General features: G+C 70.3%; 56 protein-coding genes, 1 pseudogene and 1 riboswitch (2 of these 58 running past the window's edge). Of the genes and pseudogenes, 23 read left to right on the top strand and 34 right to left on the bottom strand.

Going from position 1 to position 56,663, the window contains the following annotated elements; translation table 11 throughout:
* Positions 1–1,090 carry the 5' portion of a M20 family metallopeptidase gene (locus IU449_RS17350; protein ID WP_195003262.1) on the bottom strand. The gene continues 65 nt to the left of window position 1, outside the view, so the window shows 1,090 of its 1,155 coding nt (coding positions 1–1,090); the start codon lies at positions 1,088–1,090; its stop codon lies beyond the left edge, outside the window.
* A 173-nt stretch (positions 1,091–1,263) separates the two neighbouring features.
* The gene (locus IU449_RS17345) at positions 1,264–2,478 is read right to left on the bottom strand and encodes a M20 family metallopeptidase (RefSeq protein ID WP_195003088.1); all 1,215 of its coding nucleotides are present in this window, start codon (positions 2,476–2,478) and stop codon (positions 1,264–1,266) included.
* Positions 2,479–2,585: 107 nt separating this feature from the next.
* Here IU449_RS17345 and IU449_RS17340 point away from each other — a divergent pair, with 107 nt between their 5' ends.
* Together IU449_RS17340 and IU449_RS17335 are read left to right on the top strand one after the other, a co-directional pair.
* Positions 2,586–3,365, top strand: coding sequence for a purine-nucleoside phosphorylase (locus IU449_RS17340; protein WP_195003087.1), 780 nt, complete (start codon positions 2,586–2,588; stop codon positions 3,363–3,365).
* Positions 3,366–4,859, top strand: a complete 1,494-nt coding sequence (locus tag IU449_RS17335; RefSeq protein ID WP_195003086.1) for a phospho-sugar mutase — start codon at positions 3,366–3,368, stop codon at positions 4,857–4,859.
* 138 nt (positions 4,860–4,997) lie between these two features.
* Here the strand turns inward: IU449_RS17335 and upp are convergent, their stop codons facing one another.
* Positions 4,998–5,621, bottom strand: coding sequence for a uracil phosphoribosyltransferase (gene upp, locus IU449_RS17330; RefSeq protein WP_195003085.1), 624 nt, complete (start codon positions 5,619–5,621; stop codon positions 4,998–5,000).
* A 198-nt stretch (positions 5,622–5,819) separates the two neighbouring features.
* Between upp and IU449_RS17325 the strand changes: the two genes are divergently transcribed.
* Genes IU449_RS17325 through IU449_RS17305 form a run of 5 tightly spaced genes read left to right on the top strand, consistent with a single transcriptional unit; the run spans position 5,820 to position 9,234 of the window.
* Entirely contained in the window at positions 5,820–6,137 is a 318-nt protein-coding gene (locus IU449_RS17325; protein WP_195003084.1) for a hypothetical protein, read from the top strand.
* A gap of 4 nt (positions 6,138–6,141) precedes the next feature.
* Positions 6,142–7,263: an NlpC/P60 family protein gene (locus IU449_RS17320; protein WP_195003083.1), complete on the top strand. Its 1,122-nt coding sequence runs from the start codon at positions 6,142–6,144 to the stop codon at positions 7,261–7,263.
* Positions 7,260–7,601: a hypothetical protein gene (locus IU449_RS17315; RefSeq protein WP_051026675.1), complete on the top strand. Its 342-nt coding sequence runs from the start codon at positions 7,260–7,262 to the stop codon at positions 7,599–7,601. Before IU449_RS17320 ends, IU449_RS17315 begins: the two co-directional genes overlap by 4 nt.
* Positions 7,598–7,945 (top strand): YbaB/EbfC family nucleoid-associated protein, encoded by a 348-nt coding sequence (locus IU449_RS17310; protein WP_195003082.1) that lies wholly within the window; start codon positions 7,598–7,600, stop codon positions 7,943–7,945. The genes IU449_RS17315 and IU449_RS17310 overlap by 4 nt, the downstream gene beginning before the upstream one ends.
* Before the next feature lie 26 nt (positions 7,946–7,971).
* Positions 7,972–9,234: a primosomal protein gene (locus tag IU449_RS17305; protein ID WP_195003081.1), complete on the top strand. Its 1,263-nt coding sequence runs from the start codon at positions 7,972–7,974 to the stop codon at positions 9,232–9,234.
* 39 nt (positions 9,235–9,273) lie between these two features.
* On the opposite strand, the gene IU449_RS17300 is transcribed toward IU449_RS17305, so the two are convergent.
* From IU449_RS17300 to IU449_RS17290, 3 genes are all read right to left on the bottom strand, one after another.
* Positions 9,274–10,374 (bottom strand): adenosine deaminase, encoded by a 1,101-nt coding sequence (locus IU449_RS17300; RefSeq protein ID WP_195003080.1) that lies wholly within the window; start codon positions 10,372–10,374, stop codon positions 9,274–9,276.
* 135 nt (positions 10,375–10,509) lie between these two features.
* On the bottom strand, positions 10,510–11,793 hold the full coding sequence (locus IU449_RS17295) for a thymidine phosphorylase (protein ID WP_195003079.1): 1,284 nt from the start codon (positions 11,791–11,793) through the stop codon (positions 10,510–10,512).
* 64 nt (positions 11,794–11,857) lie between these two features.
* Positions 11,858–12,259 (bottom strand): cytidine deaminase, encoded by a 402-nt coding sequence (locus IU449_RS17290; RefSeq protein ID WP_195003078.1) that lies wholly within the window; start codon positions 12,257–12,259, stop codon positions 11,858–11,860.
* Between the two features lie 296 nt (positions 12,260–12,555).
* Here IU449_RS17290 and sdhC point away from each other — a divergent pair, with 296 nt between their 5' ends.
* The 4 genes from sdhC to IU449_RS17270 all read left to right on the top strand — a co-directional run bounded on the left by sdhC (position 12,556) and on the right by IU449_RS17270 (position 15,980).
* Positions 12,556–12,954, top strand: coding sequence for a succinate dehydrogenase, cytochrome b556 subunit (sdhC, locus tag IU449_RS17285; protein WP_195003077.1), 399 nt, complete (start codon positions 12,556–12,558; stop codon positions 12,952–12,954).
* A gap of 5 nt (positions 12,955–12,959) precedes the next feature.
* Positions 12,960–13,391, top strand: a complete 432-nt coding sequence (locus tag IU449_RS17280) for a succinate dehydrogenase hydrophobic membrane anchor subunit (RefSeq protein WP_195003076.1) — start codon at positions 12,960–12,962, stop codon at positions 13,389–13,391.
* 64 nt (positions 13,392–13,455) lie between these two features.
* A complete protein-coding gene (gene sdhA, locus IU449_RS17275; RefSeq protein WP_195003261.1) occupies positions 13,456–15,207 on the top strand; it encodes a succinate dehydrogenase flavoprotein subunit in 1,752 nt (583 codons plus the stop codon).
* Positions 15,207–15,980 carry a succinate dehydrogenase iron-sulfur subunit gene (locus IU449_RS17270; protein ID WP_195003075.1) on the top strand — a complete coding sequence of 258 codons (774 nt, stop codon included), beginning with the start codon at positions 15,207–15,209 and terminating at the stop codon, positions 15,978–15,980. Before sdhA ends, IU449_RS17270 begins: the two co-directional genes overlap by 1 nt.
* A 141-nt stretch (positions 15,981–16,121) precedes the next feature.
* Here IU449_RS17270 and IU449_RS17265 read toward each other — a convergent pair whose 3' ends face one another.
* On the bottom strand, positions 16,122–16,784 hold the full coding sequence (locus tag IU449_RS17265; RefSeq protein WP_228804791.1) for a JAB domain-containing protein: 663 nt from the start codon (positions 16,782–16,784) through the stop codon (positions 16,122–16,124).
* A 204-nt stretch (positions 16,785–16,988) separates the two neighbouring features.
* On the opposite strand from IU449_RS17265, the gene IU449_RS17260 reads away from it, so the two are divergent.
* Positions 16,989–18,290 (top strand): D-alanyl-D-alanine carboxypeptidase family protein, encoded by a 1,302-nt coding sequence (locus IU449_RS17260; protein WP_195003073.1) that lies wholly within the window; start codon positions 16,989–16,991, stop codon positions 18,288–18,290.
* Between the two features lie 163 nt (positions 18,291–18,453).
* Here IU449_RS17260 and yhjD read toward each other — a convergent pair whose 3' ends face one another.
* The 3 genes from yhjD to IU449_RS17245 are packed head-to-tail and all read right to left on the bottom strand — an operon-like array spanning position 18,454 to position 21,557.
* On the bottom strand, positions 18,454–19,476 hold the full coding sequence (gene yhjD / locus IU449_RS17255) for an inner membrane protein YhjD (RefSeq protein ID WP_195003260.1): 1,023 nt from the start codon (positions 19,474–19,476) through the stop codon (positions 18,454–18,456).
* Positions 19,477–19,522: 46 nt separating this feature from the next.
* Complete coding sequence (trpS, locus tag IU449_RS17250) at positions 19,523–20,554, bottom strand: tryptophan--tRNA ligase (protein ID WP_195003072.1); 1,032 nt, start codon at positions 20,552–20,554, stop codon at positions 19,523–19,525.
* A 22-nt stretch (positions 20,555–20,576) separates the two neighbouring features.
* Complete coding sequence (locus IU449_RS17245; protein ID WP_195003071.1) at positions 20,577–21,557, bottom strand: oxygenase MpaB family protein; 981 nt, start codon at positions 21,555–21,557, stop codon at positions 20,577–20,579.
* A 110-nt stretch (positions 21,558–21,667) separates the two neighbouring features.
* Here IU449_RS17245 and IU449_RS17240 point away from each other — a divergent pair, with 110 nt between their 5' ends.
* Positions 21,668–22,306: a TetR/AcrR family transcriptional regulator gene (locus IU449_RS17240; RefSeq protein WP_195003070.1), complete on the top strand. Its 639-nt coding sequence runs from the start codon at positions 21,668–21,670 to the stop codon at positions 22,304–22,306.
* 233 nt (positions 22,307–22,539) lie between these two features.
* Here the strand turns inward: IU449_RS17240 and IU449_RS17235 are convergent, their stop codons facing one another.
* Genes IU449_RS17235 through IU449_RS17220 form a run of 4 tightly spaced genes read right to left on the bottom strand, consistent with a single transcriptional unit; the run spans position 22,540 to position 24,477 of the window.
* Positions 22,540–23,013 (bottom strand): barstar family protein, encoded by a 474-nt coding sequence (locus IU449_RS17235; protein ID WP_195003069.1) that lies wholly within the window; start codon positions 23,011–23,013, stop codon positions 22,540–22,542.
* On the bottom strand, positions 23,013–23,516 hold the full coding sequence (locus tag IU449_RS17230) for a ribonuclease domain-containing protein (RefSeq protein ID WP_195003068.1): 504 nt from the start codon (positions 23,514–23,516) through the stop codon (positions 23,013–23,015). Before IU449_RS17230 ends, IU449_RS17235 begins: the two co-directional genes overlap by 1 nt.
* Positions 23,513–23,698: a hypothetical protein gene (locus IU449_RS17225; RefSeq protein ID WP_195003067.1), complete on the bottom strand. Its 186-nt coding sequence runs from the start codon at positions 23,696–23,698 to the stop codon at positions 23,513–23,515. The genes IU449_RS17230 and IU449_RS17225 overlap by 4 nt, the downstream gene beginning before the upstream one ends.
* On the bottom strand, positions 23,695–24,477 hold the full coding sequence (locus tag IU449_RS17220) for an exodeoxyribonuclease III (protein WP_195003066.1): 783 nt from the start codon (positions 24,475–24,477) through the stop codon (positions 23,695–23,697). Before IU449_RS17220 ends, IU449_RS17225 begins: the two co-directional genes overlap by 4 nt.
* 69 nt (positions 24,478–24,546) lie before the next feature.
* Here IU449_RS17220 and IU449_RS17215 point away from each other — a divergent pair, with 69 nt between their 5' ends.
* Positions 24,547–25,545 (top strand): alpha/beta fold hydrolase, encoded by a 999-nt coding sequence (locus IU449_RS17215; RefSeq protein WP_195003065.1) that lies wholly within the window; start codon positions 24,547–24,549, stop codon positions 25,543–25,545.
* Between the two features lie 25 nt (positions 25,546–25,570).
* Here IU449_RS17215 and IU449_RS17210 read toward each other — a convergent pair whose 3' ends face one another.
* The 4 genes from IU449_RS17210 to IU449_RS17195 all read right to left on the bottom strand — a co-directional run bounded on the left by IU449_RS17210 (position 25,571) and on the right by IU449_RS17195 (position 29,931).
* Complete coding sequence (locus tag IU449_RS17210) at positions 25,571–26,422, bottom strand: SDR family oxidoreductase (RefSeq protein WP_195003064.1); 852 nt, start codon at positions 26,420–26,422, stop codon at positions 25,571–25,573.
* Positions 26,423–26,452: 30 nt separating this feature from the next.
* Entirely contained in the window at positions 26,453–27,709 is a 1,257-nt protein-coding gene (locus tag IU449_RS17205; protein ID WP_195003063.1) for an acyl-CoA dehydrogenase family protein, read from the bottom strand.
* A gap of 199 nt (positions 27,710–27,908) precedes the next feature.
* The gene (locus tag IU449_RS17200) at positions 27,909–28,535 is read right to left on the bottom strand and encodes a TetR/AcrR family transcriptional regulator (RefSeq protein WP_195003062.1); all 627 of its coding nucleotides are present in this window, start codon (positions 28,533–28,535) and stop codon (positions 27,909–27,911) included.
* A 178-nt stretch (positions 28,536–28,713) separates the two neighbouring features.
* Positions 28,714–29,931, bottom strand: a complete 1,218-nt coding sequence (locus IU449_RS17195) for an NADP-dependent isocitrate dehydrogenase (RefSeq protein ID WP_067860624.1) — start codon at positions 29,929–29,931, stop codon at positions 28,714–28,716.
* Positions 29,932–30,229: 298 nt separating this feature from the next.
* Positions 30,230–30,341: riboswitch (SAM riboswitch) on the top strand.
* Positions 30,342–30,378: 37 nt separating this feature from the next.
* On the opposite strand from IU449_RS17195, the gene metX reads away from it, so the two are divergent.
* Positions 30,379–31,527, top strand: a complete 1,149-nt coding sequence (gene metX, locus IU449_RS17190; RefSeq protein WP_416382186.1) for a homoserine O-acetyltransferase MetX — start codon at positions 30,379–30,381, stop codon at positions 31,525–31,527.
* An 18-nt stretch (positions 31,528–31,545) separates the two neighbouring features.
* On the opposite strand, the gene IU449_RS17185 is transcribed toward metX, so the two are convergent.
* Positions 31,546–31,860, bottom strand: coding sequence for a DUF3017 domain-containing protein (locus IU449_RS17185; RefSeq protein ID WP_195003259.1), 315 nt, complete (start codon positions 31,858–31,860; stop codon positions 31,546–31,548).
* Between the two features lie 203 nt (positions 31,861–32,063).
* On the opposite strand from IU449_RS17185, the gene IU449_RS29500 reads away from it, so the two are divergent.
* Complete coding sequence (locus IU449_RS29500) at positions 32,064–32,189, top strand: hypothetical protein (RefSeq protein WP_267468342.1); 126 nt, start codon at positions 32,064–32,066, stop codon at positions 32,187–32,189.
* Between the two features lie 57 nt (positions 32,190–32,246).
* A complete protein-coding gene (locus IU449_RS17180) occupies positions 32,247–32,711 on the top strand; it encodes a tRNA (cytidine(34)-2'-O)-methyltransferase (protein ID WP_195003060.1) in 465 nt (154 codons plus the stop codon).
* A 10-nt stretch (positions 32,712–32,721) separates the two neighbouring features.
* Here the strand turns inward: IU449_RS17180 and IU449_RS17175 are convergent, their stop codons facing one another.
* The 5 genes from IU449_RS17175 to IU449_RS17155 form a co-directional block, all read right to left on the bottom strand.
* Positions 32,722–32,955, bottom strand: a complete 234-nt coding sequence (locus tag IU449_RS17175) for a DUF167 domain-containing protein (RefSeq protein WP_324188291.1) — start codon at positions 32,953–32,955, stop codon at positions 32,722–32,724.
* Positions 32,909–33,913, bottom strand: a complete 1,005-nt coding sequence (locus IU449_RS17170; protein ID WP_195003059.1) for a DUF4349 domain-containing protein — start codon at positions 33,911–33,913, stop codon at positions 32,909–32,911. Before IU449_RS17170 ends, IU449_RS17175 begins: the two co-directional genes overlap by 47 nt.
* Before the next feature lie 211 nt (positions 33,914–34,124).
* The gene (locus IU449_RS17165) at positions 34,125–34,988 is read right to left on the bottom strand and encodes a M48 family metalloprotease (protein WP_195003058.1); all 864 of its coding nucleotides are present in this window, start codon (positions 34,986–34,988) and stop codon (positions 34,125–34,127) included.
* 55 nt (positions 34,989–35,043) lie between these two features.
* Complete coding sequence (locus IU449_RS17160; protein WP_195003057.1) at positions 35,044–38,448, bottom strand: error-prone DNA polymerase; 3,405 nt, start codon at positions 38,446–38,448, stop codon at positions 35,044–35,046.
* A 10-nt stretch (positions 38,449–38,458) separates the two neighbouring features.
* Positions 38,459–38,914: a hypothetical protein gene (locus tag IU449_RS17155; protein ID WP_195003056.1), complete on the bottom strand. Its 456-nt coding sequence runs from the start codon at positions 38,912–38,914 to the stop codon at positions 38,459–38,461.
* A gap of 286 nt (positions 38,915–39,200) precedes the next feature.
* Here IU449_RS17155 and IU449_RS17150 point away from each other — a divergent pair.
* Both IU449_RS17150 and IU449_RS17145 read left to right on the top strand, forming a co-directional pair.
* Positions 39,201–40,130: pseudogene (locus IU449_RS17150) on the top strand (SDR family NAD(P)-dependent oxidoreductase); the annotation flags it as partial.
* Between the two features lie 77 nt (positions 40,131–40,207).
* Positions 40,208–41,008 (top strand): DUF1460 domain-containing protein, encoded by an 801-nt coding sequence (locus IU449_RS17145; protein WP_195003054.1) that lies wholly within the window; start codon positions 40,208–40,210, stop codon positions 41,006–41,008.
* Here the strand turns inward: IU449_RS17145 and IU449_RS17140 are convergent.
* The 5 genes from IU449_RS17140 to IU449_RS17120 form a co-directional block, all read right to left on the bottom strand.
* Positions 40,986–41,177, bottom strand: coding sequence for a hypothetical protein (locus IU449_RS17140; RefSeq protein WP_195003053.1), 192 nt, complete (start codon positions 41,175–41,177; stop codon positions 40,986–40,988). The genes IU449_RS17145 and IU449_RS17140 overlap by 23 nt on opposite strands.
* Before the next feature lie 112 nt (positions 41,178–41,289).
* Positions 41,290–42,225: a sucrase ferredoxin gene (locus tag IU449_RS17135; protein WP_195003257.1), complete on the bottom strand. Its 936-nt coding sequence runs from the start codon at positions 42,223–42,225 to the stop codon at positions 41,290–41,292.
* Positions 42,226–42,227: 2 nt separating this feature from the next.
* Positions 42,228–42,986, bottom strand: coding sequence for an alpha/beta fold hydrolase (locus IU449_RS17130; protein ID WP_195003052.1), 759 nt, complete (start codon positions 42,984–42,986; stop codon positions 42,228–42,230).
* Between the two features lie 78 nt (positions 42,987–43,064).
* Positions 43,065–44,657, bottom strand: a complete 1,593-nt coding sequence (locus tag IU449_RS17125; protein WP_195003051.1) for a Y-family DNA polymerase — start codon at positions 44,655–44,657, stop codon at positions 43,065–43,067.
* Positions 44,658–44,835: 178 nt separating this feature from the next.
* On the bottom strand, positions 44,836–45,582 hold the full coding sequence (locus IU449_RS17120) for a hypothetical protein (RefSeq protein WP_195003050.1): 747 nt from the start codon (positions 45,580–45,582) through the stop codon (positions 44,836–44,838).
* Positions 45,583–45,808: 226 nt separating this feature from the next.
* Between IU449_RS17120 and IU449_RS17115 the strand changes: the two genes are divergently transcribed.
* Positions 45,809–46,924 carry a serine/threonine-protein kinase gene (locus IU449_RS17115; protein ID WP_195003049.1) on the top strand — a complete coding sequence of 372 codons (1,116 nt, stop codon included), beginning with the start codon at positions 45,809–45,811 and terminating at the stop codon, positions 46,922–46,924.
* 21 nt (positions 46,925–46,945) lie between these two features.
* On the opposite strand, the gene IU449_RS17110 is transcribed toward IU449_RS17115, so the two are convergent.
* Positions 46,946–47,581 (bottom strand): response regulator, encoded by a 636-nt coding sequence (locus IU449_RS17110; RefSeq protein WP_195003256.1) that lies wholly within the window; start codon positions 47,579–47,581, stop codon positions 46,946–46,948.
* 77 nt (positions 47,582–47,658) lie between these two features.
* The gene (locus IU449_RS17105) at positions 47,659–49,197 is read right to left on the bottom strand and encodes an ATP-binding protein (protein WP_228804789.1); all 1,539 of its coding nucleotides are present in this window, start codon (positions 49,195–49,197) and stop codon (positions 47,659–47,661) included.
* Positions 49,198–49,458: 261 nt separating this feature from the next.
* On the opposite strand from IU449_RS17105, the gene IU449_RS17100 reads away from it, so the two are divergent.
* The 3 genes from IU449_RS17100 to IU449_RS17090 all read left to right on the top strand — a co-directional run bounded on the left by IU449_RS17100 (position 49,459) and on the right by IU449_RS17090 (position 52,044).
* Positions 49,459–50,100 carry an MspA family porin gene (locus IU449_RS17100; protein WP_195003048.1) on the top strand — a complete coding sequence of 214 codons (642 nt, stop codon included), beginning with the start codon at positions 49,459–49,461 and terminating at the stop codon, positions 50,098–50,100.
* A gap of 101 nt (positions 50,101–50,201) precedes the next feature.
* Positions 50,202–51,830, top strand: a complete 1,629-nt coding sequence (locus IU449_RS17095; protein WP_324188290.1) for a PspC domain-containing protein — start codon at positions 50,202–50,204, stop codon at positions 51,828–51,830.
* Positions 51,823–52,044, top strand: coding sequence for a hypothetical protein (locus IU449_RS17090; protein ID WP_228805137.1), 222 nt, complete (start codon positions 51,823–51,825; stop codon positions 52,042–52,044). Before IU449_RS17095 ends, IU449_RS17090 begins: the two co-directional genes overlap by 8 nt.
* Positions 52,045–52,083: 39 nt before the next feature.
* Here IU449_RS17090 and guaA read toward each other — a convergent pair whose 3' ends face one another.
* The 3 genes from guaA to guaB all read right to left on the bottom strand — a co-directional run.
* Positions 52,084–53,658 carry a glutamine-hydrolyzing GMP synthase gene (guaA, locus tag IU449_RS17085; protein WP_416382182.1) on the bottom strand — a complete coding sequence of 525 codons (1,575 nt, stop codon included), beginning with the start codon at positions 53,656–53,658 and terminating at the stop codon, positions 52,084–52,086.
* A 60-nt stretch (positions 53,659–53,718) separates the two neighbouring features.
* Positions 53,719–54,924 carry a GuaB3 family IMP dehydrogenase-related protein gene (locus IU449_RS17080; protein ID WP_195003044.1) on the bottom strand — a complete coding sequence of 402 codons (1,206 nt, stop codon included), beginning with the start codon at positions 54,922–54,924 and terminating at the stop codon, positions 53,719–53,721.
* A 232-nt stretch (positions 54,925–55,156) separates the two neighbouring features.
* A protein-coding gene (gene guaB / locus IU449_RS17075) for an IMP dehydrogenase (RefSeq protein ID WP_195003043.1) crosses the window boundary here: on the bottom strand, positions 55,157–56,663 show its 3' portion. 38 nt of this gene lie beyond the right edge of the window; only the last 1,507 of its 1,545 coding nucleotides appear in the window; its start codon lies off the right edge, out of view; its stop codon occupies positions 55,157–55,159.

The raw sequence follows: 56,663 nt of genomic DNA, 5'->3' as shown, positions 1-56,663 counted from the left end.
CGATGTCGAAGGTGGGCTGATGCAGGTCGAGCTGTTCGCCCTCACCGGACCACACGCCCAGTCGCGCCATCGCGCCGGGCACTTCCTCGAGATACCAGGAGAAGTCCTCGCCACCGCCGGACTGCGGGGTGTCGGCCAGCGCGTCGGGACCGAGCGCCCGGATCGCGCGCTCGAACCACCGGGTCGAGTGCTCGTCGTTGACCACCGGCGGCACGCCGCGCCGATAGTTCAACTGGTAGCGCACGCCGGTGGGCGCGAGCAGCCCGTCGACGATCTCGTGCACCATCGGCTCGAGCAGCGACCAGGTCGCGTGGTCGCCGGTGCGGACGGTGCCGGTGAGCATTCCGGTCTGCGGGATCGCGTTCGGCGCCTTGCCCGCCGACACCGCGCCCCACACCATCACGGTGCTGGTCCTGGGATCGATGCGCCGGCTGAGCAGGCCGGGCAGGCCGGTGATGACCGTGCCGATGGCGTAGACCAGGTCGCTGGTCAGGTGCGGGCGCGAGGTGTGCCCGCCGGGCGAGTCGAGCACCAGCTCGACGGTGTCGGCAGCCGAGGTGATCGCGCCCACCCGCACACCGACCCGGCCGACCTCGAGGCGCGGATCGCAGTGCACCGCGAAGATGCGGTCCACCCCGGCCGTCGCACCGGCCGCCACCATGTCGATCGCGCCGCCCGGCATGACCTCCTCGGCAGGCTGGAAGACCAGCCGCACACCGACCGGCAGCTCGGGCACCTGGGCCAAGGCCAGGGCGGTGCCGAGCAGGATGGTGGTGTGCGCGTCGTGACCGCAGGCGTGCGAGACGCCGGGCACGGTCGAGGAGTAGGGCCGGCCGGTGAACTCCTGCAGCGGCAGTGCGTCGATGTCGGCGCGCAACGCGATGCGTGGCGCCGAGTCGGTGTCGGGGCCGATATCGCACAGCAGTCCGGTGCCGCCGGGAATTCGGCGGGGAGTCAGCCCGGCTTCGGTCAACCGTTCCTCGAGGAACTCCGTGGTGGCGAACTCGGTGCGGGACAGTTCCGGGTGGGCGTGGATGTGCCTGCGCCACCGGATCAGCTCGGCGCCGTGGGCGGCCAGCCACTTCTCGATCACGGGATGCCCGCCGGGCGAGAGAGCCTGCACCGGTTCCGCGTCCGGGGCCTCGGCCGCGGTGGCGGTGCTCGTGTCCGTCGCCGGGGTGTCCGTCGCCGGGCCTTCCGCGGTCACGCATGCGCCCGCGCCCGCGGGGCTGTGCGCATGCTCGAGGGACCGGCCGAGATCGTTCACCGAAATTCCTCCTGTCGTCGGGCCAGACGCTGCAACAGACTCTCTCTGTGGTGTTCATCGCGGGCAACGGCGATCGCGGTACGCGCGAGCGCGAGCGCGCCGTCGGTCACCGCACGGTCGGCCGAGGCGTTGACGGCGGCCGTGGCGAACCCCGGCTGATGCGTCACCGCCCCATCGGTGTCTATGGCGATGACCGGATGGATGCCCGGGATCACGTTGGTGACGTTGCCCATGTCGGTACTGCCGAGCGGTCGCCGCGCCTCGAGATCCGCGGTGATCGGTACCCGGCCCAGGCCGGCGATCTGTTCGCGATAGACCGCCAGCAGACCGGGGTCGGGCGTGAGCTCGGTGTAGGTGGGCGCCACCGTCCGGATCTCGTGCGTACAACCGGTCGCGAGGGCGCCCGCCTCGAAGCAGGCCGAGGCTCGTCGCATCAGGTCGTCGAGCGACGCGGAGTCGGCTGCGCGCAGGTAGTACAGCAGTTCCGCATGGCCGGGCACGATGTTCGGGGCCACACCACCGTCGCTGATTATACCGTGCAGTTGCTGGCCGGGCCGCAGGTGCTGACGCAGCAAACCCAGCGCCACCTGCGCGACCGTCGCCGCGTCGCCCGCGTTGCGGCCCTGATCCGGCGCGGCGCTGGCGTGGGCCTCCTTGCCGTGGAACCGGACCGCGATGTCGGCCAGCGCCAGCGAGTGCGCTCCCGCGATCTCCAGCGGGCCGGGATGGACCATCATCGCCAGCGCGATGTCGTCGAAGACGCCCGCCTCGAGCATGAGCACCTTGCCGCCGCCGCTCTCCTCGGCGGGCGTGCCGAGCACGACCACGGTGAGGTCGAGCGCGTCGGCGACCTCGGCGAGTCCGAGCGCGGCGCCCACCGCCGCGGCGGCGATGATGTTGTGCCCGCACGCGTGCCCGATCTCGGGCAGCGCGTCGTACTCGGCGCACAGGCCGACGGTCAGTGCGCCGCTGCCGTACTCGGCGCGGAAGGCGGTCGGCAGGCCCGCCACCTCGCGGCGGATGGTGAAGCCGCGCTCGGCCAGTGGTTCGACGACCTTGGCGACGCTGCGCTGTTCGGCGAAGGCCAGTTCCGGTTCGGCGTGCAGCGCGTGCGAGAGAGCGACCAGCCGTGGTCCGGCCGCGAGCACCGCCGCGTCGGCACGCACGACGGCGTCGAGCCGGGCCGGATCGGCGGGAGGCGGTAGTGGCATGGCACACAGTCTGGCACTGCGCGCGGTGCGCGGCGCGGTACGTACCCGGCAGGCGGGTCGCCCGCCCCGGCGCGACAGGACGCCGCCAGGACGGCGATACTGGTGCCATGCTTGCCGAACAGGCCGCCGCAGCGATCGCCGAACGGACCGGAGCGCCGCGCCATCGCGTCGCGGTGGTGCTCGGATCGGGGTGGCAGGCCGCCGCCGCCGAACTCGGCGCCCCCACCGCCTCGGTGCCCATGCCCGAACTGCCCGGCTTCGGGACGCCGACGGCGCAGGGTCATGTGCCCGTGCTGCATTCGGTCCCCGTCGGCGGCGACCAGGTGCTCGTGCTGATGGGGCGCCAGCACCTCTACGAGGGCTACTCCCCCGCCGAGGTGGTCCACCCGGTCACCGCGGCGGTGGCGGCGGGCGCGGAGATCATCGTGCTGACCAACGCCGCGGGCGGCATCCGCCCCGGCCTGAGCGTGGGCGAGCCGGTGCTGATCGCCGATCACCTGAACCTGACCGGCCGTTCCCCGCTGGCGGGGGCCGCGTTCGTGGATCTCGTCGACGCCTGGGACCCGGGGCTGCGCGCACTGGCCCGCGAGGTCGACCCCGGCCTCACCGAAGGGGTGTACGCGGGACTGACCGGACCGCAATACGAGACGCCCGCCGAGATCCGCATGCTCGCCACCCTGGGCGCCGACCTGGTCGGTATGTCCACGGTGCTCGAGGCGATCGCCTGCCGCTCGCTCGGGGTGCGTCTGCTCGGGCTCTCCCTGGTGACCAACCTGGCCGCGGGCGTGACCGGTGAACACCTCTCGCACGCCGAGGTGCTGGCCGAGGGTGCGGCCGCCGCGCCGCGCCTGGGCAAACTGCTGCGCGGCGTGCTGGAACGGCTGTAGATGCTGCGCTTCGGTACCGCGGGACTGCGTGGCCCGCTGCGCGATGGCCCCGACGGGATGAACGCCGACACCGTCGCCCGCGCCACCGCCGGGGTGACCGCCTGGCTGCGCGAGCGTTGCCTCGGCGGTGGCCGGGTGGTCGTCGGGCGCGACGCCAGACACGGCTCGGCGGAGTTCGCGACCGTCACCGCGGAGATCTTCCAGGCCGCGGGCTTTCCCGTGACGCTGTTGCCGCGACCGCTGCCCACCCCGGTGCTCGCCTACGCGGTGCGCGCGTCGGGGGCGGTGGCCGGGGTTCAGATCACCGCCTCGCACAATCCCGCCTCCGACAACGGCTACAAGCTGTACCTGGACGGCGGCTCACAGCTGATCGCCCCCGCCGACACCGAGATCGAACGCTGCATCGACGCCGCCGCGCCGCCGTTCGCCCGCAGCCACGTCCGGCCCGCGGACGACACCCTGCTGCGCGACTATCTGGCGCGGGTCGCCGAACTGCCCTCGCGCATCGGCGGCGACGGACCACGCGCGCCGATCCGGATCGCGGTGACCCCGCTGCACGGCGTGGGCGGCGAGACGGTGCTGCGCGCGCTGTCGGCGGCCGGATTCGCCGATGTGCACGTCGTGGCCGAACAGTTCGACCCCGACCCGGACTTCCCGACCGTGGCCTTCCCCAACCCCGAGGAACCCGGCGCCGCCGATCTGCTGCTGGCGACCGCGCGGCGGGTGGACGCCGATCTGGCCATCGCCCTCGACCCCGACGCCGACCGGTGCGCCATCGGGGTGCCGGGCCCCGGCGGATGGCGGATGCTGCGCGGTGACGAGACCGGCGTGCTGCTCGCCGACCGGGTACTGCGCACCGCCGGGCCGGACGCGCTGGTGGCCACCACGATCGTGTCCTCCCGGCTGTTGTCGAAGCTGGCGGCGGCGCGGGGGGCCCGCTACGCGGAGACGCCGACCGGGTTCAAATGGCTGGCCCGCGCCGGTGACGGCCTGGTCTACGCCTACGAGGAGGCGATCGGGCACTGCGTCGACCCGTCGGTGGTGCGCGACAAGGACGGCATCTCCGCGGCGGTGCTGGCCGCCGACATGACGGCCGCCGTCAAGGCCCGTGGACGTACGCTGTGGGACGAACTGGACGACTACGCGCTGTCCTTCGGTCTGCACGCGGGCGATCAGGTCTCGCTGCGCCTGGCCGACGCGGACGCCGCGGTATCGGTGGTCGCCCGCCTGCGCGCCACCCCGCCGGAGGTGATCGCGGGTGAGCCGATGCGCTTCACCGACCAACTCCTGGCGCGCGGCCGGATGCGGACCGACGCGTTGATCTTCGAAGGCGAGCGGTCGCGTGTGGTGATCCGGCCGTCCGGGACCGAACCGAAACTCAAGTGCTACCTGGAGGTCGTCCTGCCGGTGTCCGGCCGCGCGGATCTCCCGCACGCCGAAGACGCGGCACGGCGACGACTTTCGGAGCTGGCCGAGTTCTGCCGAGCGCTCTGATCCGGCCCCCGACGGCGGCCTCCCCGCCGCACCGTGGCGGCGCGACGAGTCGATCGGCCGGAAAATCGTTCCGGCCGAGCGGATCCGAGGCGGCGAACCAGCCGCGGGGGCACAGCCGCGGCGGTGCGGGCACCAGCCTCAGCGAGGGCCGAACTGGCGGTCGCCCGCGTCGCCGAGACCGGGCACGATGTAGGCGTTCTCGTTCAGCCCGTCGTCGACGGCGGCGGTCACCAGCCGCACCGGCAGCCCACTGTTCTCCAGAGTGGCGATGCCTTCGGGTGCGGCGACCACGCACAGCGCGGTGATGTCGGTGGCTCCCCTGGCGACCAGCAGTTCCAGGGTGTACCGCATGGAGCCGCCCGTGGCCAGCATCGGATCGAGCACGAACACCGGGATGTGGGCGAGGTTCTCGGGCAGCGACTCCATGTAGGGCACCGGCCGGTGGGTGGACTCGTCGCGGGCGACACCGACGAAACCGACTCTGGCCTCGGGAATCAGGCCGGACGCGGTATCGACCATGCCGAGGCCTGCCCGCAGTACCGGCACCAGCAGCGGCGGCGTCGCCAGCCGGATGCCGACGGCCGGGGCGACCGGGGTGGTGATCTCGTAGGTCGACACCGGGGCGTCCCGCAGTGCCTCGTAGATCAGGATTCCGGTGAGATCGGCGAGCGCCGCACGGAACGCGGCGTCGCTGCTGCGCTCGTCGCGCATCGTCGTCAACAGGGCGGCGGCCAGCGGGTGAGCCACGGTGTGGGTGCGCATGATGGAACGATAAGGTCGTTCGCGATCCGGGGTCGGGCCATCCATGATCAGAGTGTCGGCTGCCAGGGGATCGACGGCGCGAGTCCGATTGCGGGTGAGTCTTTTTCCAGGGGGGGTGGAACCGCGCGGCGGGACGGCGCGTCGAAATAGGTGGATGACGTACTCTGCCTGGGAACGAACGGATGGGGGAAGCACATCATGACCAAGATGTCGGCGGACACCGATGGCATCGTCGCCTATGGCGCGACAGCCGGTGTCATGGCGGGTGAGATGGCCGGAATCGCGGCGGGGGCCGCGGGCGCGTCGCCCGCGTTGCTCGGCCCGATCATGGGTCTCATCGGCGGTGACTTCATGGCCGCCTACACCGCGGCGCACGCCGGGCACGTGGCCTCGATCGCCCAGCTGTCCGCGGTGCTGTCGAGCATGGGCGGCGCGGCCGCGGCCTCGGCCACCGTGCTCACCGAGACCGACCTGAACAACGCCGCGGCCCTGCGCGCGACAGACGTGGACGGGTGAACCGGTGATCGACATCAACGTGCTGGTCAAGCCCCTGCTCGACCTGCTCGGCAGCTTCGGCACGGGCGTGCAGCCCAGCGGCGGCCCCGGCGACGCGCTGGTGTCCACCTCCACCGCGCTCGATCAACTGCACCAGTTCGGCAAGGCGAGCATCAACCAGCTCAATACCGCGTGGGACGGCGTCGCGGCCGATTCGGCCACCTCGAAGGCACTGCGCGTGCAGACCTCCGCGGCCACCATCTCCGACCGCGGCACGGAGATGGCCACGGTCGTGAATCAGGCTGCCGCGGAAGTGGAAACGGGCCAGAAAGACCTGAACACCATCGTGCAGTCCTTCGTGAGCACCGCCACCGCGCTCGGCCCCACGGTGGCCACGCCGCAGGGCTTCACGCTGCTGGTGGGCTCAGCCATCGATCACCTGAACCAGGGCATCGGCGTGGTCGGGCGGGTGCGCAGCGAACTCGACACCCAGACCGCCGCGATCACCCAACTGACCCCCGCACCGTCGAGTCCGGCGGTCGCGAGTCTGCCCGGGGCGATCACCAGCCAGGCGGGCTCCGGCCTGCAGAGCCTGCTGGGGATGGCCGGGCAGGCCGGTTCGCTGGTCACCTCGATGGCGAGCACGCCGCTGAAGCAGGTCGCACAGGCCGATACCTCGACCACCCCGGCGGCGACCACACCGAGCGGTCAGAACTCGAACAGCTCGAACTCGTCGAATGCCACCTCCGACGGCGTGAAGATCACCCTGCCCGACGGCAGCGTGGTGGAGGCGCCGAACGAGAAGGCCGCCCAGGCGGTCACCGCGGCCATCAGCGCCACCGGCACGCCCTATGTCTGGGGCGGCAACACCCCGGGTTCCGGCATCGATTGCAGCGGCTTGACCAAGTGGGCCTACGGCGAGGCCGGCGTGGAGCTGCCGCGACTGGCGCAGGAACAGCACATCGGTCACCCGCAGGTCTCGCCCGGCGAGCTGATGCCCGGCGACCTGGCGGTGTGGGACGGCCACGTCGCCATGGTGGTCGGCAACGGTCAGCTCATCGAGGCCGGCGATCCGGTCTCGATCAGTAACATCCGAACGGAGAACATGGGTATGGAGTTCTACGGCTTCTACAGGCCCACAGAATGAGCGAACAGCAGATCCCGAACGTCACCGTCGCGGTCAGCCAGAACCGGTCGGGCACCATCGCGGTGCGCGCGACCGATCAGGGCATGCCGGTGGAGATCAAGTTCGAACGCAGCGAATACCGTTACGGCGCGCAGGCCTTGGCCAACGAGATCCTGCGGCTGACCCAGCGCTCGGCCATCGCCGCGCGGGCCAAGCGCCGCGAGTTGCTCGCCGAGACGGGCATGCCTGCCGACATCCTGGACAAGCTCGGCCTGCCCACTCGTCAGCAGGCGGTCGACGAGCTCGACCGGATCGACGACGCCGACACCGGACCGACCACCTGGATGAGGCCACTGTGAGCGCTGAGATGGACGCCCTGGTCGCCAACGCGACCGCCAAACTGGAGGCCCTCGAGGCCGCCCTGTACGGCCTGGGCCAGGTTCGCGGCAGCTTCACCAGCGAGGACGGCGCGGTCGGCGTGGAGGTCGACAGCAACGGAGCGCTGGTGGGTCTGCGGCTGTCGGAGGCGGTGACGACGATGGCCCCGGCCGAAGTCGGTCAGCTGATCATCTGGGCGTGCAGGCAGGCCGCCGAGGACGCGGGCGAGCAGCGTTCCAAGGTCGTTGCGGCACTGAACGAGTCGTTCGCTCCGGACACGACCTCGATTCCCGGCCCGCTCGGAGGCAGGCCGGATAGTGCCTGAGCCGGAAGCTCGATAGGCTTCCGCTCATGGCTTCTGGAGACATCGTCCCGATCGAGCTCGGCCTGACCGACGGCGATCTCGTCACCCTGTGGGCACCGCGCTGGCGTGACGGTGACGACGAGTGGATGGCGTTCCTCGGACACGAGGACACTCTCTACGGATTCGAGTCCGTCGCGGAACTCGCGGCCTTCGTCCGCACCGACACCGACAACGACCTGGTGGACCATCCCGCGTGGAAAGTGGTGGTCGGGCTGTCGGCGGTGGAACTGGAACCGCAGGAGCATCACACCTTCGACCTGGTCGGCGTGCCCGAGCTCGCCGCCGGTGACCCGGAGCCGGAGACCGTCGCCGAACTCGAGGACACCCTCGATATGGTGCGCAACCTCGGCGATGTGTGCGAGCTCGACGTGGTGACCAAGTTCTTCAGCTCGCACCCGGTGCTCGGCGCGCTGCCCGGCGGGGCGAGCGCGTTCGTCGGACGCGACGGCGAGGAGCTCTGGGACCAGATCGGCGCTGCCATCGCCAAGGACTGGGACGATGTGCTCGACGCCGTCGACTCCGTGGTCAGCACCCCCGAGGTGGACGCCACGGCGGTCTCCAACGCCGAGGCCGAACTGCTGGCCGCCGAGGAGAACATCGTCGACGCCGACGACGCGGCCGAGAGCGAGGTGGAGGCCGAGTTCGAGCCGGTCGATCTCGACGAGAGCGAGGACGAGCACGACGCGCAGGACGAAGAGGACGACTCGTTCTGGCACGAGGTCGGCATCGACCCGGTGAAGATCATCACCAGCGAGGGCACCCACTTCACGCTGCGCTGTTACCTCGACGACGAGCCGATCTTCCTGGGCAACGACGGCGAGATCCTCACCTTCGCCTCCGAGCGCGCGCTCGCCCGATACCTGGCCGACGACCACGAGCACGACCTGGCCAGGGTGAGCACCTTCGGCGAGGTGCAGACCGCCGCCATCGACGGCTCGCTCGAGGTCGAGGTGACCGACGAGAACGTCTACGTGCTGCCGGGCCTGGCCGACGATCTGGCCGAGGGACCGGACGCGGTCGACATCGATCAGCTCGACCTCGCCGTCGAACTGTTCACCGATGCGGCCGACTACGCCGACGACGACGCGGTCGAGGTCGCGCTGGCCAAATCCACCCCGCTGGGCTGGTACGTGTCCTATCTGCTCAACCCGGACCCGACCCGGCTGGCCCCGAACCCGCCGTTCCATGCCGAGGCGCAGGCCTGGCGAGAGCTGGAGCGAGCGTTCGAAGCCCGCCTGATCTCGGAGTAGAAGCGGCGTCGACGTCCGCGGCTGACCGGCGGAAGCCGGTCAGCCGATCAGGACCGCGTACCCGGGTTTGATGATGTCGTCGATGATGCGCAGGCGTTCCGGGAACGGGACGAACGCCGACTTCATGGCATTGATGGTGAACCGCTCCAGGTCGCTCCAGCCGTAACCGAAGGTCTGGGACAGCTCGAACATCTCCTTGCTCATGGTGGTGTCGCTCATCAACCGGTTGTCGGTGTTGACGGTGACGCGGAAGCGCAATCGGGCCAGCAGGTCGAAGGGGTGCTTGTCGAGCGAGGGCACCGCTCCGGTCTGCACGTTCGACGACGGGCACAGCTCCAGCGGAATGCGCTTGTCGCGCACATAGGAGGCCAGCCTGCCGAGTTCGGCGGCGGCGATATCGCCGCCGGGCACCCGGATGTCGTCGATGATGCGCACCCCGTGCCCGAGCCGGTCGCATCCGCAGTAGGCCAGCGCCTCGTGGATGGAGGGCAACCCGAAGGCCTCGCCCGCGTGAATGGTGAAGTAGGCATTGCTGGCGCGCATGTACTCGAAGGCGTCCAGGTGCCGGGTGGGCGGGTAACCGGCCTCCGCCCCCGCGATGTCGAAGCCGCCGACACCGCGGTCACGCCAGCGCACCGTCAGTTCGGCGATCTCGCGTGAGCGCGCCGCGTGCCGCATGGCCGTCAGCAGACAGACCACCACGATCGGCTGCCCGGCCGCGGCGGCCTCGGCCTCGCCCTCCCGGAATCCGGCCAGTGTGTGCTCGACCACCTCGTCGAGGCTCAACCCGCGTTCCAGATGCTGCTCGGGAGCGAAGCGCACTTCGGCGTAGACGACGCTGTCGGCGGCCAGATCGAGCACGCATTCGCGGGCGACCCGGCGCAGGCCCTCGGGCGTCTGCATGACGGCGACGGTATGGGCGAAGGTCTCCAGATAGCGTTCCAGCGAGCCGGAGTCGGCGGATTCGCGGAACCAGGCCTCCAGGTCCGCCTCGTTGTCGGCCGGTAGCTCGTCGTACCCGCAGTCGGCGGCGAGTTCCAGCACCGTCACGGGCCGCAGACCACCGTCGAGGTGATCGTGCAGCAAGACCTTGGGCGCTCGGCGGATCGAAGCGAGGGTCGGTGGCGTCGGTCCTGTCATAGCAATACGTTAGCCGCGGTCCCTCGTTTCGGCAGCGGACCGCGGTGGTGACACCGGAAGGTCACCGCCGCGACCGGTTCCGTCCACCTTCCCAGCCACTCCCGCGGGACCGGACTGTTGTGAGCGTGCGGGTGGTCAGCCGATGCGATCGAGAAGGAGCGGCCTGGCGTCCGGCGCCCGGTCTCCGATGTCGATCGCCTCGGTCAACGCCGACGCCGCGGCGGGGAAGGTCCGCGGAGTGTCGGTGTGCATGGTGAACAGCGGGTCCCCGGCGCGCACCACCGCACCTGGCTTGGCGTGCATCTCCACTCCGGCGCCGAACTGCACCGGATCGCCCTGCTTGGCCCGGCCCGCGCCCAGGCGCCAGGCGGCCAGCCCCACGCCGAGGGCATCCAGCCTGGTGAGGACGCCGTCTCGCTCGGCGCGCAGCGTCTCGGTGTGCGCGGCGCGCGGCAGGGGCGCGTCGGGGTCGCCGCCCTGGGCACGCACCATCGAGCGCCAGTGGTCCATGGCGCGGCCGGAGGCGAGCACCCGCGCCGGGTCCGCGTCGAGGCCGGCGAGGGCGACCATCTCGGTGGCCAGCGCCATCGTCAGCTCGACCACGTCGGCCGGTCCGCCGCCCGCCAGCACCTCCACCGACTCGGCCACCTCCAGCGCGTTGCCCGCGGTGCGCCCGAGTGGAGTGTCCATGGCGGTCAGCAGGGCGACCGTGCGGACCCCGGCGTCGGCGCCGAGTTCGACCATGGTGGTCGCCAGTTCGGTCGCGCTCGCCACGTCCTTCATGAAGGCGCCGGCGCCGACCTTCACGTCCAGCACCAGCGCGGCGGTACCCTCGGCGATCTTCTTGCTCATGATGGAGCTGGCGATCAGCGGGATCGATTCGACGGTGCCGGTGACATCGCGCAGCGCGTAGAGGCGTTTGTCGGCCGGGGCCAGATCCGCGCCCGCCGCGCACACCGCCGCGCCGACGGCCGGGTCGGCGAGGATCTCCCGCAATCGCGCGGGCGACACGTCGGCCCGCCAGCCCGGGATCGACTCCAGCTTGTCCAGGGTTCCGCCGGTGTGGCCGAGGCCGCGACCGGACAGTTGCGGCACCGCCGCACCGCACGCGGCGACCAGCGGCGCGAGCGGCAGGGTGATCTTGTCGCCGACGCCGCCGGTGGAGTGCTTGTCGACGGTGGGGCGGGGCAGATCGGTGAAGTCCATCCGTTGCCCCGAGGCGATCATGGCGGCGGTCCAGCGCGCGGTTTCGGCGCGGGTCATCCCTCGCCAGCAGATCGCCATCGCCAGCGCGGCCATCTGCTCGTCGGTGACCTCGCCGAGGGTGAACCGGTCGATCACCCAGTCGATCTGCTCGCCGGACAGTTGCCCACCGTCGCGTTTGGTCGTGATGATCGAAACCGCGTCCAGAGCTGTCACGGGGCCAGTCTGGCATGCGGCAGAATTGCGCGCGGCGGTGATCACGCGCGGCGGGGTTCCTCCGTCAGGTCTGCCCTGCCGCCAGATGGCCGGGCCCGAACGCCTCGGGAAGCAGTTCGCCCAGTGGGCGCGGGCGGTCGGAATGGTCGATGAGCAACTCGGCGCCGCCATGTTCGAGCAACACCTGGCGGCAGCGCCCGCAGGGGGTCAGAATTTCGCCCCAGGAATCGCAGACCGACACCGCGATCAATCGCCTGGCGCCGGTCACAATCAAGTTACCGACGAGTACACATTCGGCACACAGGGTCAGGCCGTATGAGACATTTTCCACATTGCATCCACTCACAATTCTGCCGTCGGCGCTGAGAGCCGCGGCGCCCACCGGGAACCGCGAGTACGGCGAATAGGCGTGCCGCATCGCCTCAAGTGCTTTGTCGCGCAATGCATTCCAGTCGATTTCGGGCACAGTCGACCTCCCCTCGAACAGGCCTGAGCAACGCGCGAACACGGCGAAGCGCACCCCGTTTGACAGCAACAAAGGTAAACCTAACCCACGTGGCGGGCGTGCAACGCACGGCACGCCGAATTAGTTCCGCGATTCGGAGAGGATTAGAGTCCGAGATAGATCGGTTCAGGTTCCCGACAGCGGGCACGTGCTAGAGGAGCAAGGCACAGCCACCTGGGGATTTCGCCCCATCCCACACGCGGTCGGCACCGGGCCTGCAACCGGGTCCATCGACGACGTTGGAGGCAGCGCACTCTATGACCACGATCGAAGCTCCGGCTCAGCCGAAGCGGAAGACGCTCTATCGAGGCGACCCCGGAATGTGGTCCTGGGCGCTGCACCGGATCACCGGTGTCACACTCTTCTTCTTCCTCTTCGTGCACGTGCTGGACACTGCCCTGGTGCGGGTCAGCCCGCAGATGTACAACGAGGCGATCGAGATCTACAAGACGCCCGTGGTCGCGCTCATGGAGATGGGCCTGGTCGTGTGCGTGCTGTTCCACGCACTCAACGGCGTGCGGGTGATCCTGGTCGACTTCTGGTCGGAAGGCCCGCGTTTCCAGCGTCAGATGCTCTGGGTCGTGCTGGCCGTCACGGTCGTGACCGCGGGCGCGGGCATCGGCCGCATGTTCTTCTACCTGCTGACGGAGCACTGATCACGATGAGCGCACCTGTTCTCGGCAAGTCCTACGACCGGCCTGCCAGCCTCGACCTGCCGCGCTCGCCGCGCGCTCGCTCGGGCAACAACTTCGAGAAGTACGCGTGGATGTTCATGCGCTTCTCCGGCCTGCTGCTGATCGTGCTGGTCTTCGGCCACATCTTCATCATGCTGATGCTCGACGGCGGCGTGAAGCGGCTGAACTTCGGCTTCGTGGCCGGACGCTGGGCCTCGCCGTTCTGGCAGATCTGGGACCTGGCCATGCTCTGGCTGGCGCAGCTGCACGGCGGCAACGGCTTGCGCACCGTGATCGACGACTACTCCCGCAAGGACTCGACCCGCTTCTGGCTCAAGGTCCTGCTGGCCGTCTCGATGATCCTGATCATGGGCGTCGGCACCTACGTCATCTTCACTTTCGACCCCAACATCAGTTAGGAACAGGCCACCTCGCATGAGTGAGTCCAGCGAACGCAACAGCGGCGCCGTCGCAGCCCGTCCTGTGCAGGAACATCGCTACGACGTCGTCATCGTCGGTGCCGGCGGCGCGGGTATGCGCGCGGCCATCGAGGCGGGCCCCCGTGTCCGGACGGCCGTGCTGACCAAGCTGTACCCGACCCGCAGCCACACCGGCGCGGCCCAGGGCGGCATGTGCGCCGCGCTGGCCAACGTGGAAGAGGACAACTGGGAGTGGCACACCTTCGACACCGTCAAGGGCGGTGACTACATCGTCGACCAGGATGCCGCGGAGATCATGGCCAAGGAGGCCATCGACGCGGTGCTCGACCTGGAGAAGATGGGTCTGCCGTTCAACCGGACCCCCGAAGGCAAGATCGACCAGCGTCGCTTCGGCGGTCACACCCGCGACCACGGCAAGGCCCCCGTGCGCCGGGCCTGCTACGCGGCCGACCGCACCGGCCACATGATCCTGCAGACGCTGTACCAGAACTGCGTCAAGCACGACGTGGAGTTCTTCAACGAGTTCTACGTGCTCGACCTGGTACTCACCGAGACCGAGCGCGGTCCGGTCGCCACCGGCGTGGTCGCCTACGAGCTGGCCACCGGCGAGCTGCACATCTTCCACGCCAAGTCGATCGTGTTCGCCACCGGCGGCTCGGGTCGCATGTACAAGACCACCTCGAACGCGCACACGCTGACCGGCGACGGCATGGCGATCGTGTTCCGCAAGGGTCTGCCGCTCGAGGACATGGAGTTCCACCAGTTCCATCCGACAGGTCTGGCCGGGCTCGGAATCCTCATCTCCGAGGCGGTCCGCGGCGAGGGCGGCATCCTGCGCAACGCCGACGGCGAGCGCTTCATGGAGCGCTACGCCCCCACCATCAAGGACCTCGCGCCCCGCGACATCGTTGCCCGCTCGATGGTGCTCGAGGTGCTCGAGGGCCGCGGCGCCGGGCCGAACAAGGATTACGTCTACATCGACGTGACCCACCTCGGCGAGGACGTGCTCGAGGAGAAGCTGCCCGACATCACCGAGTTCTCCCGGACCTACCTGGGCGTGGACCCGGTCAAGGAACTGGTGCCGGTGTTCCCGACCTGTCACTACGTGATGGGCGGCATCCCGACCCGGATCCGCGGCGAGGTGCTGCGCAACAACACCGACGTCGTCCCCGGTCTCTACGCCGCGGGCGAATGCGCCTGCGTCTCGGTGCACGGCGCGAACCGCCTGGGCACCAACTCGCTGCTCGACATCAACGTCTTCGGCCGCCGCGCGGGCATCGCCGCCGCCGAGTACGCCGAGCGCAGCGATTTCGTGGAGATGCCGGAGAACCCGGCACAGATGGTGCAGGACTGGCTGGCGCTGATCCTGTCCGACCACGGCAACGAGCGGGTGGCCGACATCCGCACCGAGCTGCAGCGGTCGATGGACAACAACGCCTCGGTGTTCCGCACCGAGGACACCCTCAAGCAGGCCCTCACCGACATCCACGCGCTCAAGGAGCGGTACTCGCGGATCACGGTGCAGGACAAGGGCAAGCGCTACAACAGCGACCTGCTCGAGGCCGTCGAGCTGGGCTTCCTGCTCGAACTGGCCGAGGTCACCGTCGCCGGCGCGCTCAACCGCAAGGAATCGCGCGGCGGCCACGCCCGCGAGGACTACCCGGACCGCGACGACGTGAACTTCATGCGGCACACGATGGCCTACAAGGAGGGCACGGATCTGCTGTCCGACATCCGGCTCGACTTCAAGCCGGTGGTGCAGACCCGCTACGAGCCGATGGAGCGTAAGTACTGATGACTGCCGTACTCGAGAAGAACACTCCGTCGACTCCGGCCCCGGTGCCGGAGGGCTCGGTGATGATCACCGTCAAGGTGGCGCGCTTCAACCCCGAGGACGACAAGGGCGCGCACTGGGAGTCGTTCCAGGTGCCGGTCCTGCCGACGGACCGCTTCCTGAACGTGCTCATCTACATCAAGTCCTACCTGGACGGCACGCTCACCTTCCGGCGCTCCTGCGCCCACGGTGTCTGCGGTTCCGACGCCATGCGGATCAACGGTGTGAACCGGCTGGCCTGCAAGGTGCTCATGAAGGACATGCTGCCCAAGGACGGCAAGTCCGTCACCGTCTCCGTCGAGCCGATCCGCGGCCTGCCCGTGGAGAAGGATCTCGTGGTCGACATGGAGCCGTTCTTCGACGCGTTCCGCGCGGTGAAGCCCTACCTCATCGCCACCGGCAACGAGCCGACCCGTGAGCGCATCCAGAGCCAGGCCGACCGCGCCCGGTTCGACGACACCACCAAGTGCATCCTGTGCGCCTGCTGCACCACCTCCTGCCCCGTGTACTGGAGCGACGGCAGCTACTTCGGCCCGGCCGCGATCGTGAACGCGCACCGCTTCATCTTCGACAGCCGTGACGAAGGCGCCCGCGAGCGTCTGGACATCCTCAACGATGTCGAGGGCGTGTGGCGCTGCCGCACGACCTTCAACTGCACCGACGCCTGCCCTCGCGGTATCGAGGTCACCAAGGCGATCCAGGAGGTCAAGCGGGCCCTGCTCTTCACCCGCTGATCCCGCTTCTTCGCGGCGAAGGCCGCTCGTGTCCGCCAGGACGCGAGCGGCCTTCGTCGTTCGCGGACACCGGCGGTCCGGGCGGCGGCAGGCTCGGCACGGCCGGCCGGGCAGGACCCGCATGGGCCACGACGTCGCGGGTCAGCTGTCGTCGAGGGGCAGCGGAGCGGCACTGGCCCATCGATCCCGGGCCAGCACCACGTGGTCGAGGAAGCGCAGGCCGACGGTGTCCGCGGCGGCCTGCAGCAGTGTGGTGGCACGGCGGTCGTCGATGCTGGGATGCGGATCACCCGAGGGGTGGTTGTGCACGACGGCGAAACAGCGCCCGTCGTGGCGCAGGACGGTGTTGAGGATTTCCCGGACCGGGACGGCCACCCGGTCGATCGCGCCCTCGGCGACGAAGACGGTGCGGCGCAGCCGATGCTGAGCGTCGCAGATCAGGACCAGCATGCGTTCCACTCGTGCGCCCGCGAACTGCGGTAGCGCGACTCGGGCCACATCCTCGGCACCGAGCAGGCGCGGCGCCCGATCCTGTTCGACCCTGGACCGGCTCGCGAGGTGGAAGGCTGCGACCAGGGCCGCCGCCTTGGCCGATCCGACGCCGGTCCGGCGGGCGAGTTCTTCCGGCCGTGCCGCCGCCAGCCCGGTGATCCCGCCGTGGTCGGCGAGCAGTTCGGCGGCCAGCTCCAGCGCGCTCGCACCACGCCTGCCCTGCCCCAGCAGCAATGCGAGCAGCTCGCCGTCGCTGAGCGCCTGCGGCCCGAGCGTGAGCAGCCGTTCCCTCGGCCGCTGCGCACTGGGCATCCGCGAGATCGGCACCGACATCCCAACCCCCTGTCGCACACGATGATTCGCCGATGATGCCAGCACCCACCGACAGCTACGGCGCGCACTCGGCGGCGGGCGGCCCGCGAGACCTGGCCCTTCCCGAGCGGGTGCCGGTCCCGCTCGACGCCACGCGTGGTGGCGCCGGGCTCCTACCGAGCCTCACCGCTAGGCTCGCTGTCGATGAGATCTCGCTCCTCCGCTCTTGTTCGCGGGTCGCGCGCCGCACTCACCGTCGCGACCGCGCTCGCCGCGACGGTCCTGGCGGCCGCGGCGCCGGTCGTGGCCGAACCGACGCCGCCGACATCGACCTCGACGCCGTTCAGCACGCCGAACACCGACACCTGCCCGCAGAAGAACCTGCCGCGTCCGCCGATCGACGCCTCCGAGGTGCCCGCGCCCGGCGAGCCCACGCCGGGTCCCCTGCCGGTGCCGGTGCCCGCGATCGGCGGCGAGCGGATGAGCGAATGCGGGGTCGTGGTGCCCGACGACGCGCCGGAGCTGCCCGCCGACATCTCGGCGACCGCTTGGCTGGTCAGCGATCTCGACACCGGCGCGGTGCTGGCGGCCAAGGATCCGCACGGCCGCTACCGGCCCGCCAGCACCATCAAGGTGCTGCTGGCCATCGTCGCGCTGCGCACCCTCGACATGGACCAGGTGGTCGTCGGCACGCAGGAGGCCGCCGACGTGGAGGGCTCCCGCGTAGGCATCGGCCCCGGCGGGCGCTATACCAACCGTCAGCTGATGGAGGCGCTGGTCATGGTGTCCGGCAACGACGCCGCGCACATGATCGCCGCGCAGCTCGGCGGCGACGAGGCGGCGGTGGCGAGAATGAACGAGGTCGCGAAGTCGTTGTTCGCCTTGGACACCCGCGTCGCCACGCCCTCCGGTCTGGACGGGCCGGGCATGTCGACCTCGGCCTACGACCTCTCGGCGCTGTGGCGGGAAGCGATGAGCATCCCGCTGTTCGCCGAGCTGGTCGGTACCGAGCAGATCGAGTTCCCCGGATACCCCGCCGATCCGCGCATCCCGGACGACGAAGACCACCCCGGCTTCCCGATCGCCAACGACAACCACCTGCTGTTCAACTACGAAGGCGCGCTGGGCGGCAAGACCGGGTTCACCGACGACGCCCGCCAGACCTTCGTCGCGGCGGCCGAACGCGACGGTCACCGTCTCGCCGTCACCCTGCTGCAGGCCGACGTGCGGCCGATCCGCCCCTGGGAACAGGCCGCGCGCCTGCTCGACTACGGTTTCGCGCTGTCCGAGGACGCCGACATCGCCGCGGTCGGGGTGCTCCCGGGTGCCGAGGTCGTGTTCGACGGGCCGACCGTGGTGCCCGCGGCTCCGCCGCTGGAGGGCGATCTGGCTGCCCCGCACACCGTCTCGCACGCCGACACCCGGGCGCTGCTGATGATCGTCGGCAGCGTCGCCGTCGTCGTGCTGCTCCTCGGCGCGTTCCGGATCAACCGCCGCCACCGGTGATCCGCCCCGGCACGATCGGTTCACGCCGACCGAGACCGACAGCCCGCGCATCGAGCGATCCCGCATCGCTGGCCCGGCGGCCGTGCCGTCCTGGCGAAGGTTCGGTGAACAGCTCGCCCACAGCATCGCGCGTCACAGCGCCCGATGACAGAAATGCGCGGATCTACTTGCCGCGCAATCGGCTCAGCGCCAGCATCGCCAGCGCGCCCGCACCGAACGCGGCCGCACCGATCCCCCCGGAGGACCTGGCGTCGACGAGCCGCGGCCGGATGACCGCCGGTGCGGGCGGCTCGATCTCGGCGGGCAGTTCGTTCTCCGCCGCGGTGGCCGCCCAGGCGGTCGCGAACAGGATGATCCGGTAGGTGATGTAGCTGAACACCATCAGGCCGATGATGGAACCGAAGGTCGCCCCCGCCGGGCTCTGCAGCACCGAGCGCAGGTAGATCGAGCCGACGTACTTGAACAGCTCGAAGGCCACCGCGGCCAGCAGACCCGCTTTGGCGGCACTGGCCAGGGTGACCTTCGTGCGGGGCAGCCGGGCGATGATCCAGACGTACACCGCCCAGGTCGCCAGCACGGCCAGCACGATCGAGAGCAGGCGCAGCAGCACGCCCATGCCGAACACATCGCCGAGTCCGATCGCCTCGACCACCCGGGCGCCCAGCCCGCCCGAGCCCACCGCCGACAGACCGAGCGAGAGCACCAGCGCGAGACCGAGACCGATCAGCGCGCCGAGGTCGGAGAGCTTGGTGGTCAGGAAGTTGCCCTCGTCGGGTGGGTCGCCGTCCCACTGCTCGGTGAGTGCCGCGCGCAGGTTCCCCATCCAGCCCAGCCCGGTCCACAGACCGGTCAGCAGTCCGAGGATGCCCACCGTGCTGCGCGATTCGACCGCTTGGTCGACGAGATCGTTGATCTGCGTGCCGAATTCGCCCGGCATGTTCTCGACGATCTTGGACTGCAACTCGTCGAAGAGCTCCTGGTTGCCCGCCAGCACGAAACCGGCGATGGCGAAAGCCACCATGAGCAGCGGGAACAGCGACAGCACCGTGAAATAGGTGATGCCGGCGGCGTAGTGGTCACCTCGGCTGGACCGGTAGCGGCCCGCCGCCCGGATCACATGGTCGAGCCAGGGCCGTTGCCCGACGACCCGTTCGATACGGGCCTTGACATTGTCGATCACCTGCACCGCGCTCACCCCTTCGAGGCCCGCTCCCGCACACGTCGTACCCGGGCTAGCGGGGCAGGAAACCCACCCGGTCGTAGACCTGTGCGAGGGTGTTGCCCGCGATCTCCCGTGCCCGCTCCGCGCCCGCGGCGAGGATACGGTCGAGTTCGCCCTGATCGGAGAGGTACTCGTCCACCTGGTCGCGCAGCGGGGTGACGAACTCGACCAAGGCGTCGGCGACGTCGGACTTCAGGTCGCCGTACCCCTTGCCCGCGTAGTCGCGTTCGAGGGTGACGATCGGGGTCGAGGTCAGCGCGCCGAGAATCACGAGGAGATTGCTGACACCGGGCTTGAGGTCCGGGTCGTAGCGGATCTCGCGTTCGGTGTCGGTGACGGCCGAGCGGATCTTCTTGGCGCTGATCTTCGGGTCGTCGAGCAGGTTGATCAGGCCGGCGTCCGAGGCCGCCGACTTACTCATCTTGGAGGTCGGGTCCTGCAGGTCGTAGATCTTGGCGGTGCCCTTGACTATGTGTGGCTCGGGCACCACGAAGGTCTTTTTGAAGCGGGTGTTGAAGCGCTGAGCCAGATTACGGGTCAACTCGAGATGCTGACGCTGATCCTCACCGACCGGCACCTGATGGGCGCGGTAGAGCAGGATGTCCGCGGCCATCAGCACGGGATAGGTGAACAACCCGACGGTGGCGTTCTCGGCGCCCTGCTTGGCGGACTTGTCCTTGAACTGCGTCATCCGGCTCGCCTCGCCGAAGCCGGTGATGCAGCTCAGCACCCAGGCCAGTTCGGCGTGCTCGGGCACCTGACTCTGCACGAACAGCGTCGACCGCTTCGGGTCGATGCCGATCGCCAGCAGCTGGGCCGCGGCCGCCCTGGTGCGCGCCCGCAGCTGCTTGGGGTCCTGGCTGACGGTGATGGCGTGCAGATCGGGAATGAAGTACAGCGCGTCGTAGCTGTCCTGCATCCCTACCCAGTACTGCAGCGCCCCCAGATAGTTCCCGAGATGGAAGGAGGCACTGGTCGGCTGGATCCCGGACAGCACACGCTGCTTGCGCTCCGCGGCCGGGGCTGATGCAGGACTGGACATGCCTCCGATCTTCCCATGCCGCTCAAGCGGAATTCCGCTCCGCCCAGGTACGCGGATCCACGCCGGGCATGCTCTCCTGTCCGGTGCGCTGCAGCCCGGCCTCCCGCTTGGCGGCGACCTGGTACAGCGGCGCGCTCGGACCACGCAAGGCGTTGTGCAACGGGCGTACCCGCCGGCTCGGCGTCCGGTGGGCGGCCCGCACGCCACGGGCGACCAGCTCGAACTGGCGCTGCTCGCGCGGACCCCATTCCAGGCCGTACATCGCCCGGACCGCGGGCGGCAGGCTGCCCTGCACCAGCCGGTAGTACCCCACGCTGACCTGCTGGGCCGGGATCGGCAGCGGATACGGGATGCGCGCGCCCATCAGGTAGGAGCCGACCAGCGCGGCCTCCTCGGTCAGGTGCGGTTCCAGCGAGGCGATGTAGCCGTCGAAGCGCTCGCGGAACCCGGCATAGGTGTCCGGCGCGGCCGAGCGCGGCATGCCGAACAGCACGCCCCAGGTGACGTAGTCCTGGTAGAGGCCCTCGCGCTCGCCCGCGGTGAGCTCGCGGACGAGGATGTCGTGCATGACCTCGGCGGAGTCCATGGTGAAGGCCATCGTCCAGAACATCAGCTCCGGATCCAGCGCCGAGTAGGGGGTGCCCGCCGGGTTGTGCGCGCCCCCGTCCTCGGGCAGCTGCCCCTTGACCTTGACGTGTCGCTTGCCGGTGTAGGCGAGCGCGCGGTCGGCCTCGGCCTTGCTGCCGAGGAAGACCGCCTCGAACAGCTTGCCGGTGATCGCCAGCCGGGTGTACGGCGTGGTCCGGTGGTGGGTGTTCTCGGCGGTGCCCACATACAGCAACGGATGCACCGCGCCGATGACCAGCGCGCGCAGACCGTAGGTGATGCCCACCGCGCGCTTGCGCATCACCCGCCGGATCATCGAGTCGTCGGTGAAGTAGCCCGGCTCGGGAGAGCTCGGCGTATCCGACCTGAGCTTGTCGAACAGTGGCGCGTGGGACATCGGGGAGCCTCCTCGTCGAGTCATCTGGAAATAGAATCCACCAGATAGCCAATTCTGGCAATACCCCATGCCAAACATCCGCCGCGCGAAAACGTGCCAGAATCGGACGCGTGACTGCGCAGCGGACCTATGGCGGCGTCTCCGCCGAGGAGCGCAGGGCTGCGCGGCGCACGGCGCTGCTCGATGCCGCGCTCGACATCGTCGGCACCGAGGGCTTGGGCAAACTGACCGTCTCCGGCCTGTGCGGCCGGGCCGGTCTCAACGAGCGCTACTACTACGAGAGCTTCGACAGCCGCGAGGCGGTGCTGTCCGGGCTGTTCGATCGCATCGCCGAGGAACTGGCACTGACCATCCTCGACGCGCTGCGCGACACCACCGACGAGACGACCAAGGGCAAAGCGCACGCCGCCATCGCCGCAGGCATCCACGTGCTCACCGACGACCCGCGCAAAGCCCACGTCGCGCTGGTCGCGGGCATGGCCACCCCGGAGTTGCGGGCGCGCGGCAACCAGACGATCCGCGCCTTCGCGCGCATGGTCGCCGCGCAGGGCGTCGGCTTCTACGGCATCACCGATCCGCTGCCCGACGCGGTGATCGACTTCCGCGCGACCTACCTGGTCGGCGGCCTGGTGCACACGCTGACCTCGTGGTTGCAGGGCGAGATCGACCTCAGCCAGGACGAACTCGTCGAGCACACCACCGACGTGTTCGTCCTGCTCGGCGAGGATCTGGCCGGCCGCCTGCGCTGACCCACGCGAGCGGCGGGGCTTCGCCGGTCCACCTCGCGCCGGGTCGGCGCCGCGCACACCGTGACCTGCTGGACGGCTAGCCGAGTCGGCCGGGGTTCGCGCGACCGTGCTCGTCCTGCAAGCCTCACACGCCGCGCAGAGTTCGTCGCCGGGAACCGGTCGGCTGTGGGCGGCCACGCCTGGCACAGCCGACCGGGATCGACCGGACCGGAGGACGGCCGGACCCGGGAAGGTCAGTCCAAGGTCAGCGCGACCATGTCCGCGCCGGGCTCGTCCTGCAGGACCACCAGGAACGCGACCTCTCTACGGCGCCAATGGTCGGCACAGTCGCGCATCGCCTCCACAAACCACTCGCGCTCGGCGACCTGATCGGCCAGCAGTTCGGCGGCATCGCGGACCACCGCGACGTAACCGGCGGCCTCACCGAGGAAATCGTCCAGATCGCGCAGGCATTCGTCGAAGGCGTTCTTGTTCGCGCCGAAGTAGTAGGGGAACTGGAAAGCCGCCGCCCACTCGTCGAACAACCCGCCGACGGTGCGCATCCGCTCGCCGCGCAATTCCCGCACCACGAATCCGGCCGGCGCCCGATAGCGCACCTCGGACAGCTCCGGCGCGGTCACCGGCAGCGCCCCGAGCACCGGATGCGCACCGGCGTCCGGCTCGTCGTCGATCGGGCGGGCGAGAAATTGCGAGAGCGGTAGGGGCATCAGCGCATCCTCGTGAAGTTCTCGTAGTGGTCGCCGGTGTACCAGGCCGAACCGTCACTGCCGGTGACGATGCGTTCGGCGTCGCGGGAGCGATTGCGCTGCTTGGGATTGACGTCCCACTCCTGATAGGCGATCTTCTCGCCCGCACTGTCGGTGAGCGGCAGATCCTTGTCGCGGTTCATGAATCGCTCGCCGCCCTTGGTGCCGGGCGCGTTCGCCGAGTCGGGCCAGCGACCGGCGTCGATCTCGGCGAGGGTGTCGTAGGCGCGATCCGGGACGCCCGCGACCCGCGACGGTGCGGTGACAGGGCTCGCCGCGCCGGGTTTCGGCACCGCCGTGGCGCTCCCCGCGTCCGGCACCGCGGTCGAGACGGCCGTCGCGTTCGTGCCAGGGGCGGTGTCCGAAACGGAATGATCGGCGCCCCGGGTGGTCAGCAGCGACACCAACAACACCAGCGCGAGCGCGCCCAGGGCCGCGACTGTTCGGAGAACCTTCGGATTCATCGTGCGCGGGTCCTTCTGTCGGCGGGGAACTCATCGGCGGCGGGCCTGCCCCAGGTCCCCACCACGGCGCTCACCGGCACAGCGGTATCGATCTGTCCACAGGTGTCCATCGGCTCGGCGGCGCCCATCGATACGGCGAGGTTCACCGGCACCGCGGGGCGCATCGGTACCGACGAGTTCATCGGTACTGCACGGTGACCGGCGCATGGTCGGACCAGCGCTGATCGTAGGACGGCGCCCGTTCCACCACGGCCTGTTTTGCGCGACCCGCGAGTTCGCCGCGCACCAGCTGCAGATCGATACGCCAGCCCGAGTCGTTGTCGTAGGCACGGCCGCGATAGGACCACCAGCTGTAGGGACCGTCGACGCCGGGATGCAGGGCGCGCACCACATCGACGTATCCGGCGGCGATCAGCTCGTCGATCCAGGCGCGCTCCTCCGGCAGGAACCCCGCCGAAGTGCGATTGCCCTTCCAGTTCTTCAGATCCCGCTCGGTGTGCGCGATGTTCCAGTCACCGCCCACCACGACATCCCCGTCGTTCCTGCCCTTCAGGTAGGCACCGAATTCGGCCATGAACCGGTACTTCTCGTCCTGGCGCGGGGTGCCTGCCTCCCCGGAGTGCACGTAGACACTGGCCACGGTCACCTCGCCGAAGGTGGCTTCGACGTAGCGGCCCGACGCGTCGAACTCGGCGCTGCCGAACCCGATTCGCACCGCGTCCGGCGCGCGCCTGGACAGGATCGCGACCCCGGCCCTGCCCTTGGCGCTCGGCTCGGCGTTGGTCAGGAACCAGCCGTCGTCGAGTGCGGGCGCCAGCGCGGCACGGGTCTGCTCGTCGGTGGCGCGGGTCTCCTGCACGCACACGACGTCGGCTTCGGTGGCCGCGAGCCAGGCGAGCATCCCTTTGCCCGCGGCGGCTCTGATCCCGTTCGCGTTGATCGTTGAGACAATGTTCGGCACCGTCCGACCGTACAATGCAGCTCAGATGTACCTGCCCCGGACCACGCGGTCCAGGAAGGGGTGCTGACGATGACGTCCGACACCTCCCGCCCGTCCGACAGATCCCGCCCGGTCGGCAAACCCCACCCCGCCGATGCCGCCAGGCGCGCCGACGAGTTCGAGTCCGACGACTCCGAGCAGGCCGCCGCGGAAGAGGCCGGGCGGGACAAGTCCGTCGGGAAGAACGATCGCCGGGCCGCCGAACAGCCCGTCGCCCTGCGGGCGCTGCACATCGGCTCCGGCGACCCGCTGCTGTTGCTGCACGGCTTCATGCTCTCGCCGCACTGCTGGGAGCAGACCGCGACGCTGCTCGGCTCGCACTGCGAGGTGTTCGCGCCCGCGCTGGCCGGGCACTGGGGCGGACCGGACATCACCGGCGACACCATCGACATCGCCGCGCTCGCCGACGAGGTGGAGCGCAGGCTCGACGAGATGGGCTGGCGCACCTGCCATATCGCGGGCAATTCGCTGGGCGCGTGGGTCGGCGTCGAACTGGCCAGGCGTCAGCGTGCCCGCACCCTCACCCTGATCGCGCCCACCGGCGGCTGGAAGACACACTCGCTCACCCAGCTCCGAGTCGCCCTCAAATTCCTGTCCCTGGTGCCGCTCGCGCGGCTGGGCAGGCGACTGGCGGGCTTCACCACGGGCAATCCGTTCGCACGGCGGGTGGCGCTGTTCGTGGTGGCCAAGAATCCGTCGGCGGTCTCGCGCCGCGACGCGACGGCCACCATCACCGCGGCCGTCAACTGCCGGGCGATGATGCCACTGATCCGCGGCAGTCTGCGCGCCCCGGTCCCCGGCGACCTGTCGGAACTGACGACGCCGGTGCGGCTGCTGCTGGCCGAGTACGACCGGTTCATTCCCAACCGTGTCTACGCGCGGCGCTTCCTGAAGGAGCTGCCCGACTCGGCCGACCGCATCCTGGTCAACCGGGTCGGGCACGTCCCCATGCTGGAGGCACCGGACCGGATCGCCACCCTGATCGCCGAGCACGTCTACGCCAGCCGCAACCGGCTGCGCGCGGTCTGACGAGCCCGGCGCTGCGGGAAGAGGATCAGGACTGCGCCTGGTCCTCTTCGCCTCGGGCGCGACGCTCGTAGGCGGCGCGCGCTTCCTTGTCGACGTCGCCGAGGAAGACTTCCTTCATGCCGAACTTCTCACCGATCGTGTCGAGCAGCTTGTTCGGCAAGTAGTACTGCAGGTTCGCCAGCCTGCCCGCCAGCTTGGTGACCGCGACTCGCCGCTTCGGCTCGGCGATCAGTTCGGCGACCGCCTCGGCGATCTCCTCCGGCTCGGCGTTGCGCACGCCCTTGGCACCCTTGGTGCCCGCGACCAGTTCGGTATTGGTGAAGGTCGGTGCCACCGAGGAGAATTCGACGCCGGTGCCGCGGTACTCGGCGTACAGGGCGTCGGTCATGGTGAGCACGGCCGCCTTGCTGCCGCCGTAGGTGGCCAGGCCCGGAGTGGCGATCACACCGGCCAGCGAGGCGATGTTGATGACGTGCCCGGAGCCGCGCGGCAGCATCCGCTGGGCGGCCAGCTTGCTGCCGAGTACCACGCCGTAGATGTTGATGTCGATCATGCGGCGGGACACGCGGTCGGGCTCCTCGTGGAAATGACCGACCGGCATGATGCCCGCGTTGTTGATCAGGACATCGATCGGTCCGAGGGTGCGCTCGACCTGATCGAGGAAGGCTTCGAAGCTCTCCGGATCGGTGACGTCGAGCTTGCCGTACACCTCGAGTCCCAGCTCGGCGCTGGACTCCTTGACCTTGGCCTCGTCGACGTCGCCGATGGCGACCTGCGCACCGAGGTCACGCAGCTTGCGCGCGGTGGCGAAACCGATGCCACGCGCGCCGCCGGTGATGACGACGACTTTGCCCGCGATTCGTGCGGCTGAACTCATTGTGTATGCCTTTCTCAGTGCTCGCCGTTCTCAGCGGCCGAGCAGGCCCTTGGCGATGTGGGTGACCTGGATTTCGTTGCTGCCCGCGTAGATCATCAGCGACTTGGCGTCGCGGGCGAGCTGTTCGACGCGGTACTCGCTCATGTATCCATTACCGCCGAAGAGCTGCACCGCCTCCATCGCGACGTCGGTGGCGGTCTCCGAGGAGTACAGCTTCATCGCCGAGGCCTCGGCCAGCGACAGCGGCTTGCCCGCGCGGGTGCGCTCGATGACGTTGAACACCATGTTGCGGACGTTGACCCGGGCGATCTCCATCTTGGCCAGCTTGAGCTGCACGAGCTGGAACCGGCCGATCTCCTGGCCCCACAGCTTCCGGTTCTTGGCGTAGTCCACGCAGAGCCGGTGGCATTCCTCGATGATGCCCAGGGCCTGGAAGGTGACGCCGACACGTTCGGCGACGAAGTTGGTGCGCGCGGACTCGCGGCCGTCGCCGCCGCGGTGCTCCTCGGTCTCGCCGAGCAGCCGGTCGCGACCCAGGCGGACGTTGTCGAAGAACAGCTCACCGGTGGGCGAGCTGTGCAGGCCCATCTTCTTGAACGGCTTGCCCTGGGTGAGGCCCTCCATGCCCTTGTCGAGCACGAAGGTCAGCACCTTGCGGTCGCGCTTGTCCACGCTCGCGTCGCCCTCGTCGAGCTTGGCGTAGACGACGATGACGTCGGCGAACGGGCCGTTGGTGATGAAGGTCTTCTGGCCGTTGAGGATGTAGTCCTCGCCGTCGCGGCGGACGTAGGTCTTCATGCCACCGAAGGCGTCGGAGCCGGAGTCGGGTTCGGTGATCGCCCAGGAGGCGACCTTCTCCATCGTGACCAGCTCGGGCAGCCAGCGCTTCTTCTGGGCCAGCGTGCCGCGCGACTGGATGGTCGCCGCGCCGAGGCCGGTGCTCACGCCGAGGGCGCTGACCAGGCCCAGACAGACGCCGGACAGCTCGCTGACCAGCACGGCCATCATCGACTGCTGTTCGGCGTTGGCGGCGGCCGCGCGCTTGCCCGCCGCTCTGCTCTCCTCGTCGGAGGCGCCGTCGGCCTCGGCTTCTTCGGCGGCCAGCTGCTTTTCCAGCGCGTCGGTGGCCATCGCCGCGATGCCGAACTCGGCGAACAGCTTGGTCAGGATCGGGTAGGGCAGCATCTCGCCGCTGTCGAGGGCATCGAGGTTCGGGCGGATCTCCCGGTCGATGAAAGCGCGCACGGCGTCGCGGACCATCAGATCGGTCTCGGACCATTCGAACATCGTCGTTCTCTCCTGTCGCAAATGCCGCCGGCGCAAGGCAGCTCGACCCACGGGCGGGCGCGCCGGGACCGGGACGGCACCGGATGACCCGGACCACATCGTCCGGTTCGGCGTATCGAGCTGCAACAAACGTACAGAGCTGCATGTAACTGTGCAACGGTTCGCCCGATTCGGCTGGCGACCCGGGCGCCGCCGCCGGTCAGCCGCCGATCGCCTGCGCGACCATCCGCAGCATCACCGAAGCGCGCTGCCAGCGCCGGTGGGCGCGGTCGGAGTCGGGGTCGCCCCAGGCGGCGATCAGGATGCCGCGCAGGGCGTCCATGGCAGTGAAGACGAAGTCGCGGGCATCCTTGCGGCGCACCTCGTCGGGCACGAAGCGTTCCACCGCGGTCAGCACCGCGTTGTTCACGAACGGCTCGACCTCATCCATCGCCGCGGCCAGCACCGGGTCGGTGCGACCGGCCACCCACAGCTCCACGGTCGCGACGAACAGCCGGTCCTGGTGCATTTCCCACAGGAAGTCCAAGGTGGCCTCGACGCGTTCGGCATCCGGCGGCACCTCGGAGATCCCCCTGAGCACCGCCTGCACCCGGCGCTGGGCGAGATGATTGATCGCGGCTACCACCAGATCGGTCTTGGATCCGAAGTGGTGCACCTGCGCGCCGCGCGTGACGCCCGCGCGCTCGGCGACCCGAGGCGTGGTCGTGCCCGCGTAGCCGTAGTCGACGAGGCAGTCGATGGTGGCGTCGAGCAGCCGGGTGCGCATCTCGCTGCTGCGCTGCTCCTGGGTGCGCCGCCGCGGCCTGCCGGACGCGGTCGTGGTCATCCGGCGATCCTACAGCTTACGTACACATCTGTATGTAAAGGCGCTCGCGGGCCGGGAAACGGCTCGGGCACCCGTGCCACCGTGTCGACGGTGGGGCGGGTGCCCGGTTCATCCGGCGCCGGGTCCGTGTGCCCGGCGCCGGCCGGAGCGGGACCGATGAGGCCGCTCCGCGGTCGGCTCAGCGCAGGGCGCGAGCCAGGTTGGTGTCCAGCGCGCCGAGGAATTCCTCGGTGCTCAGGTAACCCTGGTCGCCGCCGACGAGCAGCGCGAGGTCCTTGGTCATCTGGCCACCCTCGACGGTCTTGATGACAACGTCCTCGAGGGTCTGCGCGAAGCCGATCACCTCGGGGGTGTTGTCCAGCTTGCCGCGATGCTCGAGGCCGCGGGTCCAGGCGAAGATCGACGCGATCGGGTTGGTCGAGGTCGGCTTGCCCTGCTGATGCTGACGGTAGTGCCGGGTGACCGTGCCGTGCGCGGCCTCGGCCTCACAGGTGCGGCCGTCCGGGGTCAGCAGCACCGAGGTCATCAGGCCCAGCGAGCCGAAGCCCTGCGCGACGGTATCGGACTGCACGTCGCCGTCGTAGTTCTTGCAGGCCCAGACGTAGCCGCCCTCCCACTTCATGGAGGAGGCGACCATGTCGTCGATCAGCCGGTGCTCGTAGGTCAGGCCGGCCGCGTCGAACTGGCTCTTGAACTCGGCGTCGAACACCTCCTGGAAGGTGTCCTTGAACATGCCGTCGTAGGCCTTGAGGATGGTGTTCTTCGTCGACATGTACACCGGGTAGTTCTGCTGCAGGCCGTAGTTGAACGAGGCCCGCGCGAAGTCCTCGATGGACTTGCGGAAGTTGTACATGCCCATCACGACGCCGCCGTCCTCGGGCATTTTCACGACCTCGTGGACGATCGGCTCGCTGCCGTCGTCGGGGGTGAAGGTGAGGGTGACGGTGCCGGCCTGGAAGACCTTGAAGTCGGTGGCGCGGTACTGGTCGCCGAAGGCGTGGCGGCCGATGATGATCGGCTTGGTCCAGCCCGGCACCAGACGCGGGACATTGGAGATGATGATCGGGGCGCGGAAGATCGTGCCGCCGAGGATGTTGCGGATCGTGCCGTTGGGCGAACGCCACATCTTCTTGAGGCCGAATTCCTTGACGCGGGCCTCGTCCGGGGTGATCGTGGCGCACTTGACGCCGACGCCGTGACGCTTGATGGCCTCGGCCGCGTCGATGGTGACCTGGTCGTCGGTCTTGTCGCGGTACTCGATACCCAGGTCGTAGTACTCGAGGTTCACATCGAGGTACGGGTGGATCAGCTTGTCCTTGATGAACTGCCAGATGATCCGGGTCATCTCATCACCGTCGAGTTCGACGACGGTGCCTTCAACCTTGATCTTGGACATGGATCTTCGTGTCCTCCTAGGATGGTGCCCTCATTGCACGGCCAGGCGAACACGCTTGTGAGCGGACCCCAGCTGTTCAACAGACAACGTATATGCCCCGCATTGTCTGCGGGACATGTGGTGCAAACAAGACGAGCGTACTGCTTCCGGGGGCCTCACCGCGCGGGGAGGGGGGCTTGTGCGGACACTGTGACGGTTACCGGCAAGTAGCTTTCGCGTGATTCAGCACACATCGTCCATGATGGCACCCAGGGGTGGATTTCGGCCGTGAACCGATTGCCCGTTACCATGACGATCAGGTCATGAGCGCCAGCGTCAAGCCCCGGCTCGCTGGTCGGCAACCCTCCAGCCCGCGGTGGGGTGCTCCGGGTGATGACCGGGTTCCCGAAGGACGGGAGCAAACGCCGGCAGGAGGTCGCACGAGATGAGCGAGTGGTCCACGTGACCGTGCGCACCGACCGCCAGCCCTGCCCGCCCGCCACCGGGGTCGCGCTGTTGCCACCCCCGGACGGCTCCCTCGGCGTGATCCCCATCGGTGATCTCACGCTCGAGAGCGGCTCCGTGGTGCCCGACGTGCGGTTGGCCGTACAACGCTGGGGTGAACTCTCCCCCGCTCTCGACAACGTCGTGCTCGTCGAACACGCGCTCACCGGCGATTCCCACGTCGTCGGCAATCCCGACGCCATCCACAAGCTGCCCGGCTGGTGGGACGGCATGGTGGGTCCGGGCGCGCCGATGGACACCGGCGAGTGGTGCGTCGTCGCCACCAATGTGCTCGGCGGCTGCCAGGGCAGCACCGGCCCCTCCTCCATCGCTCCCGACGGCAAGCCGTGGGGTTCGCGCTTCCCCGCCATTTCCATCCGCGACCAGGTGAGCGCCGAGATCGCGCTGCTGGATCTGCTGGGCATCGAGCGCCTGGCCTCCGTCGTCGGCGGCTCGATGGGCGGCATGCGCGTGCTCGAGTGGATGGTCGGGGCTCCCGAACGCGTCGCCTCCGCGCTGGTCCTGGCCGTCGGGGCGCGCGCCACCGCCGATCAGATCGGCACCCAGACCACCCAGATCACGGCGATCACCTCCGATCCGGACTGGCAGGGTGGCGATTACCACGGCACCGGCCGCGCCCCGCTGACCGGGATGGGCATCGCCCGCCGCATCGCGCACCTGACCTACCGCACCGAGGGGGAACTCGACTCCCGCTTCGCCAACAACGCCCAGGACGGCGAGGACCCCTACGACGGCGGCCGCTGGGCGGTGCAGAGCTACCTCGACCACCAGGCCGCGAAACTGGCGAAGCGCTTCGATCCGGCCACCTACGTGCTGCTCACCGAGGCCATGAACCGCCACGACGTCGGCCGCGGACGCGGCGGCATCGAAGCGGCCCTCGCCGCCACCCCCGTGCCGTGCGTGGTCGGCGGCGTCGACTCCGACCGCCTGTACCCGCTGCACACCCAGCAGGAGCTCGCCGACCTGCTGCCCGGCTGCGACGGCCTCGAGGTCGTGCTCTCCCGTGACGGTCACGACGGTTTCCTCACCGAGACCGAAGCCGTCGGCGAACTGCTCGTCGAGACGATGCGATTGGCCCGCGCCAACCGCTGAACCCCTACCGGCCGCCGATCAGCCCACGCCGAGTGTGTTGATGGTCACCGCGAGGAACACGATCGACGAGCCGAGCAAGGTCAGCGCCCCCACGTCGAACGGCTTGCTACGCACCGCCAGCAACCCCACCCGCGCGGTCGGCAGGACCAACCGCAACGCCGCCCCCAGCAATGCCGCCCCGCCGAAGATCAGCGCCCCGCGCCGCCACCGATCCGAGGCCACGAACACCACCGCCACCAGCACCACGAGCACCACCGCCACCATCGGCAGATTCCGGCGCAGGAACCGCCCGGCCCGGCCGCCCTGGGATTCGGTGGAAGCGTCGACGTCCATCACGCCGCAGATTCTTCCAGACGAGGCCGTGCCCCCGGCATCAGCGCAGCACCGGCCCGCGCGCACCGCTGGTCCCCCACCATTCCCGATCGCTCGAAAACCCTTGTCCGCCAGGCGATCGCTTCCCCCGGAATCATGGGCACGCCGCCGGTCCTGGCATTCTCGCGTCATGACCCGGCAACGGAAACCTGCCCGCGGGGCAGATGCACGTGCGCGGCGCCTGCGCCTGGGAACGCCCCACCGGCGACCCCCGCCAGGGCTACACCGCCATGACCGACATCATCACCGTCGAGGTGATCGGCAAGCCCGCGACGGGCAGCTTCGGCTGACCCGGCACCAGGCGATCCCGGCGATCCCGCGGTGGTGGCGCCTGATTGACTTGGACGGTGTTCCATCTGATGTTCCACGAGCCGTGCATTCCGCCGAACACCGGCAACGCGATCCGGATGGTGGCCGGGACCGGGTGCGCACTGCACCTGATCGAGCCGCTGGGCTTCGACCTGTCGGAGGCCAAGCTGCGGCGGGCCGGGTTGGATTACCACGATCTGGCGAGTGTGACCGTGCACGCGAGCCTGGCGGCGGCGTGGGCGGCGCTGACGCCGCGGCGAGTGTTCGCGTTCACCACATCAGGCACCTCCCGGTACACCGATATCGCCTACGAGGCGGGCGATGTGCTGTTGTTCGGGACCGAACCGACGGGCCTGCCCGAGGCGGTGCTGGCCGATCCGCACATCACCGAGCAGGTGCGGATTCCGATGCTGCCGGGGCGGCGGTCGATGAACTTGTCCAATGCCGCCGCGGTCACGGTATACGAGGCGTGGCGGCAGCACGGATTTCCCGGCGCGGTCTGAGGGCGCTCGGCTAGTCGTCGATCTCGAAGCGCTTGTAGCGCGAGGTCGCTCCCGCGGTGAGCCGGACGGACGAGCGGGAGACGCCGAAGTGGGCCGCCAGCAGTTCGACGGCGGCCTTGTTGGCCTTGCCCTCGACAGCGGGCGCGCGGACGTAGAGGGTCAGCGTGCCGTCTTCGGCGGTCTCGACGAGCGGGCCCTTACGGCTGTTCGGTTTGATCGTCGCGCGCACCACGGTCGGTGGCACCGGAACCTCCTGTCCTTTCGGTCTCCTCGGCGGTGGAGACCGATTCACCGGCCGCCGGAACCGACGGCGCCGGGTTCTCGGTCCCGGCGGCGGGCCGGTGCGCGGCGGGGCGGGGACGGCGGGCCACCCAGCGCACCAACCAGAGCGCCCCGCCGAGCACAGCCAGGAATCCCAGCCACGGAATCGCCTTGCCGACGAAGACGATCGCGTCCTGCAGCCAGTCGATCAGCGAATTCCAGCCCGCCACCAGGCCGTCGAGGAAGTTGTCGGGGCCGTCGCCGCCGGAACCGTTGTCGGGTGCGGTGATCGAGATGGTGAGGGTGGACAACGCGACCTGGTCGTCGAGGCGACGCTGCTGGGCGGTGAGGCTGTCGAGTTCACCCTGGCGGCTGCCGAGCGCTTCTTCGGCGTCGATCAGGTCGGCGGTGCTGCTCGCGGTCGCGATCAACGCGCGCAGGCGGTCGACGGAAGCCTGCAGTGCCTTGATCCTGGCGTCGAGATCCTCCCACTGCATGGTCACGTCGTCGCGGTTGGTGCTGACCCGGGTGACCTCGCCGACGCCGCCCAGACCGTCGACGAAGGCGTCGGTGCGGTCGGCGGGAACCCGAACGGTGAGCGTGGCCGAGGGGTCGGTGTCGTCGGTGCCGGGCTGTTCGGTGCGGCTGTCGATCCGGCCGTCCACGGCACGCACCTGTTCGGCGACCCGGCCCGCGGCGGCGACCGGGTCGGCGGAGGTGATGTCGACGCTGCCGGTGATCACTTCCTTGCGTTCCACCGTGGCACCGGGGGCGCTGTCGGTCGGCGACGGAGCCTGCTCACGCAGGCCGGGGGAAATCGCGGGCGCGGCGGTGCCCATGTCCGATCGGGATGGCCCGCCACCACCGCCCTGGTCACTACCGCAGGAGACGAGCAGTACCGAACCGAGCAGGACGACACACAGGGCCGCGAGCTTGCGCATGCAAGCAGCGTAGCCGCCGGATCGCGAAAGCCGAATCGATCGAGCGCCGCACCCGCGGCCGATACTCCGGAGCACAGATTCGGCACGGCGCGCAACGACCATCGGCTTCGGTGCGCGACGGCAATTCATGTCGGGGTGGACAACGATTCACGCCGGGGCGCGACGACGACTCGCGCGGGGGGCGCAACAAGCGCAGCGAAGCGGGGGCTGGTCAGGCCCCCCGTTCGATCGCCCGCAACCGAACCGTCGGTGACCCTCGGTGACTCAGCAACCGCCGCAGCAATGGTGGTACGCGCGGTTCGTGACGTGCCGACCAGGTGCGCAGTGCCGCGGACAGCGCCGGGCCGTAGCCGATGGCGACGGCGTAGCGATCGGCCGCCGACTCGGCCTCGCGCGAATACGCCGCGCGCGCCAACGGTTCGACGGCCAGCATCACCGCGAGGACGACGATGCCGGGCAAGGCCAGCCGGTGCCCGAAGATCAGCAACAGCGCGGGCAACAGCAGTGAGGTGAGCACGACGCGCACCGGCGTGGCGTAGGCGCCCAGCACGTCGAGCGGCTTACCGAGCAGTCCGAACAGTCGCCACAGCACCGTTCCCGGCCAAGCGCACCACTCCCGGCACAGCCGCAACCGCGGGTCCGCGCCCGCGTGCTGACCGAGCGACTGGGCGAGCAGCGCCCGGATCTGCGCCGGCGGCAGATGCTCGAGCGCCCAGGTGGTGACGGCCAGAGCACGGACGGGGGCGGCGTGCGCGCTGACCCGGTCGGTGTCCTGCACCCAGAGCGGATAGTGCTCGCCGGGCACGCCGGAATCCGCGGCCACGGTGCGCCATTCGCGGTCGAGCCGCAGGGCTTCGGCGGTGTCGGGGCGGCGGTAGTCGTGCAGGATCGTGGCGACCTTCTCCCGTTCCGGCGCGTACCAGGCGACCCAGACCAGCACGACCCCGTACAGCAGCCACGCACCGCCCACCGCCAGCACGGCCCAGGAGCCCCACAGGGCGCCCGCCGTACCCGCGATCAGCAGGCTGAGCAGGACGGTCGGCAGCGTCAACACCGACGCGACGATCACAGACACGAGGGATCATCGTACGGACCGCCGCACCCGGTGAGCACCGACTCGGCATTCGGCGTCAACGGAAGTCGCGCGAGGTCGAAGCCGTGCCGAGCCGCAGCTGTTGCACGTGGTCGGCGAGCACGCTGACCGCGCCTTCGGCGTTGCGCACCCGCCCACGTATCAGCAGCGCCGAAGCCCCTTGCGTCAGAGCGCGATAGCGCTTCCACAGCCCGGGCGAGCAGACGACGTTCACCATCCCGGTCTCGTCCTCCAGGTTGAGGAAGGTGACCCCGCCCGCGGTCGCCGGGCGCTGCCGATGAGTGACCGCGCCGCCGACCAGGACGCGGGAGCCGTCGGGGACATCGAGCAATCCGGCGGCCGGGACCACCCCGAGTTCGTTCATCCGCGCCCGCAGGAACTCGGTCGGGTAGCTGCCGGGCGAGACACCCGTGGCCCACACGTCGGCGGCGGCCATTTCCAGCGCGCTCATGCCGGGTAGGGCGGGTGCGACGGTGGCCGCGCCGGTGCCGGGCAGGCGGTTCGCACGCTCGCCCGCCGCCGCGCCCGCCGCCCACAGCGCTTCCCGCCTGCTGATGCCGAGACTGCCGAGCGCGCCCGCGGTAGCCAGCGATTCCGCTTGCGCGACGGTGAGTTCCACGCGGCCGGTGAGGTCGAGGAACGAGGTGTAGGGACCGGCGGCCCGCGCCGCGACGATCCGTTCGGCCAGGTCGGTGCCGAGGTGACGGACCGCGGCCAGCCCCAGCCTGACCTCGGTGCCCTCGGCCTCCAGATCCGCCTCGGCGCGACTGGCGTTGACATCGGGACCGTGCACCCGGACGCCGTGCCTGCGCGCGTCGGCGACCAGCGACTGCGGGGAGTAGAAACCCATCGGCTGCGCGCGCAGCAACCCGGCGCAGAACGCGGCGGGATGGTGCAGCTTGAACCAGGCCGAATAGAACACCAGCGCCGCGAAGCTCTGCGAATGACTTTCCGGGAAGCCGAAATCGGCGAAGGCGTAGAGCTTGTCGTAGATCCGGTCGGCGACCGCGCCGGTGATGCCGTGCAGGTCGGCCATGCCTTGATAGAGGCGGTCCTTCAGACGGCGCATCCGTTCGGGCGAGCGCTTGGATCCCATCGCGCGGCGCAACTGGTCGGCCTCGGCGGCACTGAAGCCGGCGATGTCGACGGCCATCTGCATGAGCTGTTCCTGGAACAGCGGCACGCCGAGCGTGCGCCCGAGCGAATTCGCCAGGGCCGGATGCTCGTAGGTCACCTCCTCGGTACCGTTGCGACGGCGGATGTAGGGGTGCACCGAGCCGCCCTGGATGGGGCCGGGGCGGATCAGCGCGACCTCGACCACCAGGTCGTAGAACTCGCGCGGCTTCAACCGGGGCAGGGTCGCCATCTGCGCGCGCGACTCGACCTGGAACACCCCGACCGAGTCCGCGCGCGAGAGCATCTCGTACACGGCGGGCTCGGTCAGATCGAGTTCGTGCAGCCGCACCTCGATGCCTTCGTGCTCGCGCACCAGGTCGATCATGTAGTGCAGCGCCGAGAGCATGCCGAGTCCGAGCAGGTCGAATTTCACCAGTCCCACGGCCGCGCAGTCGTCCTTGTCCCACTGCAGGACACTGCGGCCGGGCATGCGCGCCCACTCCACCGGGCAGACATCGGCGATGGGCCGGTCACAGATCACCATGCCGCCGGAGTGGATGCCCAGGTGGCGTGGCAGCCCCTCGATGTCGGCGGCCAGGCGCAGTACCTGTTCGGGGATGTCGGTGCCGGTCTCGGCGCCCACCCCGTGCCAGCGGCTGACCTGCTTGCTCCAGGCGTCCTGCAGGCCGGGCGGGAAGCCGAGTGCCTTGGCCGCGTCGCGCACCGCCGACTTGCCCCGGTAGGTGATCACATTCGCCACCTGCGCGGCGTATTCGCGCCCGTAGCGCGCGTAGACGTGCTGGATCACCTCCTCCCGGCGATCGGATTCGATGTCGACGTCGATATCCGGCGGTCCGTCACGTTCCGGGGAGAGGAAGCGTTCGAACAGCAACTCGTTGGCGACCGGGTCGACATTGGTGATGCCCAGTGCGAAGCAGACCGCGGAGTTGGCGGCCGACCCCCGGCCCTGGCACAGGATGGTGTGGCGTTCACAGAAGCCGACGATGTCGTGCACGACCAGGAAGTAGCCCGGGAAGCCCAGGGTGGTGATGACGTCGAGTTCGTGTTCGATCTGCCGGTAGGCGGGCGGGTTGGTGTGCGGGGGACCGTAGCGGCGGGCCGCGCCGCGCATGGTCAGCTCGCGCAGCCAGGAGTTCTCGTCGTGCCCCTCGGGCACCTCGAACGGTGGCAGCTGCGGGGCGATCAGACGCAGGTCGAAAGCGCATTCGCGGGCGAGCGCGGCGGCTTGCGCGACCGCGCGCGGGCATTGCGCGAACAGCCGGGCCATCTCCGCGCCGGACCGCAGGTGCGCGCCGCCGGTGGGCGCCAGCCAGCCCGCCGCCTCGTCCAGACTGCGCCGGGCCCGGACCGCCGCCAGCGCCATCGCCCGGTGCCGTTGGTCCGGGCCGGCGAAATGCGCTCCGGTGGTGGCCAGGACCGGCAGGCCGAGGCGGTCGGCGAGCGCGATGAGCAGGGCGTTGCGTTCGTCGTCCTCGGGGATGCCGTGGTGGGTGAGTTCCACGCTCACCCGATCCGGGCCGAACCGGTCGAGGAGATCACGCAGCGCCGCCTCGGCTCGGGGCAGACCGGTGTCGGCGGCGGCCAGGTCGGCGGCGAGCGCGGAACGCAGGTGGCCTTTGCGGCAACCGGTCAGGATGTGCCAGTGCCCGCCCGCCGCGGCGGTGAGCCGGTCGTAGTCGTAGCGGAGGATGCCTTTCTCTCCCGCCGCCAGGTGCGCGGCGGCGATCTCCCGCGAGAGTCGGCGATAGCCTTCCTGGCCTCGAGCCAGGACCAGCAGATGTGGGCCGGGCGGGTCCGGGTCGCCGGTGCGGGGCGCGGAGTCCGGCGCCGAGGGAGACACCCTGGACCCGGGAAGCTTCACTCCGGCCGCACCGGGGGGCCACGCTGCCCCATGAGGAAGTCCCGTGCCGGAGGACGGGTGGGCGCCGAGCGACAGTTCGGCGCCGAAAACCGTGGCGATACCCCACTCCTGGGCCGCTTCGGCGAAGCGCACGGTGCCGTGGAAACCGTCGTGGTCGGTCAGGGCGATGGCCTCCAGGCCGAGCCGCACCGCCTCCTCGACCATCTCCTCCGGCGTGCTCGCGCCGTCGAGGAAGCTGTACGCCGAATGCGCGTGCAGTTCGGCGTAGGCGACAGCGGGGCTTGCGCCGGCGGGGATCGGCGCGGGCCGGTAGGGCTCGCGGTGGTGGGACCAGGCCGGGCTGTCCCCGCCGTCGCCCGGGGTGTCGGCGACACGTCTGCCGGGGCGCCCGGAGAGCACCCGTTCCAGCTCCGACCACGAGGGCGGGCCGGAGTCCCAGGCCACGGCCGCGCTCCTAGGCGCTGCGCAGGCGCTGGGTCGCGCCCGCGTGCACGGCGTCCTCGACCCGGTCCAGGCCGGTGCGGATCAGCTCGCCGTAGGCGTCCTCGGCGAGGATGCACAGGTGGCCTCGGGCGATCGCCAGTTGCATGCGGGCGGCGTCGAAATCCCCGACCCGGCGATGGCTGTCGGCCAGGTTCAGATACAGCGAGGGCAGGAAGCAGCGCATCCCCTCGTCCAGGGCGACGCCCGGGCTGAAGATCGCGGCCAGAGCGCGCTGATCCCAGGCCAGTGCCTCGAAGTCGTCGTCCTGGAGGACGGCCAGATGATGGGCGACCACGCAGCGTTGCAGCGGCGCCGCGACGGGATCGAGCTCGTCCCACAGCGCCCCGAGCGTCTTGCGCGCCGCCTCCGGGTTATCGCTGCCGAGCCGCACCGCGGCAAAGATGTCCGCCATCCGATCGTCCGCCATGCGCACGAGTATCGCACATATGTTCGAAGGTTTCGAGCCGCATTCGACAGCATTCCCCCACCGGTTTTCCGAGGCGGCGGCAATCGAACAGCAAGCTCACCCGGCCGACCTCCCAGCGGCCGGAATCCCGCCCGGCCGGGCAGGCGGCGGCAGAATGTAGGGAGGGCGAACCTCTTGGCGCCGAACTTACTATGAAGTAAGTTCTAGCTCGGCGGGCAGCCGTTCCGGCGCCCCACCCGTTCATCGAGGAGCGATCATGGTCCCAGCTGCGCAGCACCGTCGAGAACTCGCGGGCAGGCATGTGCTGATCACGGGCGCCTCCTCCGGTATCGGCAGGGCCGCCGCGGTGATGATCGCCGCGCACGGCGCCACCGTCTTCCTGCTGGCCCGCCGAGGCGAGGAACTGGACGCTGTCGTCGAGGAGATCCGCGCGGCCGGTGGCCTCGCCTACGGCTACCAGTGCGATATCACCGACGACGAATCCGTCGAGCACACCATGAAGGCCATCCTCGACGAGCACGAACGTGTCGACATGCTGGTCAACAACGCCGGACGCAGCATCCGCCGCGCCATCCACCGCTCCACCGACCGCCTGCACGACTACGAGCGCACGATGGCGGTCAACTACTTCGGCGCGCTGCGGGTGACCTTCGCCGTGCTGCCGGGCATGCGCGAACGCCGGTTCGGTCACATCGTGCAGATCAGCAGCGCGGGCGTCCAGGCCACCACGCCGCGGTTCTCGGCGTATCTGGCCAGCAAGGCCGCGCTGGACAAGTTCACCGAGGTGGCGGCGGTGGAGACGATGGCCGACGGGGTCACCTTCACCACCATCCACATGCCGCTGGTCCGCACGCCGATGATCGCCCCGACCGGACGGCAGGGACCGTCCCATTCGCCGGAATGGGCGGCCGCGCTCATCGTGCGCGCCCTGGCGGAGCGGCCTCGCCGCATCGACGTACCGATCGGCACCCTCGCCGAGTTCGGGGCGTTGTTCACCCCGAAGCTGCGCGATTTCGTCCTGCACCGGTACTACCGCGCGCTTCCCGACTCCCCCGCCGCCAAGGGCGTCGTCGCCGACAGTGAGCCGCAGGCCGAGATCCCCGCTGCCCTCCGCCCGGCCCGCCGGTCCCGTCCGGGCGGCCGTTCCCGCGCTCGCCGGGTCACCGGCACCGCATTGCGCCGGGCGGTCAATCTGGTCCCCGGCGTCTACTGGTGAGCCTGCTCCGGTCCGCGAAGGGACACCGGCACCGCTACGGTGGGGTGTCCGAGTGCACCGCTCCACCGGGAGGCGTCTTGCGGATCGTCGTTCGCGTACTGGCCGTCGTGGTCGCCCTGCTCTGCGGGATCGCGCCGACGGCGCTCGCCGCGCCGGAACCCGCCATCGACGAGACCACCGCCCGCCGCATCGACGAACTGCTCGCCGTGCGCGCGGCCTCGGCGGACCTGCCCAGAGGTGAACTGCTCGAAGCGCTGTCGCGACCGCTGCTCGGTACCCCCTACGGCGCGAACATGCTGATCGGCTCGGCCACCGAACCCGAACAGCTGGTGATCGACCTGCGCCGGGTGGACTGCTTCACCTACCTCGATTACGTGGAAGCGCTCAGCCGAGCGAGCGATCGCGACGAGTTCGTGCGCGCCCTCGTCGACACTCGCTACACCGGCGGGCAGGTCGAATTCACCCGCCGCAAGCACTTCTTCACCGACTGGGCGCACACCGACCGGATCGCCGCGACCGACATCACCGCCACCCTGAGCCCGAACGCGGTGACCGTCACCGAGCACCTCAACGCCAAGGCCGACGGCGGCCTCTACCTGCCGGGCCTGCCCGTCGTCGAACGCGACCTGACCTACATCCCCTCCGGCGCCGTCGACCGAGACGTCCTCGCCGGCCTGCGCACCGGCGACTACCTCGGCGCCTACGCCGACACCCCGGGCCTGGACGTCACCCACGTCGGCCTCGTCGTCCGCACCCCCGACGGCGGCCTCTTCTTCCGCAACGCCTCGTCACTGGCCGCGAACAACGCGGTGGTCGACAGTCCGCTGAGCGATTACCTCGCCACCGTCCCCGGCATCATCGTCCTACGCCCCCGCTGATCTCGTCGCGCACCACCGATTCGACGGCGAGAGTCCGGCCCGGGGGGCGGCGTGGGTCGGGCAGGCAGTACTCGGCCTGTTCGCGCACCGATGCCCGGACGGCGAAGTCCATCACCGGCGTGTTGCCCGGGTTGTGGCGCGACGCCGACCGGGACAGCTGATGCGACACAATAGGTCCGGTCCCACGGTGTCGGCATCTCTTCCCCCCCGATTCGTCGCCACTGGTGCGCGGCACTGCCGTGGACGGTCCCGGCACGACCGTACCGCGCTGTTCTTCCGCTTCAGTCCGGCACGGGCAGTTCGTCGACGGTGTCCGCGACGAGGGAGGTGACCGGTTTGGGCGCGGCATCGCAGCTCGCCTGACGCGGTGCGTGGGCGACCGATCGCACGGCGACCCGCCACCTGCGACCGTCACGATGCGAGACAATCGCCGCCCCCGCGTATCCGGCTCGGGAGGCGGCGGGAGCGTCCGGCTCGGCCTCGACGGTGAAGTCGTCGACACCGGCGCGGAGGCGTTCCCGCACAGCGAGTTCGGCGACCTGTTCGATCGGTGCGTGACCGCTGCGCCCCCGCAACCCGGCCGTGGACACCGTCCCGCGATCCGCGGCCTCCACCGCCGCCGCGGCCGATTCCGCGTCCACCCGCCCGTAGGTCAGACCGCTGGGCAGCAGCACCATCGCGGGCGCGAACCGGTGACCGCCGGTGTGCGAGCACTCCCACACCCGATCGGGATGTGCCGCGGCCAGACTCGCGGCGATCGGACGGCCGAGGCGCGCGCAACACCGATCGCGCTTGCCGTGCGCGCACACCAGGACCGGTCCCTCGGTCACCGGCTCCCCGATGCCGGGCGGCGGTCCACGGAACACCGACAGGTCGATGTCGAGCAGATCGTCGAGGTCGTCGATGCGCAGGCGTTCACACCACGACCCGGCCGGATGCGAGGCGGCCAGCAGGACGGTGCGAGCGCCGGTGAACTCGTGACGGCCGGGACGGCGGATCAGGGTCGGGCGGACCTTCGAGCCGGAGGAGGCCGCCGCCGAGGTGCGTGCCGCGAGTTCGGCGGTGATGCGCGCGCCGAGCACCTCGTCGCCGAGGACATCGCGGCCCCACGCGCCCGGCTGCTCCACGCACAACCATCCGTCGACCCGCGTGGCGGTGCCCGGCAACGGCACCCGCGCCGAGGCCGTCGAGCAGGGCAGCCCCGCGAAATCGCCCATGGTCACGCCGCCGAGCCGGCCAGGAACGGCAGCACGACCTCGGAGAATTCCCGGTGCCGGTCACGGTGGATACTGTGCCCGCAGGTGAAGGCGGTGACCGTGCAGTCCGGCACCTCCTCGATCAGCATCGCCAGGCGCGCGGGGTCCACCATGCCGCCCCGGCCGCCGCGCAGCACCAGGGTCGGCGCGGTGATGCCGCACAGCCGTTCCCACCACTGCGGATTCGGCTTGTGGAACTGTTCGAGCGCGGTCGCGGTCATCGCCCGGTCGAACGCCCACACCGTGTGGGGACGGCGGGCGAGGCTCGAGGTCGCGTGCCACAGTTCGGCGGCGGTGGGCAGGCGGCGGGTCGTCGACAACCGCTCGTCGCCGGAACGCAACGGCAGCGGGCATTCCTCGAGCACCAGCCTGCCCACCAGTCCCGGACGTTCCTGGGCCACGCAGGAGACCGCGTACCCGCCCAGCGAATGTCCCACCAGATCGACCCTGTCCAGCTCGAGGTGGTCGCACAGCGCCGTCAGGTCGGCGCCGAACTCGTCGAAACCGTAGGTGGCGGCGCGCGCGCTGCGGCCGTGACCGCGCAGATCCGGGACGATCACCCGGCGGCCCGCGACGAGCAGACGGCGAGCGAAACGGTCCCAGGTGTGGCCGTCGCCGCCCATGCCGTGCACCAGCATCACGGGCGCGCCCGCGGAAGGACCCGAGTCGCGATAGGCGATGCGGACGCCGCCTGCGGTCAGGTGGGCAAGCGTCGAGTTCACGAGTGAAGTTTACGGGGCTCACCGCGCACCGCCCCCGGAGCCGGCGTACCACCCACGCCGGAGGCACACCCCCGGCAGCTAGCCGTACACGCCCTCGGCCCGCCACACACCCTCGCGGCATATCAACAACAGCACCCGCTCGTCCTCGCCGGGGGCGCTGATGCCGACCTGCGCTCGGGCGACGAGTGCCGATCCCCCGCCCCACCAGTGGTCGTCCACCGGCCACGGCCCGGCCCAGCCGGTCAGCCGCCAGCCGCGGGTGCCCCAGGACAGCCGGACCGGATCGGCGGAGAACAGCCCGCGGGCGGTGACCTCGACAGGAGCGCCGTCGGCGTCGAGCAGTCGCACCTCGGGGCGATCCACCAGCAGGACCGAGGGGGCCGGTTCGGGCAGCCGCCCCGGCCACGGCTGTCCGGGATCGGCCTCGGGCACCCGTTCGTCGCCCAGCGCGACCAGCGTGACGCGCTCGCCCGGCCCCCGCCCGCCGCTGAGCACACCGACCCGCACGGCCTCCCCGCCGAGCAATCCCTGCACCCGGACCAGGGCGCGCCTGGCCCGTTCGTCCTCCTCCCCCGTGCCGCCCCACAGCCCCAGCTGCAGCGCGGCCGCCCGCACCACCTCCACCGGTACCAACCGCAGTGCGGTGAGCGGGGCGGCCCGGCGACCGGGGCGGGTCAGCCAGCCGTCGAGCTGCCAGCGCACCCGATCGGCGGTGTCGGCCGGGGTGAGCGGCCGGGCGCACCGCCAGATCCGGGAAAGCTGTTCGCCCGCCTCGGTTTCGGCGATCACCTCGAGCCGGGTGCAGGCCAGCGACGCCGCGGCCAGCCCGGCATGGAGCTCGGTGGCGAGCAGCCTGCCCGCGAAGGCCGCGGCATCGACCCGGTCGATCGGCGGATCACAGCGCCGCTCCACCGCCAGTTCGGGCGGGGGTGTGCGCGCGGCGGGCGGGCGTTCCGGGACGGCGCGGGCACACCGATGCGCCAGTACGGCGTCGGCGCCGAAGCGGGAACCGACCTCGGCCGGACGCAACGCCGCGAAATCACCCACTCTGCGCAATCCGAGCCGGTGCAGCAGATCGACCAGTTCGGACCGGTCCGGACCGGCCAGGCTCGGTTCCACCGCCAGTTCGGCGACCGGCAGCGGCGCCAGGAATTCCGCGCCCGTGCCCGGCGCGACCAGCACCCCGCGCCGGGCGGCGAGCACCGCGGTGGACAATTCGTCGGCCGCTCCGGCCTGCGCCTCCACCCCGGCCGCGGCGACCGCGTCCACGATCCGCTCGGCGGCGGCCTCCTCCGACCCGAAGAACCGGGTGGCCCCGCGCGCGCCGAGCACGAGCAGTCCGGGCCGCAGCACCTCGACGCCGGGCACCGTCGCCTCGACCGCCGCGACCACCGGATCGAACAGCCGCGCATCCCGGTCCGGATCGGCCTGCGCCGGATACAGATCCGGGCAGCACACCTGCGCCTCGCGCCGCCGCATGCCGCGCCGCACACCCTCGGCTCGTGCGGTCGCCGAGCACGCCGACACCCGGCCCGCCGTCAGCACCGCCACCGGCCGCGACGCGGGTACCCCGGCCGCGGCCGCCGCGGCGACCGCGGGCCAGTCCTGGCACCACACCGCCAGCACCCGATTCGCCGGCACCCGATTCGTCCGAGCCACCGTCCCGGTCATGCCGACGCACCCGCCAGCTCTCCTGCGGGCCGCACCCCGCGCGGTCGCCGCCTCGGCGGTCGGCGCGTCCGGAGGCCGGTGCTCGCGCCGACTCGCCGCGCATCGGGGACAGGACGACGGTGGGCCCGCACCGCCCCCCGGACGGGCGGCGGACCCACCCACATCCCGGTAGCGCGGTTCACGACACCGCTTCGCGCGCCACGGGCAGGTCGCCGGATGTTCGCTCCCCACCCACCGCGAACCACTCCACGCGACCGCCGTCGGGGCGCAATTCGATTCGTCCGCGACGCGGGGGGCCCGCCCGATGCGCGACCGCCACGTCGAGGCAGAACGAGCGCAGCCTGCCGTGCCCCGCGCCGAGTCCGGCGTATCCGGCGATCCTGGCGTCCACCCGCGCGGTGGCCTCGGGCCAGTGGCCGTCGGTGACCACCAGGGTGGCGCCCTCGGCGCGGGCGCGGGCGGCGATCACCCTGGCCCGGGAAGGCGGCACGCGCGCTCCGCGCAGACCGAGCACGATCAGGTCGATGCCGTCCAGCAGGACCGCGGCGATCTCGACCGGGTCCGGTCCCGGCTCCGGGATCACGGCCAATCTGCCCAGATCGGCACCCATTTCCGCAGCGGCGAGCAGACCGAAACCGGGCAACCCGGCCACGGCGGCGTGCTTGCCGTGCGCGGTCGCCGCGGCCAGCATGCCTGCCAGCAGCGATCGGGCCCCGGTATAGGACACCACCGTTCCCGCGCCGAGCCCGCCGCCGGGAAGCAGATCGGCCAGGGCGGGCGGCACCGGCAGCATCTCGCGCCGCTCCCGCGCCGCGGGCCGCCTGCCGGCCGGTGCATCACCCCGGCTCGGCACGGCTGCCATCCGACGCCGCAACTCGGCCAGCTTCCGCTGCCTGTCGACCTCGTGCAGAGTGTCCGCACCCATCACCAGCACCCACTTTCCCGATGGACCCGCGGCGAAGCCGAGCGATGGACTTCGAGCGCCAGCACCGTTTCAGCTATCGATTGGTATCGAATATACGTTCGAACACCTGAGAACAGAAGGGCGCCCCGGAAGATCACCGCGGCGCCGCTGTCCACGCTCATGCGCGGGCGGTGGGAGCGGGCACGAATCAGGCCGCCTACCACCGAATTCGGCTACCCTGCACACCATGATCGATCGTGCCCGTCCCATCGTCGGCCCCGACTATCTGGTCGCAGGCCGCTACCGTCTCCGCTCCAAACTGGGTGGTGGCGGCATGGGCGCGGTGTGGCTGGCCCACGATCGTCTGCTCGACCGGGAGGTCGCGATCAAGCAGGTGCTCACCACCGCGGGCCTGCCGGAGGCCGAAGCCGCCCGTATCCGCGAGCAGATCGTGCACGAGGGCCGGGTCGCGGCCAAGCTCTCCCACGAGCACGCCATCGCCGTCTACGACGTGGTCCTCGAAGCAGGCGAACCCTGGCTGGTAATGGAGCACTTACCCTCGCGCAGCGTGGCGCGGGCCCTCGGCCTGGTCGACACGCTGCCGGTGCTCGAGGTCGCCCAGATCGGCGCGCAGGTCGCCGACGCGCTGGCCGCGGCGCACGCGGTGGGCATCGTGCATCGCGACATCAAGCCGGGCAACATTCTCGTCGCCGATCGCGGTCCGCGCGTCGGCTACGCCAAACTCAGCGACTTCGGTATCTCACGTGGGGCGGGCGACGCCGCCGACGAGCCGGACGGCGTCATCACCGGCACCCCCGCCTACCTGCCGCCCGAGGTGGCCCGCGGCGCGCAGCCCACCACCGCCAGCGATGTGTTCTCCCTCGGCGCCACCCTCTACACCGCCATCGAGGGGCAGCCACCCTTCGGCATGGACGACGACAGCGACGTGCTGGTGCATCGGGCCGCCATGGCCCAGATCATCCCGCCGCAGCGCACCGGCGAGCTCACCGCCGCGCTGCTGCACATGCTGGAACCGGCCCCGCAGCGCAGGCCGACGATGGCGCAGGCGCGCGACGAGATCCTCGCCGCCGCGTTCGGCCCCGGCACCGCCTCTTACATCATCGGCGCCCCGGTGCGCACCGAGGACGGCACCATTCCGCCCTGGGCCACCCGCAACGGCTCCGTCGGCCTGCGCAGCCCGCATGCGGCACCGCTGCCGCGCCCGCATCGCGGCGCGACCGCACCCCGGGTCCAGCACGGGCGGGCGGGCGCGCCCAAGCAGGCCAATGCCGCCCTGGCGGTCACCATCGGCCTGCTCATCGGGCTGATCATCATCATCGGCGTCATCGTCATCGCCATGTGAGGACCCGCCCACGAGCCCGCCTCAGTCGATGCGACGGCGGTGTGCCCAGCGGGTCAGCGCGTTGCGATTGGACTGCTGGGTCTTACGCAGCACATTGGAGGCGTGCGTCTCGACGGTCTTCACCGAGATGAACAGTGTCTCGGCGATCTCACGGTAGGTGTAGCCGCGCGCCAGCAGGCGCAGCACCTCGAGTTCCCTCGGCGTCAGCGAATCCAGTTCCGGGTCCAGCGGCGGCTCGGGCACCGGCGAACGACCGGTGAAGGAATCCAGCACGAAACCGGCCAGCCGCGGACTGAACACCGCATCGCCGCCGGCCACCCGGCGGATGCCGTCGGCCAACTCCGCACCGGAGATCGTCTTGGTGACATAGCCGCGAGCACCCGCGCGGATCACCGCGATCACATCTTCGGCGGCATCGGACACACTCAGCGCCAGGCACACCGGGCCCTCCTCGATGCCCGAGAGCACCGCCACCCCGCCGCCGTCGGGCATGTGCACGTCCAGCAGCACCACATCGGGGCGGGTGCCCGCGATCCCGGCGATCGCGTCGGCCACCCCGCCCGCCTCACCGACCACCTCCAGATCGGCCTCCCGGCTCAGTTCCGCCCGTACCCCCGATCGGAACACCGCGTGATCGTCGACGAGAAAGACCCGCACGGCCACCTGTTCGTTCTCCTCACCTGTCCGCTTGCCCCGGATTCACTCCGGCCGCACACCATCGGTACCACATTCGGCTAGTGCCCGGCTCCCGAGGCGAATCCCGAATCCGACGCGAACTCGTGCGCAGACGTGGAGCCACGCGGCGATGCCGAACCGGCCGCGGACGAGGAGCCCGCTCCCGCCGACCGATCCGATGCCGGATCGGGTGCAGGCGGGGGGCATGTCGTGGGCGAGGGGCCGGTGACGTCCGGCTGGAACGCGTCCGGCTCGAGTGCGTCACCGACATCGGCCTCGGGCCCGGCTTCACCGGTGTCGCTGCGGGGCATGAAGATGCGGACCTCGGTGCCGCGCCCCGGCGTGGACAGGATCTCCACCCGGCCGCCCCTGCGCTCGATGCGCCCCCGGATGGACTTGGCCAGTCCCTGCCGATCCGCGGACACCGCGGCCGGGTCGAAGCCGTCGCCGCGATCGCGCACGAACACGCTCACCTGATGCGGCTCCACTTCGGCGAACAGGTCGACCGTCGGCACACCGGCGTGTTTGGCGGCATTGACCATCGCCTCCCTGGCCGCGCCGAGCAGCGCGGTGAAGTGCTCCTTGGGCAGGCCGGATCCCGAATCGGCGACATCCATCGTGACGTCGCCGACAGTGACCGGCGTGACCTTCACCCCGTGCTGGTCCTCCACCTCGCCGGCGATGGTGCGCAGGGCCGCGGCGAGACTGGAATGCGCGGGCGCGGCGTCCTCGAACAGCCAGCGCCGCAACTCCCGTTCCTGGCTGCGCGCCAGCCGCACCACCTCGTGCGGATCCTCGGCCTGGCGCTGGATCAGCGCCAGCGTCTGCAGCACCGAATCGTGCAGGTGTGAGGCGATCTCCTCGCGTTCTTCGTTGCGAATCCTGGCGGCGCGCTCGGCGTCGAGCGCCCTGGCCATCCGCAGCCACAGCGGCACGGTCAGCAGCCCGCCGCCGACCAGCGTGACCACCACCGCGATCAGCGCCGACCCCAGCGAGCTCAGGTCGATGCGGGCCAGCACCAGCACACCGAGACCGAGCACCACCAGGGTCGTACCGGCGACGATGCGCGCCCAGGTGATCACCGTCGGCCGGGCGGGCAGGCCGAACAGCGAGCGCGGTCCGTCGGTGTCGTATTCCCGCCACACCAGCGCCGCGCCGACCGCGACGACCACGACCGGCGCGATCACCTTCGCGGCCACTGTGGCGTTCATCAGCCAGGAGATCGCGACGGCCAAGCCGATCCCGAGCATCGCCAGGCCGATCGCCTGCCTGCGCTCGGTGGCCGAGGGCTCCTCCGAGTCGTAGCCGCCGGGGGTGAAGACCCACAACATGCCGTAGGCGACGATGCCCGCACCGGCCAGCGCGGACAGCAGGACGAACACCATCCGGACGGTGAACACGTCCAGCCCGAGGTGGTCGGCCAGACCACCGGCCACACCGCCGACGATCCGCCCACCCGAACGCCGGACCAGGCGCACCGGCGGATTGCCCACGTCGAGCACCGGCGTGGGCCCGTAGCCGCGCGCGGGCCCCGCCGAATCCCCCCAGGCGGGTCCTGCGCCGCGGGCGGCCTCGAACAGGGGACCGGTCGGGTACATAGCTTCGATACTGGCACGCCGACCCGACGCCGAGCATCGGGATTCTCCCTGATCTTCCCCCTACCCGGCCGATGTCCGCGCAGGTCACCGCGTCTGCGCGCGCCCGCCCGCGATGGACGCGCCGCTGCGCCCGGCTCGAAACCCACTGTCGGCAAACTCTTTCCAAGCTTTCTTTCAGCCGGCCGAGGAAAGATCGTATTCGACCCGGATGGGACCGGGGCGCACCTCGCGTGGGGCGGGGTGGAATCGAGGGGGAATCACATGTATGCAAAGACGATCGCGCTCGTCTCCGCGCTGATCACCGGCTGTGTCCTCGCGGCGACGCCCGCGGCGAACGCGACGCAACTACCGCCGCACGAGCGCACCTACACCGCACCCGAGGGCACGCAGTTCACCGTCGGCCACCGCGATCACCAGGTGCGCCCGGCCGCGGCGCTCAACCTGATGCCGACCAATCGCGACGTCTTCGTCGACAACACCTTCTACGGGCGGGTCAGCGCGGGCACAGGCCTGCTGAAGGCAGGCTACCTGGTCGCATGCGCTGTCGACCTGACCGCCGAGCTGGACCTGCGGGCGGGAATCGACATGAACGCCGATCTGCGTGCCGGACTGTCACTGGGCGTGGAGTCACTGGTACCGAACCTCGACCTCGGTGTCGGGCCGAGCCTCGGTGCCGGGCTGGGCGTCGACCTGACGCTGGAACCGGGCAAGGTCACCGACGTTTCCGCGGGCGAGCACGCGCTCACCGCGGGCTCGGACGGCTATGTCTTCAGCCGGGACCTCCACATCCACGTGGAGAACTGTGGAGGGCCGCTCACCGTCCAGCCGTACGCGCTGATCACCGTCGACACGGCCGAGGTCACCGCGGCGGGAGCCGTCCTGGGAGACCCGTTCACCATGTGATCCGGCGGCCGGGCCCCCGGTCGGCCGGGCTCGGCGAGTCCGGTGGATTTTCAGGGTTACCCCCGATGTAATCGGCCGCAGCCGCGCTCACCATGGAGAACATGACCAGAACGAGCGTCGGGGATCAGCTCCAGCAGATATGGCGGACGCGGCCGCTGCGGCTTCCGCGGCACGGTCCGATCGCGGGCGTCGCCGCGGGTTTCGGCCGGCGCTACAACGTCGACCCGGTGCTGATCCGGGTCGCGTTCGTGGTCTCGAGCATGTTCGGCGGCGCGGGCATCGTGCTGTACCTGCTGGCCTGGTTGCTGCTTGCCGAGGAGGGCGAGCCGCTCTCGCCGGCCGAATCGCTGTTCGGCCGCAAGCAGTACGGCGAGCAGCCCGGCCGGTCGCAGACCAAGACGATCGTGCTCATGGTCGCGCTCGCCATCGCGGTCACCACGGTCGGGCCCATCGGGGTCGAGATGGCCGGGTCCGGGATGATCAGCCTCGCGCTGATGCTGGCGGGCTGGTGGATGCTGTTCATGCGATGCCCGCAGCCACCACCGGGCACCAGTCCGTGGAATGCCGACGACGTTCCCACGACGGCGACCGGTTACCCGGGGACGGCGTTCCCGCCCGCTGCGTCGCGCCCCCCCGGCGCCTACTACTCGCCGTTCGGGTCGTCGGCTCCCGCACAGGCCGCGCAGTCCACGACGGCGCCGATGTACTCGCCCTATACGAAGCTGCCGGATTACTACGAGCCCGACCCGAGGACCGACGTGACCGCCTCCGATCCCGCCGCATCCGCCCCCGCGGACCCCGAAGCCCCGAACGCCGAGGCCCCGGAACCGCTCACACCGGACTCCCCCTCGGCACCATCACCGTCGATCCCCGCCACCGGCCCGAACCTGGAGAAACCCGCCGAGCCGGACAGCACCGCGGACCAGGCGAACGACATCCCGGAACCGGCAGGCCCGGCCACGGCGAGCGGCAGCGGACCGAATCTCCGGAAACCGTCCGCCACCGAGGGCGGTTCACCTACCGCCTCCCTGCCGACCGGACTGCCCGGCCTCAACACTGCGGTCCCGCCTGCCTGGGACCCGCTGGGCGTCGCTCCGCTGGCGTGGGATCTGCCGGATCCCACACCGGCGCGCACGGTCGCCGCCGTCACGCCGGACCGACCGCGTTCCCGGTTCACCCCGGTGGTGCTCGGCCTGGCCATCCTGGCCGCCGCCGGTGCGGGCGCGCTCGCCGCGGCGGGCGTGGACTGGATGACCCCGGGCCGGATCGCCGCCGTCGCACTGGCCGTGATCGGACTGGGTCTGGTGGCAGGCGCGTTCCTGCGGCGCGGCCACGGCCTGCTCGTGGTGACCGCTCCCCTGGCCGGTTTCGTCCTGCTCGCCTCGATGATCGGCCCGATCGACATCGACAGCACCACCGTGGGCAACCGCGCATGGGCACCCGCGTCGGTCGCCGACCTGGAGTCGAGCTACCAGCTCACGATGGGCGACGCCACGCTCGACCTGCGCTCGGTGCGGCTCACCGAGGACCGGACCGTCGACATCGATGTCCGGATGGGCGAGGTGCGCATCCTGGTGCCCGCCGATATGACCCTGCGCACCGACTGTGACGTCTCGATCGGCGAGATGCAATGTCCGTCAGGCATTTCCGGCCCGAACACGCCGGGCGCGCCGGTTCTCGACCTGAACATCGACGTCCAGATGGGAAATGTGGAGGTGCACCGTGACTGAGCACAGCGAGCACAAGACGACCGGAAACGCGCGCCGCGGCGGAGTCTCGGCCTCCCTGCTGATCACCGGATTCGTGGCACTGATCATCAGTATCTGGGGCCTGGCGGGCGGCGCCGCCACCATCGGCGGCGCCGTCTCGCTCGGCTGGGTGCTGGTGATCGGCGCCATCGTCATCGGCCTGCTGCTGGTGATCGCACCCCGTCGCAAGTCCTAGATCTCCGCAAGTCCTAGATCTCCGAGCCGCCGGGCGCCGTCACTCCCACTCGATGGTGCCCGGCGGCTTGCTGGTCACGTCCAGCACGACCCGGTTGACCTCGGCTACCTCGTTGGTGATCCGGGTCGAGATCCGTTCGAGCACCTCGTAGGGCAGCCGGGTCCAGTCCGCCGTCATGGCGTCCTCACTGGAGACCGGGCGCAACACGATGGGATGGCCGTAGGTTCGGCCGTCGCCCTGCACGCCGACACTGCGCACATCGGCGAGCAGCACCACCGGGCACTGCCAGATCTGCCGGTCCAACCCCGCCGTGGTCAGCTCCTCGCGAGCGATCGCGTCGGCCTGACGCAGCGTCTCCAGCCGTTCGGCATTCACCTCGCCGATGATGCGGATCGCCAGGCCGGGGCCGGGGAACGGCTGCCGGGCCACGATCTCCTCGGGCAGCCCCAGTTCACGACCGACCGCGCGCACCTCGTCCTTGAACAGCAGGCGCAGCGGCTCGACCAGGTCGAACTCGAGATCCTCCGGCAGGCCGCCGACATTGTGGTGCGACTTGATGTTCGCGGTGCCCGAGCCGCCGCCGGACTCCACCACATCCGGGTAGAGCGTGCCCTGCACCAGGAACTCCACCGTCGGCAGCGCGCCGTCGGCCTCGCCCTGTTCGGTGACGACCTCGCGGACCGCGTCCTCGAAGGAGCGGATGAACTCCCGGCCGATGATCTTGCGCTTCTGCTCGGGGTCGGTCACGCCCGACAGTTCACCCAGGAACTTGTCCACCGCGTCGACGGTCACCAGCTTGGCACCGGTCGAGGCGACGAAATCCTGCTGCACCTGCTCGCGCTCCCCGGCCCGCAACAGGCCGTGATCGACGAATACACAGGTCAGCCGGTCTCCGATGGCGCGCTGCACGAGCGCCGCGGCGACCGCGCTGTCTACGCCGCCGGACAGGCCACAGATGGCGTGACCGTCGCCGATCTGCTCACGGACCTGCTCGATCAGGCTCTCCGCGATGCTCGCGGGAGTCCAAGACGCCGGAATGCCCGCCAGTTCGTGCAGGAAGCGGCTGAGCACCTGCTGGCCGTGCGGGGAGTGCAGCACCTCGGGGTGGTATTGCACACCGGCGAGCCTGCGCGCCCTGTCCTCGAAGGCGGCGACCGGGGCGCCGGCCGTCGTGCCGGTGACCTCGAAACCTTCCGGCGCGTCGGTGACCGCGTCGCCGTGGCTCATCCACACCGGCTGGATCGTGGGCAGACCGCCGTGCAGCAGGCCGCCGTCGATATTGAGCTCGGTGCGGCCGTACTCACGGGTGCCGGTGTGGGTGACGGTACCGCCGAGCGCCTGCGCCATCGCCTGGAAGCCGTAGCAGATGCCGAAAACCGGCAGACCGAGATCGAACAGCCGCGGATCCAGCTGCGGCGCGCCCTCGGCGTACACGCTCGACGGACCACCCGAGAGGATCACCGCCAGCGGCTTGCGCTCCGTGATCTCCTCCACCGTGACGGTGTGCGGGACCACCTCGGAGTAGACGCTCGCCTCACGAACCCGGCGGGCGATCAGCTGGGCGTACTGGGCGCCGAAGTCGATGACGAGGACCGGTCTCTGGGATTCTGCCACCGGCACAGTCTAGTGAGGCGCCCGGCGCCGAAACGCAGGGGCATCCCGGTGCGTGCGAGGTCAGGCACGCACGCTCAAGCCGACCTTCTGGAACTCCTTGAGATCGGAGTAGCCCGCCTTGGCCATCGAACGGCGCAGGCCGCCGACCAGGTTGAGCGAACCGAACGGATCGTCGGACGGCCCGAACAGCACCCGCTCCAGACTCGGCCGCTCCCTGTGCCCCATCTCCTCGAGGTAGTCCAGGTCGTCCTCCCCGGCTGCCGCGGTCAGGGCATGCAGGTCCGCGTCCCCGACCTCGACCTGCAGCAGCGAACCGCGCGGCACCGAGGGATGCGCGGCGGCCGAAGGCCAGTACCAGCCCCGGCCGGGCGCCTCGGCGGCCACGGCGAGCGGCACGCCGAGCATCGCCGCGTCCGCACCGCAGGCGATGGCCTTCGCCAGATGGCCCGATGTCGCGATATCGCCGTCGGCGATGACATGCACATAGCGCCCGCCGGTCTCGTCCAGGTAGTCGCGCCGCGCGGCCGCCGCGTCGGCGATCGCGGTGGCCATCGGCACCCCGATGCCGAGCACCTCACCGGTGGTCGTGGCGCCGGGGAAGGAGCCGTAGCCCACGATCACGCCCGCCGCGCCGGTGCGCATCAGGTGCAGCGCGGTGCGGTGATCGCTGACGCCGCCTGCCACCACCGGCACGTCCAGCTCGGCGATGAAAGTCTTGAGGTTCAGCGGCTCGCCGTCGCCGACGTGCTCGGCGGAGATGATCGTGCCGTGCACCACCAGCAGATCGATACCGGCCTGTACCAGGCCGGGGGTGAACGCGCGAGCGTTCTGCGGGCTCACGCGCACCGCGACGGTCACCCCGGCGGCGCGCACCTCGGCCACCGCGGCGGCCAGCAGATCCGGCTGCAGCGGCGCGGCGTGCAATTCCTGCAGGAACGCCACCGCGTGCTCATAGCGACCCTGCTCGGCGAGATCGATCAGCTGCTCGATCTTGGCCTCGACATCGGCGTGCCTGGCCCACAGGCCCTCGCCGTTGATGACGCCGAGCCCGCCGAGCCTGCCCAGCTCCACCGCGAGCTTCGGGGACACCAGCGCGTCGGTCGGGTGCGTCACCAGCGGGATCTCGAACCGGTAGGCATCGAGCTGCCAGCCCAGCGAGACCTGCTTCGACGAACGGGTCCGCCGCGAAGGAACGATGTCCACATCGTCCAGTTCGTAGGTACGCCGGGCCGTCCGGCCCATGCCGATCTCGACCATGTCGCGCACGTGCTTGTCCTTTCGGTATCGGAAGTGCCGCTGCCCGACCGAGTGCCGTCGCAGTTCGGCGTGTTCGCGGCCCCCGAATCCTCGCGAACGGTGCTTCGCTCGACTCCCCGCCGAACGCGGGGTGTCGCGAGCGTGATGGTTCTCGCAGTCTCGCGCCGGTGGAGAGACTATCGCGGACAGCAGTGACGGCCGGACCCCGGTGTCGGGCGGGTTCCGGCCGTCGATGCGAGCGCTACTGGCGGCCCGTGTAGTTCGGGGCCTCCACCGTCATGGTGACGTCGTGCGGATGACTCTCCTTCAGGCCGGCCGCGGTGATCTGCACGAACTGCGCCTCCTGCAGATGAGCGATCGACTGCGAGCCGGTGTACCCCATCGCCGCCCGCAGACCGCCGACGAGCTGGTGGATCACCTGGCTGACCGGCCCACGGAAGGGCACCCGACCCTCGATGCCCTCGGGCACCAGCTTGTCCTCGGCCAGCACATCGTCCTGGAAGTAGCGGTCCTTGGAGAAGGACTTGGCCTGGCCGCGTCCCTGCATGGCGCCCAGCGAGCCCATGCCGCGGTAGCTCTTGAACTGCTTGCCGCCGACGAGGATGAGCTCGCCCGGCGATTCGGCGGTACCCGCCAGCAGCGAGCCCAGCATCACCGTCGACGCGCCCGCCGCGATGGCCTTGGCGATGTCGCCGGAGAACTGGATGCCGCCGTCGGCGATCACCGGCACGCCCGCGGGCTTGCAGACCGAGACGGCCTCCAGAATCGCGGTGATCTGCGGCGCGCCGACACCGGCGACGACACGGGTGGTGCAGATCGAGCCGGGGCCCACACCGACCTTGATCGCGTCCGCGCCCGCCTCGACGAGCGCGGCGGCGCCCTGCCTGGTGGCGACATTTCCGCCGACGACCTGGATGCGATCGCCGACCTCGGCCTTGACCTTGGCGACCATCTGCAGCACCTGCGACTGGTGACCGTGCGCGGTGTCCACGACCAGCACGTCCACGCCGGCGTCGGCCAGCGTCATCGCCCGCGACCAGGCGTCCTCGCCGACGCCGACCGCGGCGCCGACCAGCAGCCTGCCGTCGCGGTCCTTGGTGGCGTTCGGGTACTGATCGGTCTTGACGAAGTCCTTGACGGTGATCAGGCCGCGCAGCCTGCCGTTGCCGTCGACGATCGGCAGCTTCTCCACCTTGTGGCGGCGCAGCAGACCGAGCGCGGCCTCGGCGGTCACCCCCTCCTGGGCGGTGATCAGCGGAGCCTTGGTCATCACGTCGGCGACCCGGCGGTTCTGGTCGACCTCGAAACGCATGTCGCGGTTGGTGATGATGCCCACCAGCGCGCCTGTCTCGTCGACCACCGGCAGGCCGGAGATGCGGAACCGCGCGCACATGGCGTCCACGTCGGCGAGGGTGTCGGTCGGGCGACAGGTCACCGGATCGGTCACCATGCCCGCCTCGGAGCGCTTCACGGTCTCCACCTGGGCGGCCTGATCGGCCGTGGCGAGATTGCGGTGCAGCACACCCATGCCGCCCGCGCGCGCCATGGCGATGGCCATCCTGGCCTCGGTGACGGTATCCATGGCCGAACTCACCAGCGGCGTCCGCAGCCGGATCTCCCTGGTGAGGTTGCTGGAGGTCTCGACAGAGCTGGGAATCAGGTCCGAAGCGGCGGGCAGCAACAGCACGTCGTCGAACGTGAGCCCGAGCATGGCGATCTTGTTCGGATCGTCGCCACCCGTAGGGGGG

This window comes from Nocardia higoensis, assembly GCF_015477835.1.
Classification (GTDB): Bacteria; Actinomycetota; Actinomycetes; order Mycobacteriales; family Mycobacteriaceae; genus Nocardia; species Nocardia higoensis_A.
Note: the sequence above shows the minus strand (reverse complement) of the source record. Positions and strands in the feature narration are given on the sequence as shown.

Bases quoted from the DNA above. Each gene is read 5' to 3' on its own strand.
- IU449_RS17135 (WP_195003257.1), bottom strand. From the start codon at position 42,225: ATGGGCGATTTCGCGGGGCTGCCCTGCTCGACGGCCTCGGCGCGGGTG.
- IU449_RS17280 (WP_195003076.1), top strand. From the start codon at position 12,960: ATGAGCGCACCTGTTCTCGGCAAGTCCTACGACCGGCCTGCCAGCCTC.
- IU449_RS17315 (WP_051026675.1), top strand. From the start codon at position 7,260: ATGAGCGAACAGCAGATCCCGAACGTCACCGTCGCGGTCAGCCAGAAC.
- upp (WP_195003085.1), bottom strand. From the start codon at position 5,621: ATGCGCACCCACACCGTGGCTCACCCGCTGGCCGCCGCCCTGTTGACG.
- trpS (WP_195003072.1), bottom strand. From the start codon at position 20,554: ATGTCCAGTCCTGCATCAGCCCCGGCCGCGGAGCGCAAGCAGCGTGTG.
- IU449_RS17100 (WP_195003048.1), top strand. From the start codon at position 49,459: ATGTATGCAAAGACGATCGCGCTCGTCTCCGCGCTGATCACCGGCTGT.
- IU449_RS17245 (WP_195003071.1), bottom strand. From the start codon at position 21,557: ATGTCCCACGCGCCACTGTTCGACAAGCTCAGGTCGGATACGCCGAGC.
- IU449_RS17340 (WP_195003087.1), top strand. From the start codon at position 2,586: ATGCTTGCCGAACAGGCCGCCGCAGCGATCGCCGAACGGACCGGAGCG.
- IU449_RS17195 (WP_067860624.1), bottom strand. From the start codon at position 29,931: ATGTCCAAGATCAAGGTTGAAGGCACCGTCGTCGAACTCGACGGTGAT.
- IU449_RS17115 (WP_195003049.1), top strand. From the start codon at position 45,809: ATGATCGATCGTGCCCGTCCCATCGTCGGCCCCGACTATCTGGTCGCA.
- IU449_RS17300 (WP_195003080.1), bottom strand. From the start codon at position 10,374: ATGACAGGACCGACGCCACCGACCCTCGCTTCGATCCGCCGAGCGCCC.
- IU449_RS17345 (WP_195003088.1), bottom strand. From the start codon at position 2,478: ATGCCACTACCGCCTCCCGCCGATCCGGCCCGGCTCGACGCCGTCGTG.
- IU449_RS17235 (WP_195003069.1), bottom strand. From the start codon at position 23,013: ATGCCCCTACCGCTCTCGCAATTTCTCGCCCGCCCGATCGACGACGAG.
- sdhC (WP_195003077.1), top strand. From the start codon at position 12,556: ATGACCACGATCGAAGCTCCGGCTCAGCCGAAGCGGAAGACGCTCTAT.
- IU449_RS17120 (WP_195003050.1), bottom strand. From the start codon at position 45,582: ATGGGTGCGGACACTCTGCACGAGGTCGACAGGCAGCGGAAGCTGGCC.
- IU449_RS17215 (WP_195003065.1), top strand. From the start codon at position 24,547: ATGACGTCCGACACCTCCCGCCCGTCCGACAGATCCCGCCCGGTCGGC.
- IU449_RS17205 (WP_195003063.1), bottom strand. From the start codon at position 27,709: ATGTTCGAATGGTCCGAGACCGATCTGATGGTCCGCGACGCCGTGCGC.
- IU449_RS17325 (WP_195003084.1), top strand. From the start codon at position 5,820: ATGACCAAGATGTCGGCGGACACCGATGGCATCGTCGCCTATGGCGCG.
- IU449_RS17185 (WP_195003259.1), bottom strand. From the start codon at position 31,860: ATGGACGTCGACGCTTCCACCGAATCCCAGGGCGGCCGGGCCGGGCGG.
- IU449_RS17155 (WP_195003056.1), bottom strand. From the start codon at position 38,914: ATGGCGGACGATCGGATGGCGGACATCTTTGCCGCGGTGCGGCTCGGC.
- IU449_RS17125 (WP_195003051.1), bottom strand. From the start codon at position 44,657: ATGACCGGGACGGTGGCTCGGACGAATCGGGTGCCGGCGAATCGGGTG.
- IU449_RS17170 (WP_195003059.1), bottom strand. From the start codon at position 33,913: ATGCGCAAGCTCGCGGCCCTGTGTGTCGTCCTGCTCGGTTCGGTACTG.
- IU449_RS29500 (WP_267468342.1), top strand. From the start codon at position 32,064: ATGCACGTGCGCGGCGCCTGCGCCTGGGAACGCCCCACCGGCGACCCC.
- IU449_RS17225 (WP_195003067.1), bottom strand. From the start codon at position 23,698: ATGAACTCGTCGGTACCGATGCGCCCCGCGGTGCCGGTGAACCTCGCC.
- IU449_RS17105 (WP_228804789.1), bottom strand. From the start codon at position 49,197: ATGTACCCGACCGGTCCCCTGTTCGAGGCCGCCCGCGGCGCAGGACCC.
- IU449_RS17260 (WP_195003073.1), top strand. From the start codon at position 16,989: ATGAGATCTCGCTCCTCCGCTCTTGTTCGCGGGTCGCGCGCCGCACTC.
- IU449_RS17305 (WP_195003081.1), top strand. From the start codon at position 7,972: ATGGCTTCTGGAGACATCGTCCCGATCGAGCTCGGCCTGACCGACGGC.
- IU449_RS17200 (WP_195003062.1), bottom strand. From the start codon at position 28,535: ATGACCACGACCGCGTCCGGCAGGCCGCGGCGGCGCACCCAGGAGCAG.
- IU449_RS17230 (WP_195003068.1), bottom strand. From the start codon at position 23,516: ATGAATCCGAAGGTTCTCCGAACAGTCGCGGCCCTGGGCGCGCTCGCG.
- IU449_RS17095 (WP_324188290.1), top strand. From the start codon at position 50,202: ATGACCAGAACGAGCGTCGGGGATCAGCTCCAGCAGATATGGCGGACG.
- IU449_RS17335 (WP_195003086.1), top strand. From the start codon at position 3,366: ATGCTGCGCTTCGGTACCGCGGGACTGCGTGGCCCGCTGCGCGATGGC.
- IU449_RS17270 (WP_195003075.1), top strand. From the start codon at position 15,207: ATGACTGCCGTACTCGAGAAGAACACTCCGTCGACTCCGGCCCCGGTG.
- IU449_RS17210 (WP_195003064.1), bottom strand. From the start codon at position 26,422: ATGAGTTCAGCCGCACGAATCGCGGGCAAAGTCGTCGTCATCACCGGC.
- IU449_RS17265 (WP_228804791.1), bottom strand. From the start codon at position 16,784: ATGCCCAGTGCGCAGCGGCCGAGGGAACGGCTGCTCACGCTCGGGCCG.